The 57,671-nt window shown below is 38.2% G+C and carries 49 protein-coding genes, 1 tRNA gene and 2 pseudogenes (1 of these 52 running past the window's edge); 28 read left to right on the top strand and 24 right to left on the bottom strand.

The window, feature by feature from the left end:
- Nucleotides 1–10 carry the beginning of a hypothetical protein gene (locus tag VB797_RS01495; protein WP_323235852.1) on the bottom strand. Its footprint begins 755 nt before the window's first position, so only the first 10 of its 765 coding nucleotides appear in the window; the start codon lies at nucleotides 8–10; its stop codon lies beyond the left edge, outside the window.
- A gap of 593 nt (nucleotides 11–603) precedes the next feature.
- Here VB797_RS01495 and VB797_RS01490 point away from each other — a divergent pair.
- Together VB797_RS01490 and VB797_RS01485 are read left to right on the top strand one after the other, a co-directional pair.
- Complete coding sequence (locus tag VB797_RS01490; protein ID WP_323235851.1) at nucleotides 604–2,100, top strand: cryptochrome/photolyase family protein; 1,497 nt, start codon at nucleotides 604–606, stop codon at nucleotides 2,098–2,100.
- Between the two features lie 166 nt (nucleotides 2,101–2,266).
- Nucleotides 2,267–2,548 carry a hypothetical protein gene (locus VB797_RS01485; protein ID WP_323235850.1) on the top strand — a complete coding sequence of 94 codons (282 nt, stop codon included), beginning with the start codon at nucleotides 2,267–2,269 and terminating at the stop codon, nucleotides 2,546–2,548.
- A 99-nt stretch (nucleotides 2,549–2,647) separates the two neighbouring features.
- On the opposite strand, the gene VB797_RS01480 is transcribed toward VB797_RS01485, so the two are convergent.
- The 3 genes from VB797_RS01480 to pdxA form a co-directional block, all read right to left on the bottom strand.
- The gene (locus VB797_RS01480; RefSeq protein WP_323235849.1) at nucleotides 2,648–4,105 is read right to left on the bottom strand and encodes a right-handed parallel beta-helix repeat-containing protein; all 1,458 of its coding nucleotides are present in this window, start codon (nucleotides 4,103–4,105) and stop codon (nucleotides 2,648–2,650) included.
- A 158-nt stretch (nucleotides 4,106–4,263) separates the two neighbouring features.
- Nucleotides 4,264–4,494, bottom strand: a complete 231-nt coding sequence (locus tag VB797_RS01475) for a type II toxin-antitoxin system HicB family antitoxin (RefSeq protein ID WP_323235848.1) — start codon at nucleotides 4,492–4,494, stop codon at nucleotides 4,264–4,266.
- 1 nt (nucleotide 4,495) lies between these two features.
- Nucleotides 4,496–5,575: a 4-hydroxythreonine-4-phosphate dehydrogenase PdxA gene (pdxA, locus tag VB797_RS01470; RefSeq protein ID WP_323235847.1), complete on the bottom strand. Its 1,080-nt coding sequence runs from the start codon at nucleotides 5,573–5,575 to the stop codon at nucleotides 4,496–4,498.
- A 90-nt stretch (nucleotides 5,576–5,665) separates the two neighbouring features.
- Between pdxA and VB797_RS01465 the strand changes: the two genes are divergently transcribed.
- From VB797_RS01465 to VB797_RS01440, 6 genes are all read left to right on the top strand, one after another.
- Complete coding sequence (locus VB797_RS01465; RefSeq protein ID WP_323235846.1) at nucleotides 5,666–5,776, top strand: PetM family cytochrome b6-f complex subunit 7; 111 nt, start codon at nucleotides 5,666–5,668, stop codon at nucleotides 5,774–5,776.
- Between the two features lie 151 nt (nucleotides 5,777–5,927).
- Entirely contained in the window at nucleotides 5,928–6,911 is a 984-nt protein-coding gene (locus tag VB797_RS01460; RefSeq protein WP_323235845.1) for an SDR family oxidoreductase, read from the top strand.
- A gap of 169 nt (nucleotides 6,912–7,080) precedes the next feature.
- Entirely contained in the window at nucleotides 7,081–7,998 is a 918-nt protein-coding gene (locus VB797_RS01455; RefSeq protein ID WP_323235844.1) for an NAD(+) kinase, read from the top strand.
- Nucleotides 7,999–8,303: 305 nt separating this feature from the next.
- Nucleotides 8,304–8,990, top strand: a complete 687-nt coding sequence (gene nblR / locus VB797_RS01450) for a response regulator transcription factor NblR (protein WP_323235843.1) — start codon at nucleotides 8,304–8,306, stop codon at nucleotides 8,988–8,990.
- A gap of 186 nt (nucleotides 8,991–9,176) precedes the next feature.
- Nucleotides 9,177–9,677, top strand: a complete 501-nt coding sequence (locus VB797_RS01445; protein ID WP_323235842.1) for a DUF192 domain-containing protein — start codon at nucleotides 9,177–9,179, stop codon at nucleotides 9,675–9,677.
- Nucleotides 9,678–10,158: 481 nt separating this feature from the next.
- Nucleotides 10,159–10,380, top strand: coding sequence for a DUF2949 domain-containing protein (locus VB797_RS01440; protein WP_416350826.1), 222 nt, complete (start codon nucleotides 10,159–10,161; stop codon nucleotides 10,378–10,380).
- 349 nt (nucleotides 10,381–10,729) lie between these two features.
- On the opposite strand, the gene VB797_RS01435 is transcribed toward VB797_RS01440, so the two are convergent.
- From VB797_RS01435 to lpdA, 3 genes are all read right to left on the bottom strand, one after another.
- Nucleotides 10,730–10,981 (bottom strand): DUF5340 domain-containing protein, encoded by a 252-nt coding sequence (locus tag VB797_RS01435; protein ID WP_323235841.1) that lies wholly within the window; start codon nucleotides 10,979–10,981, stop codon nucleotides 10,730–10,732.
- A gap of 85 nt (nucleotides 10,982–11,066) precedes the next feature.
- Nucleotides 11,067–11,987 carry an indole-3-glycerol phosphate synthase TrpC gene (gene trpC, locus VB797_RS01430; RefSeq protein WP_323235840.1) on the bottom strand — a complete coding sequence of 307 codons (921 nt, stop codon included), beginning with the start codon at nucleotides 11,985–11,987 and terminating at the stop codon, nucleotides 11,067–11,069.
- Between the two features lie 177 nt (nucleotides 11,988–12,164).
- Nucleotides 12,165–13,595 carry a dihydrolipoyl dehydrogenase gene (gene lpdA, locus VB797_RS01425; RefSeq protein WP_323235839.1) on the bottom strand — a complete coding sequence of 477 codons (1,431 nt, stop codon included), beginning with the start codon at nucleotides 13,593–13,595 and terminating at the stop codon, nucleotides 12,165–12,167.
- Between the two features lie 355 nt (nucleotides 13,596–13,950).
- Here lpdA and thrC point away from each other — a divergent pair, with 355 nt between their 5' ends.
- Nucleotides 13,951–15,045: a threonine synthase gene (gene thrC, locus VB797_RS01420; RefSeq protein ID WP_323235838.1), complete on the top strand. Its 1,095-nt coding sequence runs from the start codon at nucleotides 13,951–13,953 to the stop codon at nucleotides 15,043–15,045.
- A gap of 151 nt (nucleotides 15,046–15,196) precedes the next feature.
- Here the strand turns inward: thrC and VB797_RS01415 are convergent, their stop codons facing one another.
- Complete coding sequence (locus tag VB797_RS01415) at nucleotides 15,197–17,122, bottom strand: S9 family peptidase (protein ID WP_323235837.1); 1,926 nt, start codon at nucleotides 17,120–17,122, stop codon at nucleotides 15,197–15,199.
- A gap of 106 nt (nucleotides 17,123–17,228) precedes the next feature.
- Here VB797_RS01415 and VB797_RS01410 point away from each other — a divergent pair.
- The 3 genes and pseudogenes from VB797_RS01410 to VB797_RS01395 form a co-directional block, all read left to right on the top strand.
- Nucleotides 17,229–17,474 (top strand): annotated as a pseudogene (locus VB797_RS01410) (RNA-guided endonuclease TnpB family protein); the annotation flags it as partial.
- An 822-nt stretch (nucleotides 17,475–18,296) separates the two neighbouring features.
- Complete coding sequence (locus tag VB797_RS01400) at nucleotides 18,297–18,638, top strand: hypothetical protein (protein ID WP_323235836.1); 342 nt, start codon at nucleotides 18,297–18,299, stop codon at nucleotides 18,636–18,638.
- Between the two features lie 10 nt (nucleotides 18,639–18,648).
- On the top strand, nucleotides 18,649–18,978 hold the full coding sequence (locus tag VB797_RS01395) for a hypothetical protein (RefSeq protein ID WP_323235835.1): 330 nt from the start codon (nucleotides 18,649–18,651) through the stop codon (nucleotides 18,976–18,978).
- 11 nt (nucleotides 18,979–18,989) lie between these two features.
- On the opposite strand, the gene tsaB is transcribed toward VB797_RS01395, so the two are convergent.
- Entirely contained in the window at nucleotides 18,990–19,613 is a 624-nt protein-coding gene (tsaB, locus tag VB797_RS01390) for a tRNA (adenosine(37)-N6)-threonylcarbamoyltransferase complex dimerization subunit type 1 TsaB (protein WP_416350829.1), read from the bottom strand.
- Between the two features lie 128 nt (nucleotides 19,614–19,741).
- Nucleotides 19,742–19,990, bottom strand: coding sequence for a Ycf34 family protein (locus VB797_RS01385; RefSeq protein WP_323235833.1), 249 nt, complete (start codon nucleotides 19,988–19,990; stop codon nucleotides 19,742–19,744).
- A 92-nt stretch (nucleotides 19,991–20,082) separates the two neighbouring features.
- Here VB797_RS01385 and VB797_RS01380 point away from each other — a divergent pair, with 92 nt between their 5' ends.
- A complete protein-coding gene (locus VB797_RS01380; RefSeq protein ID WP_323235832.1) occupies nucleotides 20,083–21,348 on the top strand; it encodes a CCA tRNA nucleotidyltransferase in 1,266 nt (421 codons plus the stop codon).
- Between the two features lie 76 nt (nucleotides 21,349–21,424).
- On the opposite strand, the gene VB797_RS01375 is transcribed toward VB797_RS01380, so the two are convergent.
- The 3 genes from VB797_RS01375 to VB797_RS01365 form a co-directional block, all read right to left on the bottom strand.
- On the bottom strand, nucleotides 21,425–21,640 hold the full coding sequence (locus VB797_RS01375; RefSeq protein WP_323235831.1) for a hypothetical protein: 216 nt from the start codon (nucleotides 21,638–21,640) through the stop codon (nucleotides 21,425–21,427).
- A gap of 67 nt (nucleotides 21,641–21,707) precedes the next feature.
- A complete protein-coding gene (locus tag VB797_RS01370) occupies nucleotides 21,708–22,013 on the bottom strand; it encodes a DUF3181 family protein (protein WP_323235830.1) in 306 nt (101 codons plus the stop codon).
- A 93-nt stretch (nucleotides 22,014–22,106) separates the two neighbouring features.
- On the bottom strand, nucleotides 22,107–22,367 hold the full coding sequence (locus VB797_RS01365) for a hypothetical protein (RefSeq protein WP_323235829.1): 261 nt from the start codon (nucleotides 22,365–22,367) through the stop codon (nucleotides 22,107–22,109).
- A 247-nt stretch (nucleotides 22,368–22,614) separates the two neighbouring features.
- Here VB797_RS01365 and VB797_RS01360 point away from each other — a divergent pair, with 247 nt between their 5' ends.
- The 5 genes from VB797_RS01360 to VB797_RS01340 all read left to right on the top strand — a co-directional run bounded on the left by VB797_RS01360 (nucleotide 22,615) and on the right by VB797_RS01340 (nucleotide 32,048).
- Nucleotides 22,615–23,799, top strand: a complete 1,185-nt coding sequence (locus VB797_RS01360) for a family 10 glycosylhydrolase (protein WP_323235828.1) — start codon at nucleotides 22,615–22,617, stop codon at nucleotides 23,797–23,799.
- Nucleotides 23,800–24,569: 770 nt separating this feature from the next.
- A complete protein-coding gene (locus tag VB797_RS01355) occupies nucleotides 24,570–25,652 on the top strand; it encodes a response regulator (protein ID WP_323235827.1) in 1,083 nt (360 codons plus the stop codon).
- A gap of 359 nt (nucleotides 25,653–26,011) precedes the next feature.
- On the top strand, nucleotides 26,012–26,503 hold the full coding sequence (locus VB797_RS01350; protein WP_323235826.1) for a chemotaxis protein CheW: 492 nt from the start codon (nucleotides 26,012–26,014) through the stop codon (nucleotides 26,501–26,503).
- Between the two features lie 90 nt (nucleotides 26,504–26,593).
- On the top strand, nucleotides 26,594–29,098 hold the full coding sequence (locus VB797_RS01345; RefSeq protein ID WP_323235825.1) for a methyl-accepting chemotaxis protein: 2,505 nt from the start codon (nucleotides 26,594–26,596) through the stop codon (nucleotides 29,096–29,098).
- A gap of 127 nt (nucleotides 29,099–29,225) precedes the next feature.
- Complete coding sequence (locus VB797_RS01340; RefSeq protein WP_323235824.1) at nucleotides 29,226–32,048, top strand: hybrid sensor histidine kinase/response regulator; 2,823 nt, start codon at nucleotides 29,226–29,228, stop codon at nucleotides 32,046–32,048.
- A gap of 311 nt (nucleotides 32,049–32,359) precedes the next feature.
- On the opposite strand, the gene VB797_RS01335 is transcribed toward VB797_RS01340, so the two are convergent.
- The 4 genes from VB797_RS01335 to VB797_RS01320 form a co-directional block, all read right to left on the bottom strand.
- Complete coding sequence (locus VB797_RS01335; RefSeq protein WP_323235823.1) at nucleotides 32,360–34,282, bottom strand: SUMF1/EgtB/PvdO family nonheme iron enzyme; 1,923 nt, start codon at nucleotides 34,280–34,282, stop codon at nucleotides 32,360–32,362.
- A gap of 22 nt (nucleotides 34,283–34,304) precedes the next feature.
- Entirely contained in the window at nucleotides 34,305–34,712 is a 408-nt protein-coding gene (locus tag VB797_RS01330; RefSeq protein WP_323235822.1) for a hypothetical protein, read from the bottom strand.
- Between the two features lie 294 nt (nucleotides 34,713–35,006).
- Nucleotides 35,007–36,266, bottom strand: coding sequence for an MFS transporter (locus VB797_RS01325; protein WP_323235821.1), 1,260 nt, complete (start codon nucleotides 36,264–36,266; stop codon nucleotides 35,007–35,009).
- A 254-nt stretch (nucleotides 36,267–36,520) separates the two neighbouring features.
- Entirely contained in the window at nucleotides 36,521–37,069 is a 549-nt protein-coding gene (locus VB797_RS01320) for a hypothetical protein (RefSeq protein WP_323235820.1), read from the bottom strand.
- 449 nt (nucleotides 37,070–37,518) lie between these two features.
- On the opposite strand from VB797_RS01320, the gene VB797_RS01315 reads away from it, so the two are divergent.
- Complete coding sequence (locus VB797_RS01315; RefSeq protein WP_323235819.1) at nucleotides 37,519–38,634, top strand: ferrochelatase; 1,116 nt, start codon at nucleotides 37,519–37,521, stop codon at nucleotides 38,632–38,634.
- 265 nt (nucleotides 38,635–38,899) lie between these two features.
- Entirely contained in the window at nucleotides 38,900–40,012 is a 1,113-nt protein-coding gene (locus VB797_RS01310) for a precorrin-8X methylmutase (RefSeq protein ID WP_323235818.1), read from the top strand.
- A gap of 180 nt (nucleotides 40,013–40,192) precedes the next feature.
- Here the strand turns inward: VB797_RS01310 and VB797_RS01305 are convergent, their stop codons facing one another.
- The 3 genes from VB797_RS01305 to VB797_RS01295 all read right to left on the bottom strand — a co-directional run bounded on the left by VB797_RS01305 (nucleotide 40,193) and on the right by VB797_RS01295 (nucleotide 44,714).
- Nucleotides 40,193–40,891 (bottom strand): hypothetical protein, encoded by a 699-nt coding sequence (locus VB797_RS01305; RefSeq protein ID WP_323235817.1) that lies wholly within the window; start codon nucleotides 40,889–40,891, stop codon nucleotides 40,193–40,195.
- Between the two features lie 19 nt (nucleotides 40,892–40,910).
- Nucleotides 40,911–44,075 (bottom strand): HsdM family class I SAM-dependent methyltransferase, encoded by a 3,165-nt coding sequence (locus VB797_RS01300; protein WP_323235816.1) that lies wholly within the window; start codon nucleotides 44,073–44,075, stop codon nucleotides 40,911–40,913.
- A gap of 210 nt (nucleotides 44,076–44,285) precedes the next feature.
- Nucleotides 44,286–44,714 carry a MerR family transcriptional regulator gene (locus VB797_RS01295; RefSeq protein ID WP_323235815.1) on the bottom strand — a complete coding sequence of 143 codons (429 nt, stop codon included), beginning with the start codon at nucleotides 44,712–44,714 and terminating at the stop codon, nucleotides 44,286–44,288.
- A 165-nt stretch (nucleotides 44,715–44,879) separates the two neighbouring features.
- On the opposite strand from VB797_RS01295, the gene VB797_RS01290 reads away from it, so the two are divergent.
- Nucleotides 44,880–45,092: a hypothetical protein gene (locus VB797_RS01290; RefSeq protein ID WP_323235814.1), complete on the top strand. Its 213-nt coding sequence runs from the start codon at nucleotides 44,880–44,882 to the stop codon at nucleotides 45,090–45,092.
- A 337-nt stretch (nucleotides 45,093–45,429) separates the two neighbouring features.
- Here the strand turns inward: VB797_RS01290 and VB797_RS01285 are convergent.
- Nucleotides 45,430–45,503 (bottom strand) — tRNA-Val (locus VB797_RS01285).
- 235 nt (nucleotides 45,504–45,738) lie between these two features.
- On the opposite strand from VB797_RS01285, the pseudogene VB797_RS01280 reads away from it, so the two are divergent.
- Nucleotides 45,739–46,611, top strand: a pseudogene (locus VB797_RS01280) (AAA family ATPase); the annotation flags it as partial.
- The gene (locus VB797_RS01275) at nucleotides 46,591–48,021 is read left to right on the top strand and encodes a ribulose bisphosphate carboxylase small subunit (RefSeq protein ID WP_323235994.1); all 1,431 of its coding nucleotides are present in this window, start codon (nucleotides 46,591–46,593) and stop codon (nucleotides 48,019–48,021) included. The pseudogene VB797_RS01280 and the gene VB797_RS01275, both read left to right, overlap by 21 nt.
- A 93-nt stretch (nucleotides 48,022–48,114) precedes the next feature.
- Here the strand turns inward: VB797_RS01275 and VB797_RS01270 are convergent, their stop codons facing one another.
- Both VB797_RS01270 and VB797_RS01265 read right to left on the bottom strand, forming a co-directional pair.
- Complete coding sequence (locus VB797_RS01270; protein ID WP_323235813.1) at nucleotides 48,115–49,476, bottom strand: DUF2330 domain-containing protein; 1,362 nt, start codon at nucleotides 49,474–49,476, stop codon at nucleotides 48,115–48,117.
- A 28-nt stretch (nucleotides 49,477–49,504) separates the two neighbouring features.
- On the bottom strand, nucleotides 49,505–50,326 hold the full coding sequence (locus VB797_RS01265; RefSeq protein WP_323235812.1) for an RnfABCDGE type electron transport complex subunit D: 822 nt from the start codon (nucleotides 50,324–50,326) through the stop codon (nucleotides 49,505–49,507).
- 363 nt (nucleotides 50,327–50,689) lie between these two features.
- Between VB797_RS01265 and VB797_RS01260 the strand changes: the two genes are divergently transcribed.
- From VB797_RS01260 to VB797_RS01250, 3 genes are all read left to right on the top strand, one after another.
- The gene (locus VB797_RS01260) at nucleotides 50,690–51,142 is read left to right on the top strand and encodes a hypothetical protein (RefSeq protein WP_323235811.1); all 453 of its coding nucleotides are present in this window, start codon (nucleotides 50,690–50,692) and stop codon (nucleotides 51,140–51,142) included.
- A gap of 120 nt (nucleotides 51,143–51,262) precedes the next feature.
- On the top strand, nucleotides 51,263–51,670 hold the full coding sequence (locus VB797_RS01255; protein WP_323235810.1) for a DUF433 domain-containing protein: 408 nt from the start codon (nucleotides 51,263–51,265) through the stop codon (nucleotides 51,668–51,670).
- Between the two features lie 49 nt (nucleotides 51,671–51,719).
- The gene (locus VB797_RS01250) at nucleotides 51,720–51,965 is read left to right on the top strand and encodes a hypothetical protein (RefSeq protein ID WP_323235809.1); all 246 of its coding nucleotides are present in this window, start codon (nucleotides 51,720–51,722) and stop codon (nucleotides 51,963–51,965) included.
- Between the two features lie 128 nt (nucleotides 51,966–52,093).
- On the opposite strand, the gene VB797_RS01245 is transcribed toward VB797_RS01250, so the two are convergent.
- Nucleotides 52,094–54,307: a recombinase family protein gene (locus VB797_RS01245; RefSeq protein WP_323235808.1), complete on the bottom strand. Its 2,214-nt coding sequence runs from the start codon at nucleotides 54,305–54,307 to the stop codon at nucleotides 52,094–52,096.
- A gap of 89 nt (nucleotides 54,308–54,396) precedes the next feature.
- Between VB797_RS01245 and VB797_RS01240 the strand changes: the two genes are divergently transcribed.
- Together VB797_RS01240 and VB797_RS01235 are read left to right on the top strand one after the other, a co-directional pair.
- Entirely contained in the window at nucleotides 54,397–55,740 is a 1,344-nt protein-coding gene (locus tag VB797_RS01240) for a proton extrusion protein PcxA (protein WP_323235807.1), read from the top strand.
- A gap of 267 nt (nucleotides 55,741–56,007) precedes the next feature.
- Nucleotides 56,008–57,567 (top strand): cytochrome P450, encoded by a 1,560-nt coding sequence (locus tag VB797_RS01235; protein WP_323235806.1) that lies wholly within the window; start codon nucleotides 56,008–56,010, stop codon nucleotides 57,565–57,567.
- Nucleotides 57,568–57,671: the final 104 nt, after the last annotated feature.

Raw genomic sequence — 57,671 nt, 5'->3', positions numbered from 1 at the left:
TAGTTGCCATTAAAATTTAACAAAATACTTTAGAGGAATAGGGTTCTGAGAGCGTACAGATTTGGTAGATAAAGAGAAAATAAATACAATGGAAGTCAAACAAAAAAACAGTGATTTGAATTTATTCAGGTTCTTCCGCTAGTTTTATGGAGAATTAATACATTACAAGAGTATAAATTATACTGATTACTCTCAGTTATTATACCTTACTGTATAAAAATTTTATCCTTGAAATATGTCATAGAGCATAAAGATATTGTAAAAAGACGATAAAACTACTGAATTTTATTTAAGAAAACTGATATTCTTGGCTGTCCAGTGCAAATAATCTCGGCTCAATACCATATACGTTCATCAGTGACGAAACACGGAGGGACACCAGCAATTCTCATTTTGAAACTAGATTCGGAATTTCTGGCTTGTAACACACGATTTCGTAAGTATCGGCAAGGGATTATCCAAGACAATATCACGGGCTAACCATAGGGGAGCAAGGCGATTTTGTGAAAGCAACCACTAAAATTGCGATCGCCAACCAATAATTTCAGTTTTTTTCAAATAAGAAATACATTTACTTAAAAAACTACTCCCCACTCCCCAATCATGACAACAGGTATCTGGATATTAGGCGATCAACTATATTCAACACAATCAGCTTTACAAAATTGCAACAACCCCTCAGAAGTAGCAATTATCTTCATCGAATCCTACTCCCACATCAAACAACTTAGATATCACAAGCAAAAACTGGTTTTAATCTGGTCAGCAATGCGGCATTTCGCGGAAGAATTGCGTCAACAAGGTTATTCAGTAACTTACGAAATAGCTGAAGATTTTCAAACACCACTCGAATCATGGGTAAAAGAAAATCAAATTGACCAATTACAAATAATGACTCCCAACGACAAACCTTTTCTCAACACAATAGAAGATTTAAAATTACCTTGCGATATCAACTTACTTCCCAATAATCATTTTTTATGGAGTTCCGAAGAATTTAATAACTGGGCTAAAAATCGCAAGCGTTTGTTAATGGAAGACTTTTATCGGGAAGGAAGAAGACGTTTCGATATTTTGATGGAAGCAGATAAACCCATTGGGGGAAAATGGAATCTTGATAAAGAAAATCGCAAACCACCCAAAGCTAAATTAAATACTCCCGAACCTTTATGGTTTGAAGCAGATGAAATTACCCAAGAAGTAATTCAACTTGTTGATTCTCTTGATATACCCACTTATGGAGACTTAAAACAATTTCGTTGGGGAGTAACTCGTTCCCAAGCATTAAAAGTATTAAAATATTTCATAGAGATTCGCTTACCCGATTTTGGACCATATCAAGATGCGATGGTAACAGGAGAAGAAACAATGTGGCACGCTATGCTTTCTCCCTACATAAATCTTGGTTTATTGCAACCCTTGGAAATTATTCAAGCAGCAGAAAAAGCTTACCACGAAAATCAACTTGCATTAAATAGTGTAGAAGGTTTTATCCGTCAGGTGTTGGGATGGAGAGAATATATGCACGGAATTTATCATCATGTTGACGAAGATTATTCCCAACAAAATTGGTTTGAACATAACAAACCACTACCCGAATTTTTTTGGACTAGTGAAACCAAAATGAACTGTCTGCATCAAATATTAACCCAGGTGATGGATACAGGTTACGCTCATCATATTCAAAGATTGATGGTATTGAATAACTTTGGATTAATTGCCGGAATATCACCGCAAGAATTAGAAACCTGGTTTCACGCAGCATTTATCGACGCTTACGACTGGGTAATGCAAACCAACGTCATCGGTATGGGACAATATGCAGATGGTGGTTTACTCGCATCAAAACCCTATGCAGCATCCGCTAACTATATTAATAAGATGAGCGATTATTGTAAAAGTTGTTATTACCAGCATTCAAAACGCACCGGAGAAAAAGCTTGTCCCTTCAACTTCTTATACTGGGATTTTCTCAACCGACATCGGGATAAATTGAAATTTCAGGGAAGAATGAACTTTATATTGAAGAATCTTGATCGGATGACTCCTGAAGAATTAGAGATGATTCATACTCTAGCAGAAATGGTAGATAATTTGTAATTTATTCGTTAGTCCACTTTACCCACCCACTCGCGCATTTTAAGTGAAAAAAACAGATAATTTTGCAATAATTTATTTTTGAGCCATTATATAAGTTTTAAAAACAAAATCAAACTTGATAGGCTAAAAACACAGCCCTACTTAAAACAAGCAGAAAAATAATTCAATGACAGAATCAGAAAACATTCCAAAACCAAGACCCAAGCCACCAGTAGAAAAGAAATTCCAGCCAATCACTGTGGTAGACTGCAACACAGACAAACCGCGCATTTTCACCCAATGCTATAAATGCGACCAACCCTTATTAATTCAAACCCATCACGATGGAACCGAACCAGTAGACCAGAAAATAGAATGTCCAACCTGCGGTAGAATAGCATTTTTTGCTCATGCACCCAAAATAGCTGCTGTAATGCCGTTAGGAGATGCACCTACAGCTAGTAATTGACTTTAGTCCGGCTAGCTTAAGCCCCCCGGATGAATCTAAAATCCAAAATTGATTGACCCCCACAGGGGGTTTTTTTGTATCCCCACCATAGCTAAGTCTTTAATCAGAAGGCAAACCTTTTTTCAAAGTCACCGCATTGCTTCCAAAATTCAATCCATCAACTTTATTTACCAGACCGACTTTAGAATTATAAGCTTTATTCCCAGCAACACGAAATTTCACATATTGCATGCTTTGTCCATATAAACTAATAGTGTTTTCAGCATTTACAAAAATATTGTCGGTCAGTGCAACATTAATTAGCTTTTTTTGCTCTCTCATTCCCAGAGCTACACCGTTACAACTCACAATAACATTGTCATAAAACTTCAGATTTTCAACCCCATTTCCATTCGGACCAAGATTCATCGCATTGCCGCAATTACTGAACTTGTTATGATGAATGCTAATATCTTTAGTAGGCTTTTTCTTCCCACCCCAACCTTCTATCCAAAAAATACGATGCTTGAATCCACTAAAAGTATTTTCATAAAACTCCGCTCCTTTAATTCCTAATTCTAATCCAGACATATCGTCAGTTACACCCGGATTTGCGTGCAATTTATTTTTATAGAAAACTAAGTTACCTGTTGCTGCAATCTCTTTATCTTTATTCCATTGATTTATCAATGAAACCCAGGCATTTAAATCATTATTATAAATCTTATTCCCTTCTTGTAAATCCCAAATTTCAATAGAAGCCGATTTATTAACTGGTTGATTTTTTGAACCTATAATATTAATTTTGTTATTATATATTTGAGCGTTCCGAATATTACTAGCAACACTTTTAATTCCACCACCTGAATTTTCTTCTATATAGTTATCATGAATAAGTAAGCCATTCACACCCATAAATCGAATTGCTCCAGCAAAATGTTCATTATTATTGCCTTCTCTACCAGAAGCATTGATAAATCGGCAATTACTAATTTCATTATCTGAACCAGAAATATCAATTCCAGCATTATTCAGATTTATAAAAGTAATATTTTCAAACAAAGAATGCTCTCTACCCCAAGCACGAAAGCCTAAGTGAGCTTTATCTTTTCCATCTATATTAAAATTCCGAAAAAACTGATATCCATCACCTTTTTCATCCTTAAAATCCTTAGCTTCAAAAAGTACACCATCATAATTTTGACCTGGTATGATAATAGTTTTTTGTCCAATACCTTCTAAACTCACCTGCGAAGGAACTGTTATCATGCGGTTAACTTCAAACCTACCCGCACCCAACTTAATTAAAGTGTTTGGTTTAGCAACTTGAAAAGCTTTCTCTAAAGTTAGTAACGGTTTAGTTAAACTACCATCACCAGCCTTATCACTACCGTTAAGTGCAACATGAATCACATTTTTTGGCTTTGCAAAGGTTAGTACTGTCTGGCTATTCTTACTAGAAACACTAACAACTTTTTCCCTTTCAATAACAGTTGGTGTGGTAAGACTTGTTCGATCTCCCAAACAACCATAAAGCCCCGTCATAACAAAAACAGATAAAAATAACTGACGAAACATGGTAAAATCACTTTTGCAAAATGGATAAGTAAAATATAGATTTTCCTTGTTAATAATTCCTTAACCAGTTATTAAGATAAAATTATCTTTTTTCAAAAATAAGTGTATTTAGAATTTTGTTTCTTTTTAATTTTGGGAAAGAATTAAATTGAGAATATTTATTTCTTTTTCTTAGTTTCTCTATTACACCACCGATCGGGTTTTCCATGTTTTTCTAGGACGTAAAGATATCCTTTAATCGTATCTTTGATATTTTCAACCGCTTCATCCAACGTTTTACCTTGACTGACACAACCAGGAAGTTCGGCAACTTCTGCAACATACCCTCTTATTTCTGAATCGAACACGATACTAATTAACCTTTCTAAAATAGAAGCGATCGCACTCACTCTATCTATTTCCCAACCTCACAGATACCAACTCACTACCCAAATCAATCGCTGCTTTCATACTCGTAGCATCAGCAATTCCCTTACTAGCAATATCAAAAGCCGTTCCGTGGTCGGGAGAAGTTCTCACAAAAGGTAATCCAATCGTAGTATTAACAGCTCTATCAAATGCCATCAACTTTACCGGAATTAAACCTTGATCGTGATACAGCGCTAAATAACCATCCGCTGGATTTTGACTTTTTGATTCAACTCCAGAATTACCGTACCAAGCTTGTCCCGGTTTCACCCACATAGTATCCGGTGGAATCGGACCTTCTAAAATTAAATTCTTCCGCTTTTTCCGCTCCGAATCCAACCAAGCAATCAACCAATCAGCTTCCTCACGTCCTAATTGTCCCCTTTCTCCACTGTGGGGATTTAATCCCGCGATCGCAATTCTGCCATTTTCGATCCCAAAATCTAAGTCCAAACATTCCACCAGTAAATCAAGCTTCTGCGTCATCAACTCCGGTGTCAGCTTTTGCGGGACTTGACATAATGGTATATGTGTGGTTGCAAGCAAAGTACGCAGAGTCCAATTAGTGTGTGGTGAACGAGCCACAAACAACATTCCAAACTTATCTACACCAGCCTTTTCAGCCAAAAGTTCCGTTTGTCCTGGATAATTATATCCCGCAGCCTTCCAAGCAGATTTTGCGATCGGTCCAGTAACAATCCCATCAAATTTACCTGCTAACGTGTGACCTATAGCCGCTTCCATATAAGCAAAACTTGCCGCACCACTTGCCGCATTCTCAACCCCAAGAGTAATTGCATCTTTTATATTGCTATCTAAACTGACATCCAAAACCGATAACTCGGCAGGATTGACCAATTTAATATTCTCATTTTGCCGTAAATTGGTATAATTTTTTAAAAGTAAATCTCGGTTTCCAACTAGAGTTAAATCGCAACCTTGACCAACCTCAGAATCAGCTAAAGCCTTAAGAATAACTTCCGTTCCAATCCCCGCTGGGTCTCCCAAAGTCAACGCTAAACGAGGGCGACGCTTTACATTATCCTGATTTAATTGATACATGATAATTGTTAATTGTTAATTATTAATTGGTTCAAGACCGCTCTGGTAAACTTAACTTAATCAATCATTCACAAACAAGGAGAATTCTCAATGGGCGGCGAAATGTTTAATGCAGCTATTTTATCCTTCGGCTTAATATTCGTTGGCTGGGCTATAGGTACTTTGTTACTTAAAGTTCAAGGCGCGGAAGCTGAAGAATAATTGATTGAAAAGCGCTACACTCTTGGCTAGAGACTTATCAAGCAGTCTCTGCCATCAACCAGTTGTAATAAATTTTGCTTCACTTTTGCTTTAAAAACTAAATAGTAATAAAATTGTTTTAATAAAAGTTAACATTTTTTAATCAAACCCGATGAAAATATTGATAGTGGGTGCCACTGGGACCTTGGGAAGACAGATAGCTCGTCATGCTATAGATGAAGGTTATGAAGTGCGCTGTCTTGTCCGAAGTGCTAAAAGAGCGGCATTTCTTAAAGAATGGGGTGCCGAATTAGTACCCGGAGATTTATGTTATCCTCATACTTTTGAAGCAGCACTTGATGGAGTCACCGCAGTAATTGATGCCGCAACTTCTCGTCCGACCGATTCCATGAGTATTAAACAAGTGGATTGGGATGGGCAAGTAGCACTAATTCAAGCAGCGGTAGCAGCTAATGTTGAGCGTTTTATCTTTTTCTCAATATTGAATAATCAAAATTATCCGCAAGTACCCTTGATGGAAATCAAGCGATGTACTGAATTATTTTTAGCAGAATCCGGCTTAAACTACACAATTTTACAATTAGCTGGCTTTATGCAAGGTTTAATCGGACAATACGGTATTCCTATTTTAGAAGCACAGCCAGTTTGGGTAACAGGAGAATCTTCCCCCGTTGCCTATATGGATACTCAGGATGTCGCGAAATTTGCGATCAGGGCTTTACAAAGAGAAGAAACCCAAAATAAAACCTTTCCTGTAGTCGGAACTCGTGCCTGGAGCGCTCAAGAAATTATTAATTTATGCGAACGTTTATCTGGTAAAACCGCCAGAATAACGCGGATGCCATTAAACTTACTGCGTACCATTCGTAATATAATTCGTTTCTTTCAGTGGGGATGGAACGTATCCGATAGACTTGCTTTCACAGAAGTTTTAGCCAGCGGAAAACCATTAGATGCTTCAATGGAAGAGACATACAAAGCTTTTGATATAGATAAAAGTGAAGTAACTACTTTAGAATCTTATTTGCAAGAATATTTCAGCAGAATTACGAAAAAGCTTAGAGAATTGGATTATCAACAAAATAAAGGGAAGAAAAAGAAAGAAAAGAGAACCCCGTTTAAACAGTCTTCTTAAAAGACAGTAGGGAGTAGGGAATAGTTAGGAGTTGAGAGTAAAAAATCAAGAATTATCTATCAAATGCCCAATTCCTAATTCCCTTTTGAGATAAAGTGTGTACTAGATACACATTTTGTGTAACTATTGGTTTAATTAAAAACGTCTTCTTTAATTTGGATATTTGAGCGTGCCGAAAGCAGGCATTATATATAATGATGAGAAACCGATAGCGGGTCGCATCGCTGTCGAATTAAAAGAACAGTTCACCGAGAAAGGTTGGGATATATGTGTCACCACGGGTATCGGTGGAATTTTGGGTTACTCGACTCCGCGAAGTCCCGTATGTCATACGCCGATAGACGGTCTTACACCCCCCGGCTTCGATTCATCGATGAAATTTGTAATAGTACTTGGGGGAGATGGGACGGTTTTAGCTGCGTCTCGGCAAGTCGCACCTTGCGGCATTCCCATACTAGCGATAAATACTGGTCACATGGGCTTTTTGACAGAAGCTTACGTGAATCAATTGCCTCAAGTCGTAGACATCGCTTTAGCGGGTAATTACAGTATTGAAGAACGAGCCATGTTAGCCGTTAAAGTATTTCGTCAAGAATCAGTACTCTGGGAAGCTTTGTGCTTGAACGAAATGGTGCTGCATCGCGAACCTTTAACCTCAATGTGTCATTTTGAAATTGCGATCGGTGGTCATGCGACGGTTGATATTGCCGCAGATGGAATAATTGTTTCTACTCCCACAGGTTCCACAGCTTATGCTTTAAGCGCTGGTGGTCCGGTAATTACCCCCGGTGTAGCCGTACTTCAGCTAGTACCCATTTGTCCCCATTCCCTAGCGTCAAGGGCTTTAGTGTTTCCAGATAGCGAACCAGTTAATATCTATCCGGTAAATTCAGCCCGATTGGTAATGACAGTTGACGGTAACGGTGGATGTTATGTTTTACCAGAAGACCGTATTTATATACAAAAGTCAGATTACAGCGCTCGTTTTATCCGCTTGCAATCACCCGAATTTTTCCGAATATTGCGAGAAAAGTTAGGTTGGGGTTTACCTCATATTGCCAAACCTACGTCTGTGGAAATTCCTTGAATTTTTTATAAGGTATTGGCGATCGCAAAGAAAAGTACTCAATTGTTAATTAATCATTAAGAATATTAGACTTTTTTGTTTGCTCGATTAATACTTGGACGTGCTAAAACATTGTAAACAGCTTACAGCCTGAATTAATGTAAGAAAAGCAACTATTGGGATAAATTCGCGTCTTAAATTTCACACAGACGTTCAAAATTTCTGTGCGTCAAATATTGTCATTAATTCTGTATTTATAAAACGGGCAACCCAGAAATAATAAAGGTAGCCGTGTTTTTTTCTTTATTCCGAGTCTAACTATTGATATGACGCTTACTCACAACCCTTGTGTTTTGGTAATCGAAAGCGACGAAAATTTAGCTTCGCAGCTTTCCTCCGATTTAAGAGAGATTGGTTACGAACCGATTTTGGCAAGCAATACCACTTCCGGCTTACAACATAGTCGCGATCGCCAACCTGCTTTGATAGTTGTCGATAGAATGCTGGCTGGAGAATCGGGAATATCATTGTGCAAAAGTCTCCGAATTAGCGGTGTATGCGCTCCTGTACTGATGTTAATGGCCAGAGATTCAGTTGATGATCGCGTTGCTTGTCTCGAAGCAGGTGCGGATGATTATTTTCTCAAGCCTTACCGTTCGGAAAATTTCATGAACTTGGTTAGATTGTATTTAAAGCAGGATGTTGAGACTTCGGAGCAATTGCGTTTTGGAGATTTAATCTTAGACCTTGCTACTCGTCGCGCTATTAATAACGGACGAACAATTGATTTGACCATGAAAGAATTTGAACTGCTAAAGTATCTTATGGAACATCCCCGTGAAGTATTAACTCGTGAACAAATTTTAGAAAACGTTTGGGGTTATGACTTTATGGGCGAATCTAACGTCATCGAAGTATATATTCGCTACTTGCGATTAAAAATAGAAGAGGAAACTCAAAAACGGCTAATTCAAACTGTACGCGGTGTCGGCTATGTATTAAGAGAATCTTAAGGATTAAATCAATCTCAAGCTTGCGAATAAAAACGAGTATTATATTCGTCAAAACGAATTAAACAAATTTTCTTCTCTCAAAGATAAAATTTTTGATATTCACTGGATTTGCTGAATCAAACACAATATAACTTTCGAGTAATGATTAAAAATTCCATAAAGAATTGTTGTATATTGCTACCTATAATGCTAGGTATTTTACTTATTAGCTGTTCCCAACAGACACCAGCAAAATCTCCTAATATCACCGTATCTCCAACCCCAGCAGCAGTGAAAAATCTAGGACAAGAACTACCAATTTCATCTGTTGCGACAATTCCCAACGGTACCCAAATTCAGTTAGAAGTAGCGCAAACACCACAACAACAAGCAATGGGATTAATGCACAGACCCGCTTTACCAGATAACCGGGGAATGCTATTTGACTTTGTTTTACCCCAGTCAGTTAGTTTTTGGATGAAAAATGTGCCTGTTCCTTTAGATATGGTTTTCCTGCGTAAAGGAATAGTTCAATATATTGCTTCCTCCGTTCCTCCTTGCACCAAAGAACCTTGTCCTACTTATGGTCCTAAAACCCCTATCGATCGAGTAATTGAATTGCGTTCCGGAAGAGCCGCCGAACTAGGGTTAAAGAAAGGCGATAAAGTAACAATTAGTTCAGTTAAATCACAAAAATTACGTAAATAGAATAAAAGTAAATCTGCTTATTTAGCTGACTAGATATACATTTAATGGATTTACATTAAAAAAGTATCAATAATAGTGGTATAAAAACAAAATGTGATGTTAAGATTTGCTTTACTACTAAGCAGTTGTTAACCTGCTCTGCTAGCAGTTCAGGCATCAACTTTAATATTTGATAGTAAAAATCTTCCTTTTGGTGTACGTGTAAACAGTCACTAATAGGGGAGTATAGGCTATGGAATCTTTGTTACAAGAAATTAATTAGCCGTCATTACTTAAGTAGAAAGTATTAAACTCTTTTAAATTAAGCAAAGTGCTACTTGAGACTAACCATAAGAAATCAAGCTAAAATATTTATCTCGCGTACTTCTGCCTTGTATTCTGGCATTGGACAAAATGAACCCATTTTTTATCAAACAAATTTACACAGACCAATGAATTACTGGCTACTAGCTACTTATCAACTATGGATAGATATATAACCATGCAGTCTACTGAAAGAGGTGAGATAAAAGTGACACAATCTAGTTATTCGCGACTGATTCGTTTTTTGCAAGATGATTTGTCAATTTCAGCGGCTTCGCTAGCAGTAGCTTTACGGCACAGCGAACAAGACCCAGGTCCATTGCCAATGATTTTGTGGCAGTATGGTTTAGTAACTTTAGAGCAATTAGAACAAATTTATGATTGGCTGGAGACAGCCTAAATTAGGCAATGAGTAGTGCAATGCGGAGAATTGAAAGATGTTGTTACAAAGACTCCACTTTCTGCGAAAACTGATTCCAAATTTAACGAGATACACATTAAGAGAGCGAGTTGACCATTCAACTCGCTCTTTTAGGTATTGGGGATTGTCCCCTTATCCAGTTATTTATTTTTGACCACAAAATTTAATAGTATATTAGGCATCTATTTAATTATTTGCGCTGTCTGTATACTAAGTTAGTAGTAAATTAGATATAAGCAAAAACTCTTATAGGGTAAGTAATAAACTCTCCTCACACTCGGCTGTATTGAACTGCAAAACACTACCTGAAACCTTCGTATTGTTATTGCTACTCAGAAGTTGCGACTTGTTCGGAGTTAAGGTGATTAATAGACCAACGGTGCGAGATTTCCATAGAAGAAACCTGACAAACTTGTTCCAGATGCTTTTGCTGGACAGCAGCTTTGCGGAGGGTGATGATTAATTGATTTACCTGGTTGCGTAAATCTGGGTTGTCATTAACTGCTGTCATAGTTTGCCGTTCGAGCAATTGCAGGATTAATTCGTAATGAATAGGTGAAGGAAGAGGAATTTGCTCCATGAATTTAAAAAAAGATTGGTAGGCTTGAGATTCGCAAGCGCGTTGCTCAAGATGTATGATTTTAAATGATTTACCAGCCAACAAATTATGGTTTAAGGTCTTGCTCGAAGTTGGTGGTGAAAAATTTTGCGAAGAGATTAGCGATCGCCGTTGTTGGATCTGGCTGTTTCACCAACGATTCACCAATCAAGACAGCAGTTGCACCATTTTCGGCAACTAAGCTTAAATCGTCGGGGGTATGCAATCCCGACTCACTAACAACAAGAATATTTTTGTCCTGTAATTGTTGATTCCTTGCCTGTAATAACTTACAAGTAGTTTGCAAGTCAACAGAAAAATCTTCTAAATTGCGATTATTAATACCAACCAAAGAAACACCATCTATCGTTAAAACGCGGTCAAGTTCTTCTAAAGTATGAACTTCAATTAAAGGTGTGAGTTTTAAAGCATTAGCGATTTTAACAAAATACTGTAAATCTTTGTTGCTAAGTATAGCCGCAATCAACAAAACCGCATCAGCACCCTTCAGCCTTGCTAAATACATTTGGTAAGGATAAATGACAAACTCCTTACACAGCAATGGCAAATCGACAGCAGCACGGACTTTAGATAAATTTTCAAAGCTACCTTGAAAAAACTTTTGATCTGTAAGTACCGAAAGACAGCTAGCACCACCTAATTGATACTGCTGAGCAATTTTTACCGGGTCAAAATCTTCCCGTAAAACCCCCTTACTAGGAGAAGCTTTTTTTACTTCTGCAATCAAAGCCGGTTTAGTTTTACCTTGACGTAATGCTGCCAGAAAATCGCGAGATAGAGGAACATTAGCTATCTGACGCTGCAAATCCTGTAAAGATTGCTTTTCGCGCATTTGTTCAACTTCCGCTTCTTTATACCAAACAATTTCTTCTAAAATATTGCTCGGTTCCGCATCAGGTGTAGCAATTTGATACCGTAATGACATTACAGCAATATCGGGATTAGGAGGACGACGACGAATTTGCATGATTCTATTTGGACATTGGGAATTGGGAGAGGGGGATGGGGAGATAGGGGGATGGGGGGAAGATAATTCGTAATTCGTAATACGTAATTCGTAATTCGTAATTCTTCACTCCTCACTCCTAACTCTCAATCCAAAATCTAAAACTTGTGCTGAGCTTGCCGAAGTATCTAAAATTATTTAACTGACAGCCGCTTTTTTGTAAGCTTCATCCAAAACCTCGGAAAGTGTAGGATGGGCGTGGACTAAATGAGCCAGTTCGTTTACACTTTGACGATTGGCGATCGCCGCACTGGCTTCATGAATTATATCGGCAGCATGAAGTCCAAATATATGGACTCCAAGTACAACTCCTGTATCTTTACGATATACAACCTTAGCCATACCTTCAGCTTCACCTTCTGCTAAAGCTTTGGAATTACCTTTGAAATAACTTTTACTAACTCCAACTTCAAATCCTTCGACTTCGGCTTTTTCCTTAGCTTGTTCCTGGGTCATTCCTACATAGCTGATTTCCGGATGAGTAAATGCAGCAGCAGGAATACTCGCATAGTCTATCTCTTTGGATCGACCGCAGATATTTTCTACCGCAATAATACCTTGAGCCGAAGCAGCATGAGCCAGCATCATCTTACCCGTAGCATCACCAATCGCCCACAAATGGGGTACAGGTTCGCCTTCACTAAGTACTGCCATCGAGTCATTTACCGGGATAAACTTGCGTCTATCGAGTTCTACACTTACCATATCTAAACCGATATTTTGCGTTGCTGGAATCCTTCCCGTAGCTACTAAACAAGCATCAACTTCCAACACGTCTACATCTTCTTTAGTTTTAAAATCTGCTAATTCGATTACTACAGGGGAACCAGGAGTTATTTTTTTAGCGTATATTCCCGAATAAGTTTCAATATCGCGAGGATTTATCAATACTCTTTCCGCAAGTTTAGCAATATCGCGGTCAAATCCTGGCATTAACTGCGGCAGGGCTTCAATCATTGTAATTTCGCAACCCAAAGCCGAGTAGACATCGGAAAATTCCAAACCGATGTAGCCGCTACCAACAATTGCCACCCATTGCGGCAACCATTCCAACTTTACCGCTTGGTCGCTAGTAAATACCGTTTTACCGTCAACCTCAATCCCCGGTGGGACAAAAGGAATCGAACCGGTCGAAAGAATAATATCTTTAGCCGTAATAGTTTTTTCACCACTAGGAGTATCGACCGTCACCTTTTGGTGTCCGGCCACTTTACCCCAGCCTTTAATAATATCAACATTCAAACGTTTAAGAGAATTAGTTAAATCTCCTTGAATCTTCGCTACCAAATTATTGGCATGATTGGCGATATCCTCTCTTTCAAACCGAACATTATCGATTTGAATTCCCAGCGCTTTGAGATGGTAAGCATCGCGTAACTCCCGTACCTTTCCAGAAGCTGCAAGTAGAGCCTTCGAGGGAATACAGCCACGGTTAACACAGGTTCCCCCCATATCCTGCGCTTCAATAATCGCAGTTTTCAACCCGCAGCTAACAGCGTGTAAGGCAGCGCCATGTCCACCCACTCCAGCGCCTAAAATCACCAAATCGTAATCAAATGCCTGACTCACCGCCATATTACTCCGCGTGCTTCGTATTTATTTTTAACTGAGTGCAGCGATACTGCAAGTCTTTTCTATTTTAGAGTTTTGTCAAACTTTATATTATAGTTTTGGCTACCAAGTAAAACGATTATGCTTTGCGATTGTTTACAAGAAAGGGAGTAGGGAATAGCAAACCAATAATCCCATATATCAAATAAATAGATCGACCTGGAGGATTCTTGAGGGAGAATCCCCCAATTTCTGGTTTTTCCCAACACCTAAAAATTGACAAAAATTATCGTAATGCTTCCCACTGATATAGTAAAAAGGATAAACTGTCATTCGACATCGCAGTAAAAAATAAGTAGCTGTATAAAATCCCGTGACCTTAAGCCTGTCTGCTGTAAAATCTCATCGCCAACCTTGGCAGGGACTAATCGAACAGTATCGCCAATACCTGCCTGTTAACGAAAACACGCCCGTCGTAACGCTTTTAGAAGGTAATACACCTTTAATCCCCGCGCCATCGATCGCCCGAATCATCGGTAAACAAGTCCGTGTTTTTGTGAAATACGACGGTTTGAACCCTACTGGTAGTTTCAAAGATAGGGGAATGACAATGGCGGTTTCCAAAGCCAAGGAAGCTGGAGCCAAAGCAGTGATTTGCGCGAGTACTGGCAATACTTCAGCAGCAGCAGCAGCTTACGCCAGACGCGGCGGAATGCGAGCTTTTGTAATCATTCCTGACGGTTATGTAGCCTTGGGTAAATTAGCCCAGGCTTTACTGTATGGTGCCGAAGTACTGGCAATTAAAGGAAACTTTGACCAGGCTCTAGAAATTGTTCGAGAAATTGCCGAAGAATATCCGGTAACTTTGGTCAATTCTGTTAATCCTTACCGTTTAGAAGGACAAAAAACCGGCGCTTTTGAAGTAGTAGATATTTTAGGGGATGCTCCCGACTGGCTATGTATTCCAGTGGGTAATGCGGGAAATATCACAGCATACTGGATGGGTTTTTGTCAATATCATCAAGATGGTAAATGCGGACGCTTACCTAAAATGATGGGTTTTCAAGCAGCAGGTGCTGCACCATTGGTGAATGGGGTTAGAGTCGCTCATCCGGAAACTCTAGCTACAGCAATTAGAATTGGCAATCCTGCAAGTTGGGACAAAGCGGTTGCGGCTGCGGGGGCTAGCATGGGTGAATTTAATGCCGTCACCGACGAAGAAATATTAAACGCTTATCGACTTCTAGCTTCAGAAGAAGGTGTTTTTTGCGAACCAGCTAGTGCGGCTTCTGTCGCAGGATTATTGAAGGTAAAAGACCAAGTTCCCGTAGGTGCAACTGTAGTTTGCGTATTAACTGGTAACGGTTTGAAAGACCCAGATACAGCCATTAAACATAATACAAGTCAGTTTACCCAGGGTATTGAAGCGGATATTAAAACTGTTGCGAAGGTAATGGGGTTTGAATAATTGGTAATCGGTAATTGGTAATTGGTAATTAATTCGGTGTATTCGGCTACACAGGCAAAACCCGCCTGCGCGGGTTAGAAAGATTAGTCCACGCAGGTGGACTTCGCTTGTGTAGCCATGAATTAGATTCGCCAGGTAAAATAAACGATCGCTACAAATTCTCAATCGTCACCGTCTGTATTTCTTCAACAACATCAAATCCAAATACCCGCGAATAAAAATATAATTCTGCTTCCAAAGCGCGTTTAATATTTTCTGCGTTACGAAAACCATGTTGTTCTCCGGGAAAGGGAACGTAAGCAACGGGTAATCCCTTGTTTCGCAAAATATCAATCATGCTTTCAGCTTGGTTTGGTGGCACAACTTTATCTTCCAAGCCTTGTAGAAAAATTACCGGGCAAGTTAAATTCTCAGCAAAGTTGATGGGGGATCTTTGTACGTATATTTCTTTCATTTCTGGATAAGCACCCACCAATCGATCTAAATATCTTGATTCAAATTTATGGGTATCTCTGGCTAAAGCTTCTAAATCGCTTACGCCATAATAACTAGCACCAGCTTTAAAAGTATCGCGGAACGTTAACGCGCATAAAGTTGTATATCCTCCCGCACTTCCTCCAGAAATTGCAAGGCGATCGCCATCTACTAAATTTTGTTCTACCAGATATTTGGCACCATTCGCGCAATCATCTACATCAACAATTCCCCAGTTTCCATCCAGACGTTGACGATATTCGCGTCCATAACCCGTACTACCTCCATAGTTAACATCTAAAACGGCAATTCCGCGACTCGTCCAATATTGAATCCCATAGCTCAAACTTGAAGATGTAGCCGCAGTGGGACCACCATGACTTTTAACTAATAAAGGTGGTTTTTGGTCTGGAGGTGCGGTGTAATCTTTGTTTTGCGGTGGATAAAATAATCCATAAGCTGTTTTCTCATTGCTGGTAGGAAACTCTATCGGTTGCACTTGGGAAAGATAGCCGTCATCAATTGCAATATTGCTAGAACGTTGCAAAACTTGTATTTTCTTGGTTGTTAAATCGAGTTGAACCAGTTCGCTGGCTTGAGTTGGTTGACCTCCGTTAAACAAAACCTTGCCCGGTGTAGCTTTTATCCCGCTAAATTCCGTATAGGGTAAATCGAAAGTATCGAGTTTTTTCGTATCTAAATCCAGGCTTGCTAAATACCAAATTCCTTTCTGGGTATAGCTGCAAATAATTCGGCTTGTTGATTCAATTGCGTATGTAGAAGAACCTAAACCCCATTGTGGCTTACCAAATTCTGCTGACATCGGAGTCAAATTTTCTACTTTCCCCTGTCGCCAACAATATAAATTCCACCAGCCAGTTTTTTCCCAGATAAAATATAAAGTTCCATCGCTTGACCATTCCGGTTGACTTGCAGACTCATCCACACCACCCGCAATTTTCTGCATATCGGCGATCGCGCCATCAGCTTGGACTGTACCTACCCATAATTCAGCGCTATCCCAAGGCATATTCGGGTGATTCCAAGTTAACCAAGCTAAGTATTTTCCATCCTCACTCAGACGAGGTGAAACATAAAAATCATTACTCGATACAAGAACTTGCGGATTGCTGTTTTCTGTTAAATTAATCGCGACTATTTGATTTGTTGGTTCTTTCCCTTGTTGTGTATGGTCTTCACAAACGCAAATAATCCGCTGACGCTGGCGATCAACAATTCCATCACCGTAACGCATTGATAATTCTGGTGTAATCGGTTGCGAATTGGAGCCGTGTTTCTGCTGATAAAGACGCTGGTCAATAAAGTTAGAAAAATAAACCACACCATCAGCCACAAAATAGGAACCACCACCATACTCGTGAACCCGACTACGCACATTAAAACCATCCGGTGTCACTGTGGTTTCACCATCGGGGTTGCGTCGGACAACAACAGTACGTCCCTTATCCCAAGCCCGTAACTCGCTCCAGTAGATATTATCGCCATCAACTGCAATTTGTCCGAGTCCGATTGTTGTAGAGGTAATTAAGTCGGTAGTGATGGGTGATTTCCAAGAACCGTAGGGTGCTATCTGTGATGTCATGCAGTGCTTTAGTTTGGTGATGCTAGAACTTTATTGATTTTACAGCTAATGAATTCTCATGATTTCCTTAAGGGGCAAATCTAATCAATTGATTGGCATAATCAACCAGCAACTTTACTCGGAAAGGGCGTGGTCTGCAATCGCTCGGTTTTTGTCTACGACACGCTCCGCGAATGATAATTGCAAAAAAGGTAAGCCAGGGAAGAAAGGTTTTCCAAAGTTTAAGAAAGAGCAGACTCACGGTTCTGTTGAGTACAAAACTACTGGTTGGTCAATGTCATGTGACCGCAGATACATCACTTTCACAGATGGTTTTAAAGCGGGAAGTTTTAAACTTTGGGGAACCCGTGAGTATAATTCGTAATTTCTCCCTTCGGGAGACGCTTACGCGAACGTAATTCGTAATTAATGCCCCATAAATTAAATTTAGGGGCTTCGGTAGAGTCATTACCACGGATAAATCCGTCTTGCTCAGACCTTAAAATTTTACTCGGTGATTGGAATGCTGCGCGGAACATCCACCGAAAAAGGTCTAAGTACGGCGGGTCACGTCGGAACTAACGCCTCTGGAGAGACTGACCAATACTTGGGTGAGGTAACTCCTTTAAGCAAGTCAACTCGTGTGCATAGGAAGTCTAAGAAGTGATTCTTGGAATCCCCGTGCATTTACGCCGGGGAGGATGTCAAGATAGAACAAAAACATTCAAAATGCTGCTAGTCTAGGCAAAGCGGATATTTTTTACCTGCGATCGCCTAAAATAGGCTATCTAAAGTTAAAATTAGAACGATAATTAAATCAAAATCTTTCACATATAGTGTTATAACTATTTGGATGAAATTCTTGTATCAAGAACGGTCAACTACCTGCGGTAAACCGCAGGCTTGTTGAGACCAACCTTGACAACGCAAGAGTTGACTAGCCCGGTGAGCCTAATTCTGGTACAAACTTACGGGTGTTTCCCTAGCCCGTATTATTTTTAAACTCCGTTGGTAGGAGTGCTTGCAGAAAGGACATCTTGGATTAGGTAGGCGAGGGGACACTCAACAGGTTTGCTAGTTCCTGGGATTATATCCACTTAAAAACTAGTATTCAAGCACAATTACGAGCTGGTATTCCTCTCCCAATAAATTGGAAGTCTCCTGCCAGAAATAAGATGAGTAGTAATTACAGATAATGCAAGTTGTAAAAAGACCCATCAAACCCAAAACCTATATATCGTTCCTCTACATTTATTCAACGACTTGGGGAACTGCTGGTGATATCTGTTTAATCCGCGAAACTGTAGCTAATGAAAGTACATCTAAATTCGTAGGTCGCAAAGTCAAGTTATCCCTTCCCAGAGGGCTGGAACGTCATCGCGTGGAGGGCTTTCCGGTAATTAAAGTTGCGGGCCATGTTGGTGAAGGACACCCCAAAGACCCCGAATCTGAGTGGGAAGCCTATGAAGGAATAGAACGAGAAATTGCGATCGCCGTTTTGAAACCTTGGGGATTCAAGTTAATTGAGCCGGAGTAAACTGTTTTTAATGAAGAAAATAGCATTAGTTGGCTTGGCTAGTATTTTCTTAATCGGATTAACTATTAATTATGTTACGGCTTCATCACCGGAAGCATGGGCAACACATCGTAAAGAAGTTATCTCTAGCTGTATTCGAGTGAGCGGTTTACGAAATGCTCGCTCCGCTGGAGAAATAATCACGTTTAGTGATGATGTAGGATATGATGCTTTGCTTGTCAAAGGTAATTATCCTCAACCGCATATGAATAATCGTATAGGAAAAATGCTTTGTTTATTTAATCGACGCACTCGTAAGGCTGATGTAAGTGAAGCCAATCAAATCATAAATAAATCTTGATAAATTCGCAATTACCCATCAACCGGATGTTGCCCGTAAAAAGGTAAGGCTTGAGTCCAATCCGGACGTTTCCCTTGTTGCCAATCCAAATACGCTAATTGCAGCATACTTGTCACCGTTGCAGCTAATCCAGAGTTAGCTTCCACAAGTTGATAATTTTCGTTCCAATCGGCTAACTTTTCTCGCCAAGCTTCCGGGGTTATTATCATATCCGGCATTACAGCAGTAAGTCCATTACCATCCGGTGTAATTTGATAAATCGCCGCAAAAATCATCCCTCGTTGCGCTGGCATTTGGACGGCGATAAAAGTATCATCGTTACTTCGGTTTTCCCAAGCAAATGCAGCCAGAGTAGAAATCGCGAACACCGGAATATTCAACTGTTGTCCCAAAGTACGAGCAGCCACAAGTCCAATACGAGTTCCCGTAAACCCTCCCGGTCCCTTCGCTACACTAACAAACGCTATATCAGCCCAAGTTTGAGGTTTGATAAATTCCATCAAATATTGATGCATCAAATTAGAAATATTACGGTCTAATTTCCATACATTAGAACGCGAATCATCAGCAAAATTACTGATAGCTAAACCTAATTCGGGAGTTGTGGTGTGTAGCGCAAAGCCGTATTGTTTCATTTTGGGCATTGGGGATTGGGCATTGGGAATAAAGTTATCCGGCGGTTGAAACCGCTGCTACATAAGCAAAACCCGCCTGCGCGGGTTGTGATTTTCACTGTTCACTGCTCACTGATAACTGATAACTGTTAGGTGGGAACCAATTCACCGGGACGTAATTTAGACCATTTACCTTTTTCTTCTTTGAAACTTAAGCATCCTACCACGTCCCATTCCATTTCAATGATTTCGCCTTCGGTGCGGATATTTACGTTTATACTGGGTTCGTTGGGGTCAAAGGTTGGAGATAAAGTTAAATGAGGTTGTTGGTGCTGTGTTTCTACTGCATTGTAGGTAGCACAGCGGTCTACATAATGACAATTTACACAAATACACATATTAAAACCAACTTATAGTTTTATCACTTTGTTTTTATTCTAGCGATCAGCCACACTAATGTTGCCTAGCCTTTGAGTTTATTTTTATTACAATGTACGGTTCAATTCTGTCTAAATTTACTCCGGAATCTTTACCTTTTAATCTGGAATTATTGCCGAAACCGGCTTATTTAGTGGGTGGTGCAGTACGGGATGCTATTTTGGGAAGAAAACGGGATTATCTAGATTTAGATTTTATTTTACCTTCAGAAGCGGTGAATGTAGCTCGTAAAATCGCAAAACATCACCAAGCTGGTTTTGTTTTACTCGACGAGCAACGGCAAATTGCGCGGGTAGTTTTTCCCCATGCTACCGTTGATATTGCTCAACAAGCAGGTGATTCTGTAGAAACCGACTTGTGTAGAAGAGACTTTACCATAAATGCGATCGCCTACAATATTCATACCCAAGAAATCATCGATCCGCTACAAGGTGGTGCAGATTTAGCAAAGGGTATTTTACGGATGATATCACCTGCAAATTTGCAAGATGACCCTTTACGCTTGATGCGAGGATATCGTCAAGCCGCACAGTTAGGTTTTACTATCGAAGCAGAAACACATTCAACAATTCGCTCTTTGGCTTCCCATCTCAACAAAGTTGCTTCTGAGCGAATACGAGTGGAATTAGGATATATGTTAGCGAATCCTCAAGGTACACCTTGGTTAATTAAAGCTATTCAAGATGGCTTATTAAAATCTTTTTTTAAAGACGCTACATCGCAAAGTTGTCTTCTACTTACACAAGTTGATCGAGTTGCTTCTCAATTCGCGGAAGATTTTCCAGTGTTAAAAGAAATACTACAACAATATGTTAGAAATACAGTCAAAACAACTTGGTTAGGTATAGCAAAACTATGTTTTTTAGTTAATCCTAACCCAGAAATTGCGGAAGTAGAGCTAGAACAGCTTACCTACAGTAAAGCCGAAGTTCAAGCCGTAACAACTGCATTGAGAGTATTTCCCAAGCTCAACGTATCCTCAATGTCTTTGAGAGAGCAATACTTTTTATTCCGGGAAGCGGGTTGCGTATTTCCGACTACAGCTGTTTTAGCAGTAGCTTATGGCAATGTAGCTGAGATATCCGAAGACAAACCGCTACAAACATACGCATCCTTGCTAGCCCGCTACTTAAGCCCTGATGATCCGGTTGCACATCCCACTCAATTGATAAGTGGGATACATATTATATCATCATTAAACTTGTCTTCGTCACCATTGATCGGTAAACTGCTCACAGAAATTGCAATAGCACAAATCGAAGGTAAGATTGCTACATCTGACGAAGCGATAGAATTTGCCCGAAAGTTAGTTGAATAATGAACCTCCCTCCCATTATTTTTCTTTCTCAGGAGAGAGGTTTTTAACAGCTATAGCCGATTTTAATGGCTGAGGTTTAATTATTAGTTTCCACTAATTTCTTAAAATGCAAATAAGCTTCCTCTGGTGTTAATGCTTCCGATTTATCATCATGAGAGATAAAATATTCTCTACTATCGGGAAAAAAACGTACTGTAAAACTTGGAATTAAACCTAATTTTAAAGCTTGTTTTCCGAGCTGGTCGGTAATTTCCGCTAAAGAGTATCCATCGTGAAATTTATAAGCGGTCATTTTCCCTCCTTTTAAAAAGTTATTTATAGTTTTTATGCCATAATTTAACCACCGAAAACTATGTAAATTACATTTCCTGCTGATACTTTTCTAAGATATCGACAAGATTTACTTGACACTGCGTTGGTACCAAATTGATTAAAGGTATTTCATGCTTCCCACCACCAACTTTTATGGGGATAGATTGTAAAACATGAATCACATCTTCTTCATCAACGGATTTATCAGAAGTTATTAAAGGATAAAGTTGTTCGGCCACCATTGTATGCAATTTGGCATCCGACAAATAAAGATGCCATTTAGCGATATCAATATAGACATTTTCGCCAATTTCGGCGGCTAGGGCTTCCATGAATTCTGCGTTGTTACTCATAGCCTAAAAACAAGTCCTATAGAATTATGTTGAAATCCTCAAAATAACTCTACCACCACAAGTTACAATCGCCCTAGCTTTGATAATCCATCTTCAGGTAGATTTTGATGGAGTATCCGAATAATCTGCGATCGCCAAAATATAAATTAGATGTGAGAGCAATATTCCCAACCAACTCAGTGTGAAAATGGGCAACCATTCCCAATTAGTGACAAGAAAATTGTGAAAAAACCACAAACTGGAATTAAATAGAGCAAATATCGCCACATGAACGGCAAAATTCATTCTGTCATCTAATTTACGGAACGCTGGGTCGTTTTTACGGTCTGGTTTACGGGGCCAACGAGGAGGCATATATTAATTACAAAATAAAGAATCAATTATTTATACAATTTTAATGTTATTCGTGCCACAAATCTAATTTACTCCGAATCTAGGTATATTGTGGGTCGATGAAACCGCAGATTGGGCAGCCTATTCGCTTGTAAATTTTATTACTATTCTAAATAATACTCATTTTACTTCTTTTCGGAATTTGCTAATGGCGGATTTGAAGTTATGAATTAAACTGAGTCGTTGTCGGGGAATTATCAATATTACTATGTCGCGTAAAAATAAACAGCCAAGCGGGTGCGGATGCTTAAATATTCCTATATCTGTAATATTACTTATTTTAGGAAGTGGCTATTGGTTATTTACCCAAAGAGATAGTTTGGGTATTAGCAAGATTTTACGTGACAATCAACAACTAAATATTCCTTTTGTTTCTGCGAATCAAACTCCAAGCTCTTTGACCCCTAAAAAAATAACTCCTCTTTCAACTCCTATTCTAATATCACCAAGTCCAAAAGTAGAAGCTATAAATAAACCGATCACACCATCACCTCAGACACCTTGGGAGAAAAAACAAATTAGAGGAATTTATTTAAGTCGTTATAACATCACCAATAATGCCAGTGAAAAAATGATTCGTGAACGAGTTCGATATTATCGCGATCGCGGATTTAATACAATTATTCATGGTGTCTGGGGTAATGCTTGTACGATGTATAAAAGCGAAGTCATGCAACAAACTTTAGGCTTTAAAAGTTGCCCTAATTTGTTTGAAGACAAATGGTTAGATTGGTTAATAGATGAAGCACATAAGCAGGGAATGCAGGTTCATGCTTATTTTGAAAAGGGAATTAAAATCGATAAAAATAGTCCAGTATTTGATTTAGCTATTTCCCGAAGATGGATTGTCCCCGGTATCGACAAAACTTATACAGGAATCGACCATTACGTACTTGATGTAGAGAGTCCTGAAGTTGCTGATTTCTTTAAAGAGATATTAGTCGAATTTGTCAAAAAATATCCCCAAATAGATGCAGTTCAATGGGACGATTATCTAGGTTATCATGCAGATTTACCCGGTAAAGTTGATCGTACTACTCACTTAACAACATTTTTAAACAATATGATAAGTGCCATGAAACAGGCTAAACCTGCCGTTAGTTTCGATATTTGTCATCATAATCCTTATTGGGCTAAACAATACTTTGCTGCTGATTACCAGCAGTGGAAAGTTGATAGAATATTTATTCAGGCTTATAACGAATCTGGTTTTGCAGAAGAATTGAATTATGCTAAAAAATATCACGGTATTGCTATTAGCGATCGGCAATTTCATCGGATAAAAGAATTGGTAAATAATCAAGAAATTAAAAATATTCTAGTTTTTCCGATTAATGGTAAGCCAGAAGAAACAGCTACTAAATTAAATCAAATAACGCAAAATATTAAATAAGACTTTTAAGTATTAAATTTACACCAAGATCGCAAGCAGTAAAAAAGTAGTAGGAATATTTGCTTGTCTATTTACAACAATCGAGGTGTATGTACTTATAATAGGCTATACAACAATTTTTGTTCCCTATTCCCCGTTCCGGAACTTAACGAATTGTTTCAATAATCAAACCGGATTCCAAAATATTAATATCCGGAAAAAAATCTAATATTTCCACTTAAATTATTTTTTTATAAAGATACAAGCAAACTGTAATCACTTCTACAGAAATAAATCTTTAAGTATAAGAACTTGAAATAGAGAAAATAATTGTTTGTAAAAAACATTTGCCATTCGCAAAAAATGGTTTTAATATTAACTTTACTTCCCTAACTTAACTTTCACAAATCTTTTACTTTTTCTGTTAAATTAGATTAATCTAAAGATTATTAAGTTAGTTGCTTGCCATCTACCACCTAACTGACGCTTTCTATGCTGGTTGTGCTGTCAGTAAATGGTTCTTTGTAATTAGCCGTCCATGATGACTATTAATTATGCAATACAACGTTGTTTGTTGACGCTTATAAAAATTGCGTTTTTATGAGTTAGTTACCGCTAATCTTTACATAGTATCGCTGCAAGATGTTTATGTAAGCTCCGATAAATTACATCTTAAAGATTAGCAAAATATACAAACAATATGCTTTAATATTGTCTTTGCGAGCAATCAAAGAAAAACAAACCTACGTTAATTTTCGCGGTATCTCTGTAGTAAATCTAAAGCCACTTCAATGAAAATACTTCCTATTAGTAGATACAGATTTTTTCAGAAAATACAGCCGGTTGCGCTACTTCAAAAAATCACTAGCAACCCAGTTACTGGATGTTTACAGGTTTTTAGTGCATCAGATTCTTGGTCGTTTGATTTTAAGGAAGGTAAGTTAATTTATGCTTCCCGTGCGGATAAGATGTTTAATTTGCTTTATACAAAATTGCAGCAGTATAGTAAGCAAATTCCCGCACTTGCTCAAAAAAAAGTATATCAACAGTTACGAGTAATATTTCAGAAAAGTATTGATAATCAGGCAATACTTAATCCGGATTATTTAGCTATTTGCTGGTTAGTAGATCAGAAGTTCATTACTGCTGCACAAGCTAAACTAATAATTAAAGAATTAGCGTTTGAAGTTCTAAGTTCATTTATTGCTGTAAAGGAAGGGAGCTACGAATTTACGACAGAAACTTTTATGGTAAATATGCCTAAATTTTGTACTCTCGATGTAAATTTATTAATCGAAAACTGTCAACAAAAGCTAGATAATCAAGATAGAAGCGATCAAGTTATCGTAAATCCTCCTTCTCAATATTTAAATCAGGTATCACAAAACAAGATACCAACTCAACAACCGCTACCAAAACCAGGTAATCCCATAAGTAGTCAAGAAGCGCAAGCTACGACGAATCATTCTTACAGGACTCATCAGCGTCTTTATCAGCAGAATCGCAAGAAGGTTTACACCATAGTTTGCATTGATGATAGTCCTACGGTATTAAACGCGATTCAATGTTTTTTGGATGAACAATTTTTTAACGTTATTGGTTTTAGCGAACCTTTAAAAGCTTTGATGCAGATTCTTTGTACGAATCCAGATTTGATTTTACTAGATGTAGAAATGCCGAATCTAGATGGTTATGAATTATGTTCGCTGTTGCGTAAACATACTTATTTCAAAGATGTTCCTGTAATTATGGTGACGGGAAGAAAAGGTTTTATTGATCGCGCTAAAGCAAAAATGGTTAGGTCGTCAGGTTATTTGACTAAACCTTTTACTCAAGGAGAGTTGTTGAAGATAGTTTTTCAACATTTGGTGTAGTATCAACAATCGAAGAATTCTCTAAGTGAATTGGAGCTAATTACTCATCATCTTAATAATAGTGATTGCAAAATTATTAAATCTATCATGGCAAAACAAGCTATTAAGATAGCATTAAATAACAATGTAGATGTGATTGATTGCTCCTCATATAGTAATGTCGGGAATGAGCAGTTTATAATTGCGTCATCTGCTCAATAAAAATCCGGTAATGCAAAGACAATCTATGATTATTTACACTTAGAAAAAATAATAAATTGCTCAAAAGTGGAGAATAAATTAAGGAGAATAACTATATACAATCAAATTCGTTTTTGCATAAACTGACCACATTGAAAATTACATTTTATTAAAAAAATATGAATGCATCTGATATCAAGTTATCTGTAACCCAGCAGACCAATCTGGGAGATGGTTATCTTCAATTCAAGTTAAATGAAAGTTCAACTGCGGTTTTTCTGGTTAATCTTATTCAAGAAGTAGTTGTATTAAGCAATGATTTAATCACTCAAGTACCAAATATATCTGAATTGTTTTTGGGATTGATGAATTGGCATAATCGAGCTATTTGGGTTGTCGATTTGCCGAGAATATTAGGGTTGGAATCGTATTATCAGTTGCGACAGTGCAATATTATTGTAATTCGTCACAAAGCAGAAGCCATCGGTTTAATGGTTCCAGAAGTCAAAGGAACGGTAAGATTTAACTCTGACAATATTCAATCTGCTTCAGAACGAGTTGCATCTAATGTACTTCCCTATTTAGAAGGATGTCTTTGGCACGGGAATGAATTAAATTTAGTGTTAGATATAGAAGCTATTTTAGAATCTTTATTTCTTCAGGAAAAGTAGGCATAAAAAATTACTTTATCGAAAATTCCAACATTAGATTTTGCTCAATTTTAAATATTTGAGAATAGCTGAATAATGAAGAAACTAAAAATGAATCGTAATCAAAGAATGAATTTCCCTGAATACATCGATAATCCCTCCAAAAAATCACACATTTCTTTTGGAAAGGCTAATTTAAGCGGTAAAGCTATAATGCTATCTCTTGCTATTTGTAGTTTACCTACAGCAGGGATTACAGCATTATCTTATCATTTGGGTCATCAAATTATTACTACAGAAGTTAGTAGCGTTCAAGGAATAAATACTGCTAAGCAGTTAGAAGAAACCCAGAAACAGTTATTATTAATGTTAGCGATCGGTACTGTTGCGGCGGCATTACTAGCGGGTATTAGTGCTGCAACTCTTGCTCGTCGTTTGGTGTTGCCGATTTATGCTGCTAATATCGCAGTGAAAAAATGGGCTAACGGTAATCTTAATAGCCGCATTCCCATCAAAGGAAATGATGAGTTTGCCGTTTTAAGTAGCAACATTAATCTGATTGTAGAACAGTTACAAGAATTACTTTTTCAGCAAAGAGTTGACAGTGAGCAGTCAAAGTTACTTTCAAATGCGATTATTTCAATTCGTCAATCCCTTAACAGTGAAGACTTATTTAACAAAATTGTTGCAGAAGTTAGACAGATTTTAGGAGCGCACCGAGTAATTGTTTATCACTGTAATCAAGAGGGTGAAGGACAAGTTATCGCTGAAGAAATCGCTCCAGGTTTACCAATTACTTTTGGAGAAACTATAGAAGATATTTCTTTTACTAAGGAACTGACGGATTTTTATACAAAAGCAGAAGTTTTGGCTGTAAATAATATTGATGAAGCCGGATTGAGCGCCGAACATTTGGAGTTAATGAGACGCTTGAAAATTAAAGCGTTTTTATTAACACCGATTTTTAAAGATAATAAGATCTTCGGCTTCTTAATAGCGCATCATTGCTGGAAACCTCATCTTTGGCAAGCATTTGAAATTAACTTATTAAAACAGTTAGCTATTCAGTTCGGCTCGACCTTAGAACAGGTAAGCTATTTAGAAACAACTCAAGCAATTCAAGAACTGGCAATTAATTTATCTGGATATTCTAACCATAAAGACATTTGCAATGCAGCAGTTGAGAATATTCAGCATAGTTTGAAAGTACAAAGAACGCTGATTTATAAATTAGAATCATCTCATACAGGCAAGTTTATTGCTGAATCAGGACTTGCAGGTTTAGCATCTGCTTTGGGTAAAAAATTTGATTTTCCTGTATTGAGCAATCATCTTTTTACAAATCAGCTTGAAGGTGTTATTTCTATTAATAATATTTATCAGGCAGGTTTTGAAGATTCTGCTATCAAGCAGCTAGAAACATTAGACATTAAATCGATTTTACTCGTACCTGTTTTTAAAAACGATAAATTATTCGGCTATTTAATCGCTTGTCAATGTTCTCAAACTCATATTTGGCAAGAATCCGAAATACAGTTATTTGAAGAATCTGCTGTAATTTTAGGAGAAGCTTTACAGCGAGTCGATCGCCATTTTGCCACCGAACAGCTATCTGAAGGGCAAATTCAACAGCAACTATTGCAGCTAATCGAGAGTATTGAAGCAGCAAGTAGCGGTGATTTAACCGTGCGTGCAGAAGTAACTTCCGGGGAAATCGGCACCCTAGCGGACTTTTTCAACTCCATCATTGAAAATTTACACGAAATAGTTACCGAAGTTAACAGCACAATTAGCCTTCAGCATGACCTCGCGATCGCAAATGATCAAAATGCCATCACCAAGTTGAGAATAGATACTAACAAGCAAGCTTTGGAAATCAACCGTACTTTAGATGCGGTAGGAGATATGAGGTCTTCAATTAAAGCTGTAGCGAAAGGTGCTAGGAAAGCTGCATCTGTTGCTAGCAAAGCTTTTCATGCCGCGAATGCGGGTGGTGACGCGATTGATTTAACCGCAGAACATATTCATTATCTCCGCGAAACAGTAGGCGATACCGCGAAAAAAGTCAAACTTCTAGGGGAATCTTCACAGAAAATTTCTCATGTAGTCTCATCGATTAACCAGATAGCTATGCAAACCAACTTACTCGCGATCAACGCTGGAATCGAAGCTACACGAGCAGGGGAACAAGGACAAGGATTTGCTGTAATTGCCGAAGAAATTGCCGTATTAGCCACTCGTAGCGGTGATGCAACCGCAGAGATTGAGGAAGTTGTTGCAAGTATCCAGCGAGAAACTACTGAAGTGGTCAAAGCGATGGAATTAGGAGTCGCTCAGGTAGTTGAAGAAACTCGTTTGATTGAAGATACCAAGCAAAACTTAAACGAAATTGTTAATATCAGCAATCAAATTGATGGGTTAGTCGAATCAATTTCCGCTGCTACAGTCATTCAAGTAAAAACTTCCAAACAAGTAACTAATTTGATTAAAGGAATTGCCCAAATATCTGAAAATATTGGCAATTCCTCTCAGGAAGTTTCCACATCATTACAAAATACCGTAAACATTTCCGAGAAATTAGCTGCAACTGTTAACACTTTTAAAGTTAGGAATTAGGAGTTAGGAGTTAGGAATTAGGAGTTAGGAATAAAAGAGTAGTAGTTTAAATTTCCCCTTGTCCCCTTGTCCCCCCATCCCCCAGTCCACCATCTACCCATGTTCAATCCCCAATGCCCTTTAAACTATGTCCTTACAAAAAGAATTAGAAATAAAAATGCAGTTTCTAGAAGAAGCTACAGAGCATCTTAACACCCTAGAAAATGTAATTATTGAAGCTAAAACGAATCGTAAAATTGACTTACAAAAAATCAATGCTGCCTTAAGAGCCGCTCATTCCATTAAAGGTGGTGCCGGTATAATGGGATTTCGCCCTTTAAGCGATTTATCCCACTTACTTGAAGATTCTTTTAAGGTTTTAAAAACTAATAAAAACTCCTTAGAACTTGATAGCTCATTACAAGCTTTACTGTTATCTGCAATTGATTGGCTGCGTCAAATAGTAGAATCAATTTCAGTAGGTCATGATGTAGATGAACAGTGGATAACTACTTTTTGCTACCCAGTATTTGAGGAATTGCGCGATGTTTTGGGAGAACCTGCTCCTGAAGACGCGATGACAATTCTACAAGCAGAAGATAATCCCCAGGAAATTATATCTTTACTATTTAAAACTGAAGTTGAAGGTTATTTGCAACGTTTAGAGTCCTTAATCAAGCAAAAAGATTCTCCTTTACGAGAAGAAATGGTGATGATGTCATCACAATTGGGTGGATTAGGAGAAATGTTGCAAATACCCGCTTTTGTCCAACTTTGCTCCTCGATAATTCAACATTTATCTACTGCTGTTTCTGATGTGGAAGTTGAAGAAATTGCCCAATTAGGATTACAATCGTGGCGCAAAACTCAAGCTTTGTTACTTGCGGGTCACGCAGATGATTTACCGACGACAATTAATCAAGAACAAGCCGAAGATTGTGATCAATTGACAGTTATTCCACAATTAAATTTAGCAAATAACATTCCAACATTAGAAGAAAGTACAGAAACATTCTTAGAATTTACCAACTTCACTAAAAAAGAAAATCAAGAACCTACAGTTAGAGTACCTAGTAGAGAACTTGAACAAATAAACGATTTATTCGCAGAACTGACAGGTGGACGCAATACTGTAAGATTGCAGTTAGAAAGAGTTAGTAAATTAATTCGTAATCTCAATATTCGCGTCAAAAATCTCGAACGCGAAAACCACGAATTACGGCTATCTTACGAAAAATTTTCTTTACAATTATCTAACTTAAAACCAAAATATTCTCAACTATATCAAGATTGGCAATGGCAGAATAACCAAGAGGTTTTCGGTGTTAATCATAAATTTGATAATTTACAATTAGAACGCTATAGCGAGCTACATATACTATCTCAAACGGTAGCCGAAAATATAGTTAAAATTCAAGAAATTACCGGCGATATTACGCTTAATTTAGAAGATACCGATCAGGTTAATCGCTTACTCAATAAAACATCTCGAAAACTGCAAAATTCTCTAACAAAAGTTAGAATGCGTCCGCTCTCCGATATTATGGAGCGTCTACCCAGAGCTTTGCATAATTTGAGTACAGAATACGGTAAAAACGTTAACTTAAAAATTGAAGGTGCAAATATCTTAATGGAACGAGGTATTTTAGAAGCCTTAAACGAACCTTTAATGCATCTGCTGAGAAACGCTTTCGATCACGGAATTGAAGATGCTCAAACTAGAATTGCCGCAGGGAAACCGGAACAAGGACTGATTGAAATTAAAACCGTTCATCATGGCGATCGCACTATCATTACCATACGCGATGACGGACGCGGAATACCTCTAGATAAAATTCGCACCCGTGCTGAAAGTATGGGATTGGATACTGAGATGTTAACGGTTGCTAGCGATGAGGATTTATTAACGCTGATTTTTGAGCCGGGATTTAGTACCTCCGAAGAAGTCACCACCTTATCCGGTCGTGGTGTCGGTATGGATGTTGTGCGTAATAACCTCAAATTAATTGATGGAGAAGTTACAGTTGATTCCTTACCCGGAAAAGGAACTACCTTTACTCTATCGCTACCTTTTACTTTGTCAGTAGCGCGAATCGTCTTAGCAGAAAGCAACGGAATACCTTTAGCTTTCCCTACAGATGCAATACAGGAAATATGCTTGTTAGAAGATAAGCAGATTCTACCCGCTCAAAATGGAGAAGTAATTAACTGGCGAGATTCTCTAGTAGAGTTAATTGATATCAGCCAATATTTAAAATTAAATAACAAATTAAATAATATTCTTTCCACATCATCTTTATTAGAAAATCCACCGAGATTAGAAGAAAAAATTGTATTAATTATTAGTACAGGGAATAAACTAATTGCCATTCAAGCAGACCGCTGTTGGGACGAGCAAGAAGTTTCTTTGCGTCGCGTAGAAGGCAGTATTCCGTTACCAGAATGCTTTAATAACTGTACAATTTTAAATAATGGTCGTATCGTTCCCTTATTAAATCCCGCACAGCTATTAGATTTAATTGCGAAAAAAGATACTTTTAATCAGATATCTCGAATTTCTCCTACTTATTCCCCAACAGTTAAAAATCAGGAAAATAGCATATTAATAGTAGATGATTCCATAAACGTGCGGCGCTTTTTAGCACTGACTTTGGAAAAAGCCGGATATTTTGTAGAACAAGCTAAAGACGGACAAGACGCACTTTTTAAATTGCAAAGTGGTTTGCAGGTAAAAGGGATAATTTGTGATATTGAAATGCCTCGTTTGGACGGTTATAACTTTTTGATTCGGTTAAAATCTCACAGTCATTTGCAACAGATACCCGTGATTATGTTGAGTTCCCGCACCAGCGAGAAATATCGACAGTTGGCAATTCAGTTAGGTGCAGAAGTGTATTTATCGAAACCTTATAACGAGCATGAATTATTGCAGACATTAAAGCAGGTTTTGGTGTCGAGTTCGTTGAATTGAGCTCACCCCCTTCCCCTCTCCTTGGTAAGGAGAGGGGTGCCGGAGTTTGTAGGTTGGGTTAGGTTCACCGGAAATTAGTTGTAAACAAATAATCTATATTTGAACCGTAACCCAACATCATGATTGTGGATAGTATTGTGAAATATTCGCTAGTTAATATTGGGTTACGACACGATAAATAAAGATTTTTATTACAAACAAAATTAGGTTTTCGTGTCTAACACAACCTACTAACTTTATTTTAAAAAATCGAGTCGCCTTGAGGCGACAGAAAAGGAAGGGTAAAGAAAAAAGAGGAAAAGTATAAAGGGCTACTGAAGAATCCTCCCGACGGCACACACCACACGAAAACCAATAATGTTGACATTGAAATCGCGGGAATAATAGAAGTAGCGAGACGCAGAACGGCAGAGTACAGGATAGTTGACCCAAGAACCGCCCCGCAGTACTTTAGAAGAATTATCACTATCTATCCATGCACTACCATCTATCGGCGCTCCATCATAGTTATCATGCCAATTATCAAGACACCATTCCCAAACGTTCCCGTGCATATCGTATAAACCAAAAGCGTTAGGCGGAAAGTGTCCTACTGGAGTGGTTTGTTCACGATATTCTTCTTTAGGTTCATCAACAAAAGTTTTGCTTGCATTGTAATTTGCTAATTGACCAGTAATAGTTTCGCCAAAATGAAATGTAGTAGTAGCAGTAGTACCACCACGACAAGCATATTCCCATTCTGCTTCACTGGGAAGACGATATTGCTTACCCGTATGCTTTGATAATCTGGCACAAAATTCAACCGTATCGTCCCAAGAAACGTATTCGACAGGACAGTTGTCTCGTCTAGACATAGATGGATTTGTTTCTAAATCACGGTTAATTTTAGGTAAAACAGCAATTTTTCGCCATTGTGCTTGAGTCACAGGGTATTTACCCATGAAAATTTCTGGAACAGTTACTTCATGTTGCGGTTTTTCTTTGTTATTTCCTTGCCCTTCTGGCGAACCCATCATAAATTTACCAGTAGGGATGTAAACCATATCCAAGTTGACACCATCTCCTAAATCTTCAGAAAAATATTCGGCTCGGCGTTTTTCTCGGTTAACTTCCTCACCTTGTTTATTTACCGTTATTACATCAAATTGGAAAGTTGGTAGCTGAGTTTCTTGAGTTGATATGTCTTCTCGTGACGAAGTTACTGGCTGAGTAATTGAAATATTGGGTTTGGAATTTGTTGTAGTGCGTTCGCGTAGCGTGTCCGTAAGGACAGCATCTTGCTCGCTAGGGTTAACTACAGCATATTGCTCACTAGGATTAATAACATCTCTCCCACTACGATTAATACATACAGCAATCCTTTCAATCGCATCAAAAGCCTCTGAGTCATAACCCACAGCAGCTACAACTCTTTTCCACAATTGCTTTGCTAACAACAAATCTTTGTTTTCAGCTTGATATGCTTGATTCTTCAACAAAAGCACATCTTGAAGTCTTGCAACTTGCTTTAACAAGATAAAATACATCTTGTAAGGTGGTTCTGCTTTTAAATAAGGATTCTGTAGCTTTTTCCCATATCTAGAATTTACCTCCGGGACATTATGACGTAAATATTGGTCAAGACGCTCAACCGTAGCGCAATTAAACTCACCCTGTAACTGCAAACCTTCTAACAGCGTATGAGTAAACGCACCATGCTGCAACTCATCAATTTCCCAAGAAGGTTGATTCGCAGTACAGGAATAAAAAGTAATTACTCCCTTATGTTCTCCCCCAATTCCCAACCCACTGCGACTACCTTCGTCACGACAAGCATCAATTAACAAAACTACATTATCGGCACCGCAGCGACGCAATCTTTGCACTACATAGTCAACCGAGATTGCAGTTTTATCCACCGCTTGAGGGTCGCTATCCAAGAACATCAAATAATCTTGGTCTTTAAATCTAATACCATGCCCAGCAAAGAAAAACCAGAGATTATCTTCTGGTTGCAATAAAGGTTCTTCAAACTGAACATTTAAAAATCGCAAAAAACGAGCGTGGGTAGGTTGAGTTGCGATCGCAGGGTTAGCGGGAATCTTAGGAGAATTTTCGGTAAACAGAAAAACTTCATCAAATCCGGCTTCCTCAAACCAATGCTGCATCACCTCAGCATCTCGCTGAGCATATTTGAGCGGTTGGAGATTATCGTAGTTGTTAATGCCGATCGCGATCGCCCAATTTTTTCCCATCTTGCGTTCCAATTATCCGCCTTTACTTCCGCTTAAACTTAAAAGTCATTGCACCTTTACCTCCAGCCTTTCCACCACCAATTCCCAACAAGCTAATTTGTCCTTCCCCATTAATTTCCACCGACAACTCGACTTCATCAAGCTGCATTTTAGAACTTGGCTCATCTGCTTCATCAAGCATTTCTCTCATCGCTTGCAAAAAGCCCTTCATCTCTTCTTTAAGCCTTGCTACCTCTACAGGTTTTCTTTTAGCAATAACTATTCCTTCTTTACCTTTTCTTATAACTATATCTCCCGCATCTCCTCCACCAATTCTGCCTCCAGTATCGCGACTTCCATCACGACTACCTTGGTTATCGTCTTGAATTGGTATTGAGGATGTATCTTCGGTAATAATCCAAATTTTTTCTGGAGTTTGAATTTCTGGCATTGGCTAAGTGTTGGGAATTTTACTTGTATATATTAATTACCACATTTCACTTGGCACGAGTGGGATAGTTGGTCTTAATTCTAACTAAACCGCCGTATTGCTCCCCTCTCCTTACCAAGGAGAGGGGAAGGGGGTGAGGTTCCGCCAGTGTATTCAATTTAAACTAGTACTCTATGAAAATGTAATTGTGATATATATTGCTTTACGTTTAGATATAAACTGTAATTTATACTTACACGCATAATATACAACTTAACTAAAAACTAATAAATTCTTCTTTCTCAATTCCCCAAATTAAATCACATCTTTCAAAACTTTACGGGTATTATGCCAAGCCCAAACACCAATAGTGGCAACTATAATGCTCATTCCTACAAGAACGTTTCGCAAACCAAAATAATTCGTCAATCTTTCAGTAATTAAAAGTGGTGCTGTTAAGGCAATATTGACAGCATGATTTTGAAAACCGAATATCTTCCCGTGCATATCTGGAGGTGTTTGCTGCTGGATTAATGTTTGCATCGGTACCGCAATTAAAGCTGCACCAAGACCTAATAAAACACTTAATGCTAAAGCTAAAGGTAAATTACGAATAAATGTAAATACCCCTAACACAAATGCCATACTTAAAAAGCCGAATAAAGGTAAAGGTTTGTGATGGAATCTTTCACCCCAATGACCTAAAATACCGGCACCTAAAACCATTCCGACACCTGCTGCTGCTAGGAAAAAACCAAATTGTTTTTCTTGTAAACCGAATTTTTGCGCCAATCTAATCGACAATGCAACTAAGGCAGCAAAAACACAATACAGTGCAGTCAATTGCACCATTGCGTTCATGATTAAACGCTTTTTCTTTAGATAGCGTAAACAATCTTTAAATTCTTTTAACGGATTAACTTTTTCTCTTTCAACAGTAGACTTTTGTTTTTTTAACTTTATCGGTACTTTAATTAGTGTAGAGATTAGATATAACCCACCGACAATAAATTCCTGTCCGTATCTTTCTCCCAGCCAGCTTTTACCTAAATTTAATAAAGGGTCGCCTACAGCAAAGCCTATTATGATAGCGCCCATCATAGTACTTGTAAATAGTGCATTAGCAGCCATCAAATTTTCTCGCTCCACCAAAATTGGTACAGCTGCTTGCTCTGCTGGCGCGAAAAATTGCACAATTACAGAGTTAGCAAAAGTGATTGCTAATAAAATCACAAATTCTCTTGGTAAAAATGGAATTGCGATCGTCAGAAGTCCCCGCATTAAATCCGAACCAATCATAATCGGCTTTTTAGGGAAGCGGTCAACAATAATACCACCAAACGAGCCAAGTAGAATCGCCGGTAAAGTAAACGCGAGATACAAATCCGCACGTCTACCATCTTCAACTACTCCTACTGCAAGCGGGTACTTTTCGAGCAGTGCAATTGTTAATACAAAAAAGATTTTGTCTGCTAGCTGACATATAATTTGTCCGATCCAGACCAGCATGAAATTACGGTTTTTGAGTACCGCACCAAATCCTTTATTTACAGCAGCAGGTTCAGTTGGAAACATTCTTTCAATAGGGGTTAAAAGTAAGTTAGGAGTTAAAAGTTAGGAGTTAAAAGTTAGGAGTTATGGGTTACAGGTTAGGAGTTATATGTTTTAGAATTATCAACGTAACGATAGTAGTCTTAGCAATCAATTCACATTAAATAAGAGTTATAAATTTGATTTTTAATTCCTAACTCCTCACTCTTAACTCCTAACTTATAAATTCTCCTCCCGTTCCTCTTCGAGCATTTCCGGACTAATTAACTTCATAACGTTTAAATAATATTTTTGATAAATTCCGCTGCACTCAGGGATGTCAAAGATTCTTCGGATGGTGAACTTACCCAATATCCTTCGACAGTTGATGGCGATCGCCACATTTCTAAATGGTCTACTGCGGGTTGTGCGTAAAAGTTATTATTACCGCTACCGAGCAAACAAGAACTCCAGTGAGTGAAGTAATCATGACTCATCCGATAGATCGGAAAATTACCGATCGTAGGTACCATCCATCCATCTATAGCAATAAAAGCCTTAACATTACCTCCGCAAATCTGCCACAAATTTGCAGCCGCGATCGCTCCTACGACACCAGCACTAAAACTGATGAACACAAGAGGTGATTCTAGCTTATCTCCCAAGTTTTCGTGTAAAAACTGCCAAATATGAAATCCTGATAAAGCAGATAGATTATTTGCCCTAAATTCAAGTATATTTACTGAGTCATGATTATTTAGGTCATCAGAAACTGCTTCTAATAAACCTCTAACAAAGCTTTGAGTCAAGCTTGATTCGTGAATTCCAGGACAAATAATTATGTTCATCGGTTTTTAGCTGACTGATTGACAAATCAACCGTTTAACAGTTTCAACAGTCAATAATATAACTTTGTAATCGAAAAATACTTAGAAAACAAGTATCCACAAACTACCAACAAGTATTTTTGATTATTTTTTATTGTTTTTATAGTTTATAGGAATAATGCAAAAGCCCGGTTTTTCGTAAAAGTGTAGTTTCCCACTCCCCATTTCCTATTCCCCATTCCCCATTCCCTATTCCGCACTCCCCATTCCGCACTCCCCATTTCCTATTCCCCATTCCCCATTCCCTATTCCCTCTCAAAACAAAAAGTAAACTTTTCTATCGAAAAATAAAGGGTTATGTAATTAAAAATCTAAATATATAATTTTAGGCATCTCATCCCCTAGTAGGGGATAATTACCTATACTGGAAAAATATAACGTTCTATCTAGGTTGCATAGAGGAATTAATTGTGGTAGCTACACCAGAAAAAGTCGAATATACCAAAGAGCATCTACCAGAACAGAACCGAGTTGCCGTATTACTTATGGGCTACGGTGAAGTAGAAAGTTACGAAGATTTTGCCAACTATAACGAGCAAGCTTTAAATCTACTTACAGCAAAGTTCGCGCCAGTACCAACCTGGATTTATCCGCCTCTAGCAAAGATGCTAGCGATATTCGATCTTCACGAATGGGGACATACACACAATAATTTCGTTTCACCCCACAACGCCATCTTTGAAAAGCAACGTGCTGGAATTGAACAACAATTGCAGGAAAAATGGGGCGACAAAGTACAGGTTTTCAAGGCTTTCAACTTCTGCGCTCCTCACCTTCCCAATCAGGTTTTAGCAGAAATACACAATCAGGGCTTTGATAAACTTCTGATTTATCCTTTACTAGTAGTCGATTCCATCTTCACCAGCGGTATCGCTTTAGAGCAAGTTAATAATGCTTTATCCGAAACATCCAATGGTAGCGAGCATTGGGTAAAAGCACAGCGCTACATTCCTTCTTTCTACAACGAACCCAAATACGTCAAGTTGATGGCGAAACTTGTAGAACAAAAGATATCTGCCGAATTAGCTAACGCTTATCTCCCTTCGGAAATTGGTATCGTGTTGATGAATCACGGTTGTCCTCACAAAGCTAAAGGATTCACTTCCGGAATTACCGAATCTCAGATACTTTACGATTTAGTCCGCGAAGAATTAATCAACCGCTATCCCTTAATCTCGGTTGGTTGGCTCAATCACGATACACCTTTGATTGAATGGACTCAACCCAACGCAGAGCAAGCGGCTAAAAACTTGATTCAAATAGGTGCAAAAGCATTAGTATTTATGCCTATCGGCTTTGCTACCGAAAATCACGAAACTCTCTTAGACGTACATCACATTATTCATAACCTTGAGAAAAAGCACAAAAATCTCAACTGCATTCAGATGGATTGCGTCAACGAGCATCATGAATTTATGATTATGGCTGCTGAATGGGCAAATTCTCATATCGAAGATTTATTGTCAGAAGAAGCAGCAGTTGTTAATCGCACGCAAGCTACTCATCATCATCACCATCATCATTAATTAAAATTGGGCATGGGGAAATGCTTTTAGAAATAAAATAACTCTTGCGGGGTGGGCATCTTGCCCGCCCTTTATTTTGTAAACCTGTAATACTGGTTCCCAGACTCCGGCTGGGAAACCATTATAGAAGGTTCTGCCTTCGGAAGCATTAAAGAGAGGCGGAGCCTCTGGAAATGCATTCCCAGCCTGGAGGCTGGGAACGAGTTAGGCTGGGAACGAGTCAATTACCAATTCCCCAATTCATCATTTCAGTTAAAATACAGAAATGACTAGCAAACACCTAACAATCAAACAACTTACGCTCATTGTTGGCGGTGGTTTAACTCCCAGGATGGTTAGGCATTATCACCAGTTGGGGTTACTACCAGAAGCAACACGTTCCTCCGGGAATTATCGTCTGTATACTGATGCTGATGTGCAGCAATTACGGCGCATTTTGGCGTTGAAATCTCAGGGTTTTCAACTAGAAGATATTCGCGAGTTGTTGGATTCTCCGGAGGTGATGAGTTTCGATGCTTTGGCTGACCAGTTGCAGCAACAGTACAATTCGGTGACAGAACAGCTAGCGCGGTTGCGACAAACAGCGTCGGCTTTGGAAGAATTTTTAGATCGGGATAAAGATTGCCAGGATACCCAATTACAGGCTTTAGAACAATTAAAAAAGGTAGAAATAGAATCAGCTTTTGGATTGCAAGATTTAGAACAACTTTGGGATGGTTTGGATGCAGCGCGTAACTTTCAGCCTGAAGATTTGAGCGAGTCACTGCAAAAAATATTACCGGATTTATCAAAGAAAAACGAAATTGAAAGGGATTTACTTTCCAAGTTGGTGTTTGCTTGTGGCGATGTCAGTCTGGTAAATTTTGTCAAATTAAGTAAAGGTGCCATAATTTCGGCAAGACACAACCTCAAAGCTGATTGCGAAATTGTCGCTGATGTTTCCCCAGTTGTAGCGGCGATCGATCATACACGGATAGCACATTTAGGTGCAAGAGTCAATACTTTAATTGACGACCCTCATATTCACAGCGTTGATGAAGCAGAAAGAAAGTTTTGGCAAAATCAAGAATGGTTCGATAAGTTAAAGCAGCTAAAACCGGGGTGTATTTTAGTGATTGGTTATGCACCGTCAGTGTTAATGTCAGCCTTAGAACTTATAGAACAAGGTCAATTAAAACCATCTTTGATTATCGCAATGCCTATCGGTTTTAGTCACGCTCCAGCAGCCAAACGTCGATTAATGCATTCGAGCGTGGAATATATTACTACTATCGGAACCCTTGGTGGTGGATTATTAGCGGCTGTGGCTTTAAATGCTTTAGTCGGTTCGTTGATTGAAAGACCGGATTGTCATTGTTATTTAGGTCATAGGGAATAGGGAATTGTACATTAACTAATTATTTGTCAATTTAACAAAATAATTGTTATATTATTCAAAATCGCTTAACCCCTGTCATTGCAATAACTATGGGAGGGATTTTGCTATTAACAGCAGTCACAGTGCTTTTAACTTTGATTCACAAATTAGATAAGGGTATTTGAGTAAGTTTTGAATTGATTATACTGAAGGTATATTATTAGTAGCTGTAGCAATTATTTTTAATAGTAAATGGTGACAGCGAAATTCAGCAGGATATGATTTTCCCGGAGGAACTAATCGCTGGTGATCTGAGGTTTTGTGGTCACGTTTTGGGAAATATGGATGATCATTTAATGTGCATGGTACTTTGGTTTCAATATTGCTAAAAACTTTGTTAGGATCACCAGAAAAAAGATAACCTAGCATTCCTCCTTGACTAGAAAAGGGTGCATATCGGCAAGTTATAAAGTTGTCTTTTATCTCTTTTATATATTCACCTACTGCCCCATCTGATTTCAAAACCTTAGCTTCTAAAGGCCAGATAATCCTCTCATTAGAGATTAGATAAAATGCAATATCATATTGTGGTGGTTGTGCTTGTGCTGATTGACTACTTTCTATTTCGTAAACTTCATGTTGAACATCAAATGGCTCATCTCCCGTCATCTTTTTACGAATTTTGCGCTCAAGAGATTGAGTGATGCTTCTTTCTAGCTGCTCCTTTGCTTCATCACAATTAATTTGTGATAGAATTTCAGAAACCAGCAAATCATATCCTTCCCAGACAAGTTTGACGAGAACTTTTATTGCATCATTGCTCCAACCTTTTGCTACTTCAACAAAGTCCGGTGTATCTTTCCAGCGCAATTCTGGAATTGTTTTACCTCTTCTAACCATTATATGACTCCTCTATAAGCTACGATTTTTTATCAAATGTTGTCCGCCACGTCATAATATCTGCGGCCACTTCATCAGCATCTCTTAAAGCCATAGAGCGAGTCCAATAACGAATTTTGTCAGGTTTTATCAAATAAATAGTAGGAATTTTCACCCCTTTCAATTCTACAGAATCATAAATCCTGGCAACACGCTGATAAAAGATACCACCATCTTCTATACTTCCTCTTTCCAGATACAACTTATTTAAGTTTTCCAAGCGTTCCATTAAAACAGCCGAGTCAATATGTTTAATATGAACACCTTCAGAATCAGGCTTATTAAGATAAATAGCCACTAAGCGAATAGGAAGAAGAGTGTTAGTTTGTTCCTGAAATATGGTGGCGCAAACTTGTTTATCTTGTCCAAATCCTGCTTTAAGAACTCGCAAGAAATACTCACAATATGCTGTAAGTTCAGGTTCAGTATTATTCTGAGATTGACTATTATCTATACGGTGAGTTCTTTTGCGTCCTGGAGAAGCACCATCTCCTTTAAAGTCTGGCAGAGTGTAATTGAATAGATCATTAATTAGCACCCATTCACTATCTTTAAATTCAAAAGCTAGTCGTATGCGCTCATCTATATCATCAATTGTTTTTATATTATGTAATTCTCCTACCGATAGTTTAGGTATTGGCACACGCAGTAAATCCCTTGGTTTTATTTCAGGAATATATGATGCAAAACGACCATTTGAAAGTAGTAGATAATAGACAGCTAATTTACTTTTGTAGCTCAGACAAGCTGCTTCTAATATTAAAGAGTTTTCTTCGGCAACGTGTACACTGACATAGCTACCAGAGCAAATAATTCCTTCATTAGTTCCATCTAATTCAGTTAGTTCTGCTCTAAATCGTTTATTTTCTACTAGCCAGCTTTGCTTGATTATTAATTGTGGTAAATTGAAAGCATCTATTTTTGTTGATCTTCCTCGTTCAGCGTAGGGATCTTGATTAATAGGAAAATCATTTTTATTAATACGAATAAGTTTATTTTTTGGGAAATTTTTCGTTTCTAAAATTCGTCTATTTAAAAGATGATTATACCTTTGTTTATTAGTACCTCTAATTATTCCCTGACTAGTAATAGCAATATTATTATTCTCTAATTGTGTAAGATTATTAAATCTACTTAATCTCCTAACAAGATTCAGATCGCGTCTTCCTCCCCACATTAAAGCTGTCCAAACTAATGGATCTGTTATTGCCTCTTGTGGGTAAATTATATTAATATAATCTGGCTCAATTACTATATGATAGTCATCCTCATTTGTCATAACGGGCTTGGGACAAATGTATGTCAAAGGCTCACCATCAGGAGGTATTGCTGACATAGTAATGATACAAGTTGGAGAAATAGCATCTTTAAAAAGTCCAAAACGTAATGCAGACAAATTAACTATTTCTTCTATTTTGAAATCTGAAAAGAGAGTATTACGGAATATCTGAGCAGGTTTACTTTGATTAAAAATCAAAGCCATTGCAGGTTGCATCATTGCGATTTGCCCACCCAATTTAGTTAAAGCAGCAGCTTTTGGTAGAAAGAAAAGGCCAATATTACCATAAGAAGTATTCCATTTATTCCGATTTTCAGGTCTATTTTTCCAAGAATCTATGTATAAAGATTTCTTTATAGAATTTTTACCCCAGGGTGCATTACCAACAACTAAATCATATTTAGCAGCATCTTCAACAGAACGAAAACCTTCTTTATCTTCTTGAAAAAAATCAGCAGCAATTAATTGACGTTCACGTAATCTAGGAAAGCGAAACTCATTCTCCCAATAATATTGAGGTTCAACTTTATCAAGCATGGTTAAATAAAGACTAAAAGATGCTACTCTTACTGCTTGTGCATCTACATCAACACCAAATAAATTATTTTCTAGTAAATATTTTAAATCACTTGGCTGAATTGTTTTTGGATGAGCTTGTTCCCATCTATGAATTAAACGTTGGAATGCTTTAACTAGAAAAATTCCTGAACCACAAGCAGGATCAAGAATCTTGATATCCCATTCCCGACTATCCCAAGGTAAAACACCATCTAGTACAAAGTCAACTATATGTTCTGGTGTGTAATGAACTCCTGTGCCAGATTCTTTACTAACAAACTCCTCATATATACTGCTAATAAACTCTAAAGGTATAACGTCAAAATGGTAGTATGGCCATAGACTTAATTGTCCAGTTTCAATGTCTACATCACCATTGACAAAATCAGCAAGTATATTTAGATGAGGTTGTTTAACTTTTTGTTCTTCTGTTTGCCATTCAGCTTCACGTTCTTCTTCGGTAGCACCTTTACCTGGGAATAAATCACCATTGAACTTGCCGTTGAGCCAACGGAAAAATTGGTAAGTATCTCTATGATTTCTTAATATGTCAGCTAAATGAGAGTATTTAGTCGATAATTCACCAATTCTATATAAATAATCCAGTAAAGTTGTATTTAAGGCAGGATTACCTTCAGAATCTTGACGGTCAAAAAGGAATTGAATGAAAATAATTCTTGCTAATAAATCATGAATTGTGTCATCATCAAGTTCATTTTTTTGAAGTTTTTTCCGAACACTTTTCAGATTTTTCAATAGCATCTGGTCAGCGGCTTTTTTTCGTTGAAATCGCTGCCTATGTTCTTGAAAAAATTGACCTGATACTAAATCAGCCCAGTGTAACCGCAAAGTTTCAGCAGCTTGACCTGAAAGAGATACCTGATTAAATGACTCAATTTCCCGTTTAGAAACATTAATTACGGGCTTGATAATATCTTTTTCTTTTGGAGGTTCTTCGTAGCACGTCCAAATTCTTAAGCGATTAGGTTCTGTTGTAATTAGTGATGGTGTACGAGAAAAACTCCAAGCAAGTTGATAAGTTTTTCTCAGTGTGTCTTCTGAAACTTCTGTGGGAAAGTCGCACACCAGAGCAATAGGTGTTTCTGTTGAGTCACCTTGAGGATTTGCCGACAGCACGCCTATTTGCACAGCATGACCATCTGAAAGTTTGCTGATAGTTCTACTTAGTTTTTCCCTAGCAATTCGTGCATAAACACTTGGACCAGCACCAGATGGCTCCAAAATTTCTTGTGGAGTTGGCCAGTGAAGCTTTTCATGTGCTAGTTCAAGTAGTCCAGACTGTGACATTCCGTTTTTTACGCCGCATTAATAGTATAGTTTCACATTTCAACCATCACATTGCCATGAATTGATTGATATTTTTCAAGAGTACAGGAGTATTATCCACTGCTGCAATAATAATATTTAAATATAGTTCATAAAATTTTATTTAGAGTGAACACACTTTCATTAAAAGCAAGCTATGCCCGCAATATACAGTATGGTGCGACTTCAGTTTTAATGAGCCAATTTACTAGTTAACCTCTGATAAATAACATCTAACCACACGGGAATCACAGCTTTACCTTCATCCAGAGATGCGATCGCAATCTGCAAATCAAACTCCACAAGTCCCAATTTCCCATTTTTCTCATCCCACCACAACATAAAACGTTTAGGGACTTTCTCATCGCTAGTAAAAACTAGTCCCTCATCCTTCAGTCTTTTAACCGTTGCAGCAGCCACCTCAAAATTTAAACCCACTCCCAGACAATATTCCATCACCTCCGAGCGGGAGTAATAAATACTACGTCCCGTCCCCGTATCACCAATTGTAGGTACAACTACCCCCTTCTCTTTTAAGTGTTGGTTGATAGGTGATTTTGGTAGGTCTGCCAAAAATGCTTCCAGAAGTATTGATAAATAAGGGATTGGAGGCGTTAGCATAATTGTTGTTTCGTCTTCCCAAAAGAGCCGAACCCAAATAATTTTGCTTAAGTACTTATTTTGAACATAACAATTCATTTTTTATGTTAATTATCCAGAGTGCCTATTGGTCAATAATTTGTTAACCATGACACTAATCTGTTAACAGTGACAAATAATTAGTTAATGTACAGTAATTTCGAGAAAATTAACTATCAAAAAAATATTCAGGAATGTTGTGAAGAAGTTGAGCAGATAGTCATCGACCTTTACAAAAAAGGAATTTATCCTACTGAAGCTAAGGTCTCAGAGATAATCTCTCGACCAGGATTTTTTCGATATAAGCAAGTTAGAGATGCTTTACTTAGTGTAAGAAGAAAATTAGGACTTCAATCATAAGCACGGAAAAACAAATTGCAGGCGCTACAAGAATTTTTGAGGAAGTAACGTGAAAAATCAAAAAGTTATACAATTGTAATTTAAGTAAGTGAGCGGGAATAAACCGCGAGCTATGTAACAGAATGTAAACTAAACCAAAAAAGCCTATCTAACCGGAATTCGGGCTTGTTTACAAAATGAAATGTAGTTATGTTTTTTTTGAGCCGACTTACTTAAATGCATCGAACATAATTGGAACCATAAGCTTGCCACATTCTATTGGAAGCATAAGCTTGCCGTTGCGGCAAAGTTATGGGTAAAGTCACACAACTGAATTCCCCAGCTATTCCTGCAAAAATGGACGTAACTGGATTCGAACCAGTGACCTCTACGATGTCAACGTAGCGCTCTAACCAACTGAGCTATACGTCCGAAACTTTATTGTATATAGCATACATCCAATCGCGATCGCAACATATAAAGGATAGTTTGTTTTCTATTTGCATCCTAGAACAGGAAATAATGAGGATATGCTGAAAAAAAGAATTAAATAAAAACATAGCGATTATAAGTACTCTATCGGACTTAGCACATAAAAATACATGAAAAATAGTAGCCATAAAAATCTAACATAGTTATGAGAGTGTTAAATTTATCGTTTTATTACATGAGCTACTATATTTCTCCGCGTTTTGAAGATAAACTTGCTGTTCACATTACTAAAAACTATCTCGACCTTCCCAATGTTCGAGTACCTTTGATTTTAGGTATTCACGGACGTAAGGGTGAAGGAAAATCTTTTCAATGTGAATTAGTTTTTGAAAAAATGGGTGTGGAAGTAACTCACATCTCTGGTGGTGAATTAGAAAGTCCGGATGCAGGAGACCCAGCACGTTTGATTCGGCTGCGCTATCGGGAAACTGCGGAATTGATCAAAGTGCGCGGTAAAATGTGCGTGTTAATGATCAACGATTTGGATGCAGGTGCCGGACGTTTTGATGAAGGTACTCAGTACACGGTGAATACGCAATTAGTTAACGCTACATTGATGAATATTGCCGATAATCCCACCGATGTACAGCTACCAGGTAGTTATGATTCTACCCCTTTGCATCGCGTTCCAATAATTGTCACCGGGAACGATTTCTCTACTTTATACGCACCGTTGATACGTGATGGGAGAATGGAAAAATTTTACTGGGAACCCAATAGAGATGACAAAATTGGCATTGTAGCCGGAATTTTTAGCGAAGATGGTTTTTCAAAGCAAGATATAGAAAAGCTGGTTTCGCAGTTTCCCCATGCAGCAGTTGATTTTTATAGTGCATTGCGATCGCGAATTTATGACGAGCAAATTCGTCATTTTATCCATAACAAAGGAGTTGATAAAGTATCTTCCCAAGTAGTCAACAGCAACAATATTCCATCATTCAAAAAACCGAAATTAGGTTTATCAGATTTGATGGAAATGGCTAACTTGATGCTCAACGAGCAAAAACACGTTGATGATTCGCATTTAGTGGAAGAATATAATCGCGGTGCTTTACGGCATCAAAAGCATTTTGTCCCGCACACTGACCAGACATCAGTGTATCAAGCTAGACCTACAGCCAACTTTGACGGGGCATCACCCGTGTATCAAGCCAGACCAACAGCTAACTTTGACGGGGAACCAGTACCGACTTACCACGCAAGACCCAGCCATCAAACACAAGCGGAAGCCGTACACATACCCGAAATTCCATCCTATCGTCAATTAGAATCAGGTAGAACCCGCAGTGAAGGTAGAAATCCTAACAATTTCGGCCATGATACGCAAACAGCAATTACCCATGTCGGGCCAGAAATACTCAGCTATATGCAGAAAATTTTGGCATCGGGGAACCATCTGAGTATAGAATATGCCAACCAAGACAAATTCAGTAAAGGTGAGTGGCAAAGATTCTCAACTCACGAGATTGATGATATGGCTGATGCGATCGGAGATTTGGAAAGATGTCTAGTCGCTCATAATGAAGATTATGTGCGTGTAGCTGGAATCGACTACAAAACCAAGCAACCAGTCATGGGAACCGTAATTCAAAACCCCAACGAAAAAAATAGCGGTTCGACTTTCCGTTATCCACCTACACCTACATATCCTAACAAACAGCTTCAAGGTGATTCAACCTTCCGCTATCCACCTACAGCTAAACTTGCTCCTAGCGAGCAAAGTAGCGGTTCAAGTTTCCGCTATCCACCCACACCAACACCATATTCCAACCAGTTAAATAGCGGTTTTGATTCACCTAAAGTTGAACCTATTAACGAACAAAGTACTGATTCGACCTTTCATTATCCACCCACACCCACTGAATATTCCGAACAGATAGGTGGTTCAACTTTCCATTATCCACCAACAGCTGCTCCTCATTACAGCGAACAAAGTAGCGACTCAACTTTCCATTATCCACCAGCAGCCAAAACCTATAACAACGAACAAGGTAACGATTCAACTTTCCATTATCCACCAACTAAGACCTATCATAACGATTCAACTTTCCGCTATCCACCTACAACTACAGTGACTCCGTTCCCCGCTCCCCATACATCAGTAGATAACTATACTGCAAGGACTAATACTGGTACCTCACAAGGTAATCAATATAATGCACAGGTATCTTCAGCCCATGTAGCACTAGAAACTTTAGAGCAAATGCGGGAAATTTTAGCTTCAGGAAACCATATCGGTATAGAATACGTAGACCAGCGTCGATTCAGCACAGGTTCTTGGAAGAGTTACGCAGGACATCAAATAGAAGATATGGCAGATGCGATCGCAACTTTGGAAGCGTGTTTAGTCGAACATAACAACGACTACGTGCGTATTTTCGCCATAGAACCCCAAGCTAAGCGACGGTTAACAGAAATAATGGTTCAACGTCCTGATGGTCAAATTGTTCGCAGATAATAGCTGATAATGTAGAGACGTTGCAGTGCAACGTCTCCTAAATTAATTTAGCTGAAACAATAAACCGCTATCTTACTTACCTGATAATTGACTCTACATTCCCAACAAAGAAAGAAAACTTTGCCACAATGAAATAGTTACTTGTCCTTCAAGCTTCATTTTCTTGCGAATATCTTGAATATTCCAATTAGTTAATTTAGCGAGAGATTGCGCTTCTTGTTCAAAACGCTTTCGTAAAGACCTTTGATATTGTCTACCCGCAGAACAATTAGTTTCACCAGTAAAAGGATGCTGCAAAACATAACGTCCTTGGAAATTATCGCGATTGGAAGTTTCCTGAAACATCAAATCTTCAGGGAATTTATCACGGGTATAACGAACGTGTAAACGAGTTACAAATATGTCACTAGAAGGTGGACGACGAAAATTAGGAGGTGCAATTTCACTCGAATCATTCAACCAAAATACACCTGCATCTTTAAGCTCTTCTTGATTCAGTGGTTCAGCAGAACAAGGGTCGCAATTACCCATATCCCAAGCATATTCTAGAAACGCAACCTTTTTGTCTTCCTTGGTATAGGAAGTTTGGAACATCGATTTATAAAAGTCGCCGAATTCTTCTTTAACATATACAGGAATATTAACGTCAGAAGGGACTTTTACCGTGCGGTAGTTGGTGAGTTCAGTTTGTCCTTTTGGTGAAAGCACGTAAGCAATTAAATCTTGTTCCGATGTTGAATTAACCATTCCTAAACGAATCGGTAGCATAAACTTAGGAGATTCGTAAGAAATTTGTAAAGGACGAAGTTTTTGATAGCCGTTTTCGTCAAACTTTTCTAAATTGACTTTAGCAACAAAGAATTTCATCTGTTGACGAATATAAGGATTTAACAACTGTTTTGCACCTCTAGGAATCCGATAACCATTACCACGCAACCACCTTTCTAACCCTTTAGATTCCTTCGCGCTTAAGATCACAATATCGTATTCACCCACATTAAACTGAGCTTCTACAGTCACACCCAAATTACTGTTACTTGTTTTTCTTGATTGAGTGATTGGTGCTGGAGCAGACATAGGTGCATTTTCTAATGCTCGGTCTTGGTAAACAGGAGCGCAAGGGTCTTCATCAAAATATTCAACTAATCGAGGTGCGCTAAAAGCATCCAAACGTTCAATTATCTTCGGTTTGGCTACAATTACTTGTTCTTCTTTTAACACCGTCGGAACGGGTACTACCATTGCAAAATCTTTCACATCACCCTGATAATCATTAGCCATAGTCAGCACCGTGCGATTATCTTTACGGGCAATAACTATCTGAGAAGCCTTGTTATACAGCTTTGAATCTGCTTTAGCAACATAAAAACCACAAAAAGCCAAAGCAGAAGGAGTAAACCCAACAAGAATCACAAAAGCTAGAAATACTGAAATTAATAAACGTTGTAGTTTCATAAAATACATTTAGGTCAAAGGTTAAAGGTTAAAGGTCAAAGGTTAAATAACTGTTCACTGATTTGCTCCATTTAAAGCGCGATGCTTTCCAAAGAATGTCAAAAAGTACGGTCAGCGGTGCGATCGCAAATAATGCCCAAAATACTGCTGTGGGAAGATAAAAGTTGTTTCGTAAAATAAAGGTAACTAGGGCAATGCAGGCAGCCCATATTACCCGTCCAATGCGGGAATTGGGGATAGAACGAGGGTCAGTTACCATAAATAAGGCAAACAGCAATAAAGAACCACTCATCAAGCGATGCCAATAAACATCCCAAGTCCAACTCAGCCAGAAATTGCGTACAGCCTCTAATAAAGCATAAAACCCTAAAAAAGCTGCCGTAGTGTCCCAGCGTCCGATACGATGCAAAATCATTCCACCTGTGCCGATAAATAGCATTCCATACCACCAGTCTTCCCCCCACTGTCCTGGAGACACCCAAGCGTCAGGAGTTAGTACTAATGCAGAAATAATGCCAAAATTGGCAGGGTTGAAAAAATGCTTATCCCCGAACTTGAAAACAAACTTACTAGCGATCGCCATTGCAGCAGCAAAAATCATCGTGGTGGGATAATCGGCTCGTAAAAGTAAGCTGATTCCCAACGATGTAATTAAAGGACTGCGAATATTTGTTTTATGTTCATGTTCTGTGTCAGTCGCAAATGTCAAAAACCATTGCGTTGCTAAACTGGTCGCAATTACAACCAGAATCATCGACGGTTTTAGCGTCCAATCTCTCGTACCTATACCTAAAACAAGGAACAGGGAAAGATATAGTATTTGATAGTCGCGTATATCTTTAAACAACATTACCCGTTTATTCCGGGATTACTCCTAAAGTTATCCTAATCTAAACGATAAACAAGAAAATTGATTAGATGGTTACAGAATTTGTTACGAAACCAGATGATTTGTGTAAAGTTACTCGTTTTGATACAGCAACTAACCGGGAGTATCCCAAATTTGAATAAATAATTTATCCGACACCCTAGAAGGGTGCGGCTACAAAAACGAAGCCCACCTGCGTGGGCTGACAATTTTCGTAACCCACCTGCTTATAGGCTGCGGGCTTTGTGCGAAATTGGGATGCTCCCAAATAACCTACTATTTCCGGTAGATGGAATCTCAGTAATAATGTTGTATCCTAATGCGTGTTTGTCTAGGATAAATACGATGAAATTTCTACTTAGTGGTGTAATCGTTACATTGGGGCTATTACCGATCGCCACACAAGCACAACAGCGATCGCTCAACACTCAAGTTGCAGTAATGGTAGAAGCGTTGCGATTAGCTGCACCAACAGGTTCTGCAAATGATGGATATTACAGCGAATGGCAAGTTAAACCAGAAACTTTGAAAAGCTGGTCAAAATTTTGTTTGAAAAAAGAAGTTACACCAGCAGAGTTTGAAAAAAATTCTCAATTAGCTCGTCAAGTCGTTAGCTGTATTACGCAACGAGAATTAAAAGGACAATTAGCAGCTACCAATAATAATGAAACAGCAGCCGTGCGTCGTACAGCTTGTTGGTGGATGACTGGTGAATATCAAGGTTGCGATCGTGGTTTTACTGCTGATTATGTAAAAAAAGTTTTGGGTTATTATCAGAAACCGAAACAAAGTACGTAATTTTTTTTTATTTGTAGTGATTTCGTAGGGTGTGTTGTCGCTTCAGCGCAACGCACCTTTATATTTTTTATAGTTGAGTTGCTTATTATAATATCTAGATAAACAGCAACAATTAATCCCATGACTGTAGCACCAATTCAATCAAAACAATATATTGAACTGCAAAACGAAAAGTACACAATTATAGGGACACGTATTTCTCTAGATTCAATTTTGTACGGCTTTTTAAATGGGGAATCTCCTGAAACTATTGCTCAAAACTTTCCGCAAGTTTCCCTCGAACAAGTTTATGGTGCGATCGCCTTTTATCTTGCTAACCGAGAATCAATTGATTCCTACTTAAAGCAAGGTGAGGCAGAGTTTGAAAAACTACAACAATCTTGTCGAGAAAATAACCCATCTCTGTATCAAAAGTTGCAAGCCGCTCAAATACTGCAAGAACATCCTTTAGCGAAGTTTGCTGGAATTTTAAGCAATTCTGAAGCTGGAGAATTACAACAAGCGATCGCGGCATTTGAGCAGATTTAAACATCTTAATACTGGTCAACAAGTATTTAATTCAATAGGAGAATCAACAATGCAAAGTATTAAATTAAAAAAACTTGTAGGGGAAGATGGTATTTTACATTTAGATATTCCCTTGGGAATGAAAGATAAAGAAGTAGAAGTAATGGTAATTTATCAGTCAGTTGAAACAACACAAACACCATCCGATTTAGGATATCCGCCCGGTTTTTTTGAACAAACTTATGGTAGCTGTCAAGATGACCCGATTGTTATTGATTCAGAGGGAGATTTTGAACAAAGGGAAGAACTTGCGTGAAATATTTGTTAGACACTAACGTTTGCGCTCGTTATCTTAATGGTAGGTCAGAAGCAGTAAGAGAATGCATCCGAGCAATAAGAAGATAGAGATAATTTGCGTCACACACCCTACAATATTAATAACTCCTAACTCTTAACTCCTAACTCCTCATTGTCCACCCCCACACAAGCATTCACCAAAGGTAACAGCGAACCAAGCTGCTCTTGTCCGTTTACTGCTAACTCGCTGTGACACAAATAAATTTTGTCGGAAACCCGAGCCAATAAATCCGCAATAATCCTTTCTAATCGCTCGTCTTCGGCTGATTTTTCATCTTCTGCACTCCAAGGTTGAGCAAATCTTTCTTGCAAAAAAAACATCGAACCAAATAAAGTTGCTGCACCTCCTTTTGTCCACAATGGTGAACCCACATCTAACCAAAAATGCCAGCTATGGGAATGACGCAAGGAACGGTATTGAAATATTGTCGCTAATGTAACTGCGTTTGCTAAAGGTCCGATGGGACGTATGGGATAAGGACTCGCGGTAACGGTTCCTTTTCGCAGCAATCCGATAAAATCGGCGATGGTTTTTGTTTTATCTTGTTTGTATACTGCTTCTTTTTCCCGTTCCTCTAAAGACTGGGAGGAATTCAAGCTAATTTTAGGTGAAGCATACTGATTTAATCTAGTATCAATTTCCCAGTAATGTTGAGCCGTTTCCAGTAATTGCCGCAGGATAGCGAGTTGTTCGTAGTTAGAATAGCCAGCGTCAGCGATAAAATATTCAATGGCACCGTACAGAAAAGAAACAGGAGTGGGAATTAAACGTTTTTCGTAATTCGATCGCTCTTGCTCCAACCACTTTAATATTTTTCCATAAGCAGTTGTGGCAGCGTAACCCAATCTATCCCACCTTTCAAATGTATCGACACTGAGTAAATTGGGGTTGTCTGGATGCGGTTGAAAGCAGTAGTCTGCAATTAATCCAGCCCTTACCGGGTCAATTTCATGATTATTGGGTTTGCGACTTAATACCACCAACATTTCCGCGATCGCATCTCGATCCAGCAAACGCCCCAAACCTGGATAAACTAATGTGATTAAAGTTAGTAAAGCACGAACAATCGGCGAACTAATTAAAGGACGCTGATCTTGCAGTGAATTAACCGCAATCCCGGCTTTGGTAAACTTTTCGATCAAAGCATAACGTGCGATCGCGTCTAAACCAGGAGCAATTATGGCGATTTCTTGGGGCTGTACTATCCCGGATTCAACTGTTTTAATGATTACCTCTGCCGTTTCTTGCAATAATGCAGCGCGGGAAGTAGTTTGAATTGACTGCACCGACAAAGGTAAACTCAAAAGTGTCATTGGTTCTGTGACCAATTGCGTCATTGAGTTCGAGAGCAAATCGGATAAAGATGAAACGGGTAGCTGAGTCAAAGTTTCCCTCTGACAATGTTGTGCTAAACCTTCCATGTAATTTGGATCTGCTCCCAATCCCAAACGGATGATTCCATCGGGGTTATAACTAAACGCTCCGACACCATCATCAAGAATCAACTCAAATAATTGACGCATCAGTGCAGGATAATCCTGTACGTCATCCGCTAAAACTGCTTGATAGCGTTTTTTAAGTCGAGAAAGATAATTGTTGTCCGACAATAAATTTTGACCGTAAAGTTCTGTAATAATTCCGTAAGTTAAAAAACCTTTATCCAAACACCAGCTACGCCAATCTAATAATAAAGATCCAATCAAATCTGGCTCTAAATTAGTAAAATTATCTTGTTGTGGTGATGATACTCTTGTCAAAACTTGAGAAATATCTTCACAACTAGTTCCGCTTAAAGCTGCTAACTGCATTAAGTCAAGAATACGGCGTACCAAACGAGACTGATTCATCCCGACACTACGCAAAATTTCTTCATCTAATCGAGAATTCCATAGCTTAGTTGCTAGTTCCTGCTCGGTTTCCGGACGCAATCTCACCGGAAATTGTGCTTTTAATGCCAACGATTCGATCAAAAGGGGCCAAAACAAAATTACTTCATCCTGAAAAAAACCTAAAGGTGTTTTTACTTTGACCGGATATTTTCCCCAGGTAGCAGTAACAATTTTGTCTGCCAATTCTCGGCGATTATCCCCATTTGCCGCAAACACTAAAGCTCCCAGTTCATTATGTTGTAGGTACAGGCTTTTTGGTATGCTCAGGGTATTTTTTCTTGATGGGTTAGTAGTATAAAATATTTCTTGATTTTGATCGCCATTGTTTACCCAAATACAAAATTGTTGCACTAAGCGTTCGGTCTTACCACTACGGCTAGGACCTTCAATCCAAAGCGAATGATTTAGCACAAACCGTCTCCTGATGATTTTGTTAAGATATTTAACAGCGTTAACGTCTGTTTTAAGAACCATTAAAAAAAGCTGGATGACTATTAAAAATGAACCAATTTTCTGTTAGCCAAAAAATTTACTTATATTTAGTGAAGGCTTACCAGTGGTACTTACGAACCCAGGAACGCTCTTTAGATGAAGCTTATAAAGCGGCATTACAAATTAAGGTCATAGAAGATGAACATTTTAATGGAAAAAAGATAGATATTAACTCTGTTACTTATAGCAGTAGTGTAATGGATTATTTTGAGTCCGATCTCAGACAACTTTTAAGAATTGTACGGATGAGATTGACGGAGTTTAAAGCTACTCGTTACTTACTTAATGAATCAAATCTAAAAGCAGCAAATAAGTTTGAGATTGAACATCCTAGTTCTGAAGTTGTTTTAGAAAAGTTAAGAATCATCGATGAAATAGTTGCTAAATATACGATACCGATTGTAGAACAAACTTTACCCCAATCCATAGTTCCACCTTCTAATCAATATTCTAGAATTATACCAAGTATTGAATCAGAAATAGTTCAAGCAAGAAAGGCAGATTTAGATAATATTAAATCGGCTAATCCTCCCAAAGGTAAAATGAATGCAACGGGAGTATTACCTCGTTCAATTTTTAATACATTCAATCGTTTACAGGTTGAACTAGATCCAAATGCCGAGCAGGATGTTGTGGAAAAATTCCGCAGTTCTCAAAGAAGAACAATTATATCGGTAAGATTTTTATTACTATTAATTATAGTACCTATTTTAACGCATCAAGTATCAAAAATAGTTTTAGTTAGTCCAATTGTTAATCATTTTAGAGGCGACGAACCGACTAAATTATTTATCAACTATGAGATGGAAGAAGAGGCATTATTAGAATTACAAAGATTTGAAGAAAAAATCAAATTTCAATCTATAATTAGTCGTGCGCCTGCCCTTCCTCCCCAAGAAATGGAGGAAAAAATAGAGAAAGAAGTAAAAGAGAAAGCATTGGAAATTGCTGAGGAATATCAAGTAAGCGGCAGCAATGCAATCAAAAACGTTTTTGCTGACATTATTTCTGTGTTTGCGTTTATCTGTTTTTTAGTGATTAGTAAGCGAGAAATAGCGGTTTTAAAAGAATTTATTGACTATGTAGTTTATGGTTTAAGCGATAGCGCTAAAGCATTCATTATTATTCTCTTTACCGATATATTCGTCGGATTCCACTCTCCTCACGGTTGGGAAGTTATTTTAGAAGGTATATCTCGTCATTGGGGTCTACCAGCAAATCACGAATTTATTTTCTTGTTTATCGCCACATTCCCCGTAATTCTGGATACTATTTTTAAATACTGGATTTTCCGCTATCTCAACCGTATTTCTCCTTCTGCGGTCGCTACTTATCGTAATATGAATGAGTGATTTGGGAATTGGGCATTGGAAAGTAAACAATTAAATAACCATAATAATATTATTTATCCTTATTTTATTAAAATGCGCTTAATAAAGTTGTTTATTTAGTTGATGCGGCAAAATTCATTATCATACGGAAGTTTTAGCAAATAAAAAAACAATAGTATCAATAAGTTTTATTGATTAGAATGGAACGAAAAAAAACATAAATAAATCTATATCTAATAAGGTAAAATCTAGATAAAATTAAGTTTTTATTTAAAAAAAATAAAATTTATGTTCCAGGATATTACTGCTCAGATTACTTTTCCTTCCTCATCTTTACAATTAGTCACAATTTTAGGCGTTACTGGTACATTGGGAATATTTAGCTGGCAGCGGTGGAAACAAAAAAACGCTTATCATGCTCTGCGATCGCTTCCTTCTCCCCCCAGACACTGGCTATTAGGAAATATTCCTCAAATATTAGCAGCAGTCAAACAAAAGAAATACTTTCAATTATTATTTGATTGGAGTAAACAGCTAGGTTCAATGTATGTTTACTGGACGGGTAGTCAACCAGTTGTTGTGTTGAGTAAACCAAAAGTCATCGAAGACACCATTGTTAATGGAATGAGAGACGGTAGTTTAGTTAGGGCTGAGCGGGCAACTAAAGCCTGGAATGACATCGGTGGACCGATTCTTTTAGGTCAACAAGGAACTGAGTGGCAATGGCGACGCAAAGCTTGGAATCCCGAATTCAGTTCTAGCAGTCTTTCCAAATATGTAGAAATTATCAGTCAAGCCTGCGAACAAATTATCGAGAAAATTCGGGAAGCTGAGTCATCAAAAGAGGTTCAGGTAGATCCTCTTTTTGTAGAACTAACAATGAGGGTGATTTCCCATATAGTCTTGGGTATTCCCGTGAACCCAAAAACCGCTAGTCCTGAAGGTCCACCCCTTGATGTGAAGAAGGTGTACGAAGCAATGTCTATCTTAAGTTATCGCTTTTTACGGGTAGCTACAGGTCAGAAAAAATGGGTAAAGTATCTACCAACTAAAGATTCACAAGATTATTGGGCGGCTAAAAAATATATAAATCAGTTCATTACTCCCCGTGTAGATTTGGCTTTACAGATAAGAGAACAAAACAACACCAATTTAGAAAAGGTAAGTTCTTTGTTCCAAGAATCAATGTTAGTGAAAATAGCTGCTAAAGAACCAAAATATAATCGGGAATCACTGATTGGAGAAGCTGTTGAACTTTTGCTAGCCGGTACTGACACAACAGCCCATACTTTGTCCTTTGCAGTCGCAGAATTATCTTTAAATCCCAGGGTTTTTCAGCAAGCACAGAGCATTGTTGACCAAGTTTGGCAAAATCAAGGTGCTATTAATATAGAAAGTTTCAAAGAATTAAGCTATATCAGCGCTATTATCAAGGAAACTTTGCGGCTTTATTCCATCGCTTCTGGCTCAACTGCATTAGAAGCTGAACGAGAATTTTCAATCGAAGGTCAGGTGATTCCTCGCGGTACGATAATATCGTGGTCAATGCTTGCAGCTGGGAGAGATCCAGAAGTTTATTCTCCCAAACCTGAAGAATTTATGCCGGAACGTTGGTTAGATAAAAGCAAGGAAACCACTCAACTGCCAATGATACATTTTGGCTCGGGTTCTCATCGTTGCTTGGGAGAGCATCTATCTATGTTAGAAGCAACCGTAATGCTCTCACTATTACTGCATCACTTCGACTGGGAATTAGTCAAAGGACGTTCATCTGTAGAAGATTTACAGCAGAACATTTTGATTTATCCTGCCGATGGAATACCAGTGCGCTTTAAGTTGAGGAAGTAGGAAATTTATTATTACAAAACTCTTGTGGGGTGGAGAGAACTTGATGGGGAGATGTTCTTCCCATCAAAATAAAAATGAAATGTGCTGCATATTAATTCCAAGGT

The sequence above is a fragment of the Rivularia sp. UHCC 0363 genome (assembly GCF_034931125.1).
Classification (GTDB): Bacteria; Cyanobacteriota; Cyanobacteriia; order Cyanobacteriales; family Nostocaceae; genus Rivularia.
This window is presented reverse-complemented; position numbering and strand designations above follow the sequence as displayed.

Bases quoted from the DNA above. Each gene is read 5' to 3' on its own strand.
- VB797_RS01465 (WP_323235846.1), top strand. From the start codon at position 5,666: ATGGGCGGCGAAATGTTTAATGCAGCTATTTTATCCTTCGGCTTAATA.
- VB797_RS01370 (WP_323235830.1), bottom strand. From the start codon at position 22,013: ATGAGTAACAACGCAGAATTCATGGAAGCCCTAGCCGCCGAAATTGGC.
- VB797_RS01400 (WP_323235836.1), top strand. From the start codon at position 18,297: ATGCAAGTTGTAAAAAGACCCATCAAACCCAAAACCTATATATCGTTC.
- VB797_RS01335 (WP_323235823.1), bottom strand. From the start codon at position 34,282: ATGGGAAAAAATTGGGCGATCGCGATCGGCATTAACAACTACGATAAT.
- VB797_RS01255 (WP_323235810.1), top strand. From the start codon at position 51,263: ATGACTGTAGCACCAATTCAATCAAAACAATATATTGAACTGCAAAAC.
- VB797_RS01415 (WP_323235837.1), bottom strand. From the start codon at position 17,122: ATGACATCACAGATAGCACCCTACGGTTCTTGGAAATCACCCATCACT.
- VB797_RS01345 (WP_323235825.1), top strand. From the start codon at position 26,594: ATGAATCGTAATCAAAGAATGAATTTCCCTGAATACATCGATAATCCC.
- VB797_RS01325 (WP_323235821.1), bottom strand. From the start codon at position 36,266: ATGTTTCCAACTGAACCTGCTGCTGTAAATAAAGGATTTGGTGCGGTA.
- VB797_RS01320 (WP_323235820.1), bottom strand. From the start codon at position 37,069: ATGAACATAATTATTTGTCCTGGAATTCACGAATCAAGCTTGACTCAA.
- VB797_RS01490 (WP_323235851.1), top strand. From the start codon at position 604: ATGACAACAGGTATCTGGATATTAGGCGATCAACTATATTCAACACAA.
- VB797_RS01365 (WP_323235829.1), bottom strand. From the start codon at position 22,367: ATGCCTCCTCGTTGGCCCCGTAAACCAGACCGTAAAAACGACCCAGCG.
- VB797_RS01385 (WP_323235833.1), bottom strand. From the start codon at position 19,990: ATGTGTATTTGTGTAAATTGTCATTATGTAGACCGCTGTGCTACCTAC.
- VB797_RS01485 (WP_323235850.1), top strand. From the start codon at position 2,267: ATGACAGAATCAGAAAACATTCCAAAACCAAGACCCAAGCCACCAGTA.
- VB797_RS01445 (WP_323235842.1), top strand. From the start codon at position 9,177: ATGCTAGGTATTTTACTTATTAGCTGTTCCCAACAGACACCAGCAAAA.
- VB797_RS01375 (WP_323235831.1), bottom strand. From the start codon at position 21,640: ATGACCGCTTATAAATTTCACGATGGATACTCTTTAGCGGAAATTACC.
- VB797_RS01360 (WP_323235828.1), top strand. From the start codon at position 22,615: ATGTCGCGTAAAAATAAACAGCCAAGCGGGTGCGGATGCTTAAATATT.
- VB797_RS01380 (WP_323235832.1), top strand. From the start codon at position 20,083: ATGTACGGTTCAATTCTGTCTAAATTTACTCCGGAATCTTTACCTTTT.
- VB797_RS01305 (WP_323235817.1), bottom strand. From the start codon at position 40,891: ATGGTTAGAAGAGGTAAAACAATTCCAGAATTGCGCTGGAAAGATACA.
- VB797_RS01435 (WP_323235841.1), bottom strand. From the start codon at position 10,981: ATGGAGCAAATTCCTCTTCCTTCACCTATTCATTACGAATTAATCCTG.
- VB797_RS01350 (WP_323235826.1), top strand. From the start codon at position 26,012: ATGAATGCATCTGATATCAAGTTATCTGTAACCCAGCAGACCAATCTG.
- VB797_RS01340 (WP_323235824.1), top strand. From the start codon at position 29,226: ATGTCCTTACAAAAAGAATTAGAAATAAAAATGCAGTTTCTAGAAGAA.
- VB797_RS01300 (WP_323235816.1), bottom strand. From the start codon at position 44,075: ATGTCACAGTCTGGACTACTTGAACTAGCACATGAAAAGCTTCACTGG.
- VB797_RS01260 (WP_323235811.1), top strand. From the start codon at position 50,690: ATGAAATTTCTACTTAGTGGTGTAATCGTTACATTGGGGCTATTACCG.
- VB797_RS01480 (WP_323235849.1), bottom strand. From the start codon at position 4,105: ATGTTTCGTCAGTTATTTTTATCTGTTTTTGTTATGACGGGGCTTTAT.
- VB797_RS01395 (WP_323235835.1), top strand. From the start codon at position 18,649: ATGAAGAAAATAGCATTAGTTGGCTTGGCTAGTATTTTCTTAATCGGA.
- VB797_RS01460 (WP_323235845.1), top strand. From the start codon at position 5,928: ATGAAAATATTGATAGTGGGTGCCACTGGGACCTTGGGAAGACAGATA.
- VB797_RS01355 (WP_323235827.1), top strand. From the start codon at position 24,570: ATGAAAATACTTCCTATTAGTAGATACAGATTTTTTCAGAAAATACAG.
- trpC (WP_323235840.1), bottom strand. From the start codon at position 11,987: ATGCAAATTCGTCGTCGTCCTCCTAATCCCGATATTGCTGTAATGTCA.
- VB797_RS01265 (WP_323235812.1), bottom strand. From the start codon at position 50,326: ATGTTGTTTAAAGATATACGCGACTATCAAATACTATATCTTTCCCTG.
- VB797_RS01440 (WP_416350826.1), top strand. From the start codon at position 10,159: ATGCAGTCTACTGAAAGAGGTGAGATAAAAGTGACACAATCTAGTTAT.
- VB797_RS01250 (WP_323235809.1), top strand. From the start codon at position 51,720: ATGCAAAGTATTAAATTAAAAAAACTTGTAGGGGAAGATGGTATTTTA.
- pdxA (WP_323235847.1), bottom strand. From the start codon at position 5,575: ATGTATCAATTAAATCAGGATAATGTAAAGCGTCGCCCTCGTTTAGCG.
- VB797_RS01235 (WP_323235806.1), top strand. From the start codon at position 56,008: ATGTTCCAGGATATTACTGCTCAGATTACTTTTCCTTCCTCATCTTTA.
- VB797_RS01330 (WP_323235822.1), bottom strand. From the start codon at position 34,712: ATGCCAGAAATTCAAACTCCAGAAAAAATTTGGATTATTACCGAAGAT.
- VB797_RS01310 (WP_323235818.1), top strand. From the start codon at position 38,900: ATGACTAGCAAACACCTAACAATCAAACAACTTACGCTCATTGTTGGC.
- VB797_RS01270 (WP_323235813.1), bottom strand. From the start codon at position 49,476: ATGAAACTACAACGTTTATTAATTTCAGTATTTCTAGCTTTTGTGATT.
- nblR (WP_323235843.1), top strand. From the start codon at position 8,304: ATGACGCTTACTCACAACCCTTGTGTTTTGGTAATCGAAAGCGACGAA.
- VB797_RS01290 (WP_323235814.1), top strand. From the start codon at position 44,880: ATGTACAGTAATTTCGAGAAAATTAACTATCAAAAAAATATTCAGGAA.
- tsaB (WP_416350829.1), bottom strand. From the start codon at position 19,613: ATGAAACAATACGGCTTTGCGCTACACACCACAACTCCCGAATTAGGT.
- VB797_RS01240 (WP_323235807.1), top strand. From the start codon at position 54,397: ATGAACCAATTTTCTGTTAGCCAAAAAATTTACTTATATTTAGTGAAG.
- VB797_RS01295 (WP_323235815.1), bottom strand. From the start codon at position 44,714: ATGCTAACGCCTCCAATCCCTTATTTATCAATACTTCTGGAAGCATTT.